We start from the raw sequence: 57,671 nt of genomic DNA, 5'->3' as shown, positions 1-57,671 counted from the left end.
CGCTTCCGCGCTGCGCTTGGTGATGGTTCTCGCTTAGGTATGAAGTTGCACATTATCGAAGAACCTGAACCACGCGGCACTGCCGGCGCAGTCAAGTATGTTGAGCATCTGCTTGACGGCACCACCTTTATCTTCAACGGCGATGTGATGACCGATCTCGATTTGCAGGCGATGCTCGATTTTCACCGCGAGCGTGGCAGCAAGGTGACGATCTCGCTCACGCCGGTTGATGATCCTACCCAGTTCGGCTTGGTCGAAACCGACCGTGACGGTAGAGTGCGCCGCTTCCTCGAAAAACCGCGACTGGAAGACATTACTACCAACCTTGTCAACGCCGGCACTTACCTGATCGAGCCGGAGATTTTCCGCTACGTGCCGCCAAACCAATTCTACATGTTCGAGCGCGGACTCTTCCCCGTTGTGTTACAGACCGGCGACCCCATGTATGGCTTTCCTTCCCGCGCTTATTGGACAGACATCGGCAAACCGCAAACCTACCTCGATGTCCACCACGATATTCTGATCGGGAAAGTGCAGTACCATTTTCGTGGCCAGCAGATTGGCGAACGGATCTGGATCGAAGGCGAGGCCGAAATCCATTCCAGCGCCCAAATTGTCGGCCCGGTAGTGATTGGTCACGGCACGCGCATTGGGCGCGGCACGCGGATCATTGGCCCGACAGTGATTGGGGCGCGGTGCGAAGTCGGCCCGGAATGCCAGATCGAAGGCGTGGTAATGTGGGATGGGAATGTGATCGAGGAGGGCGCTACGCTGCGCAATTGTGTGCTTGGCGCGGGCAATCGCATTGGTGAGCGTTCGCACGTGACCGATGGCGCCGTTATTAGCGATGAATGCCAGATCGGGCAAGACAACCGGCTCGAACGCGGGATCAGGATCTGGCCGGGTACAGCGCTGGGTGATCGGGCCATTTCGTTTTAGATGCAGCGGAGAAGGGGACACGGATTTGCTCGGTGCCTATCCGTGTCCTCGTTCTTTAGTTTACGGGACACGGGAACACGGATTGGAATCGTCAGAATCCGTCATGCCCGAATGTACCTGTGTCCTAGTTCCACACAACCACCGGGAAGTTACGAGCGTCTGGCCAACAGATCGCGGATCTCGGCCAGCAATCGTTCGCTTGGCGTCGGCTCGGACTGAGCCGGCGGCGCGGCTGGCTCAGTAGGTTTGGCGAGCATCCGGTTGGCCGTGCGCACGATTAAAAAGACCACGAAGGCAATCAGCAGGAAATTAATCACCGCAGTCAGAAAAGAACCATACGCTAGCACAGGCCCCGCCGCCTGCGCTTCGGCCAGCGTCGTCGCTGGCTGGCCAGCCAGCGGAATGAAGTAATTGCGAAAATCAGCCCGCCCGCCAATGATCAAACCAATGATCGGATTGATGATATCGTCAACCAGTGAGTTAATGATCGCAGTGAATGCCGCGCCAATAATTACGCCAACTGCAAGATCAAGCACACTCCCCCGACTAATAAACTCGCGAAATTCCTTGAGCATACCAACGCCTTCCTGCGAGCACCACAGTATGAAAAGCTACACTCCAACAAGATCAACAGAAACCAGAAAAACCGCTAATTGTACATTACATTTGACGACATGATCATAAACAAGTTGCCATTTCCTGTCAAGTACTTGTTCAATGGTTAATTTTACATTTAAAGGTTATAAAGGCATTAAATATATTCTGACAAAAATGTTGATAATCCTTGTTACGACATTGGCTTATCGAGCGGGGCATTATGTTCATCCAAATAGAGCAAACGTTGCCGAACCCTCGACAAAAGCCAGTCACACCGACAGATCACACGTCCAGATCGGATTTGATCCAGTAGAGTTTGAGTCGCCCCGATCCCGGCTATCCTGCTCGTACCGATCCCGAACTATCCATAATCTTGCCAACCATCCTGTTTCAACCTCACCATTTCCAACGGATTGCGTGGCAAAGCAAGGAGCAGCGTTGTCATGCAACGCTGCTCCCGTTGTAGAGAGTGCGTGCAATAAGACGGCACAGTATGCGCATGCATCTCTTAGGGAAAACTAAGGCAAAATATCGAATCATCAAAGATTGAATATTAGTCCAAAAATCTTCACACACGGTTATGAGCTATTGTCCTCTCGTTGCCCGAATTTGTGATACCGTGTACATAGAATGACTGCTGGCATTAGCTTCAAGCCGGGAAGGTTCAGGCTATGGCACGACCGAAACGACCGCCACATCCGATGATCGCGCGCGCCCGCGCGCATCTGCGCACGATCGCGCCCGATCTGCAATACGCGCCACTGATCTTGCGCACCCTCGACGGGCCGCCGGGAAGCCCGCGCTACGCGGTTTCGGTGGCGCGATGCCAGAACGTTGGCGAATGCCCTTACGATATGACTGATCCGTCGGTCTGTACTGTGCCGAGCTGCGATCTGCGCCGTTCCCTCCGCCTCTTGCTCAATGCCGACGGCAGCTTAGCGCAGGTGATCGAAGGGCACCGGCGCTGGAACCCGCGCCCGCTTGACGATATTGGCCCCTAGATAGTCTAGCAACAAGGAGGTTGCGATGTACCGCCACATTCTCGTCCCGCTCGATGGCTCGGCGCTGGCCGAGCAAGTGCTACCCCACGTCCACGCACTCGCTGCCAACGAAGGCACGGTGAAGATCACGCTGCTGCGGGCGGTGCCGCCGATCTTTACCACCAGCGTTGATTACAGCGGTATGCTGGCGACCACGGCTGATGCGATCACCACGATGGAGCAAGAGGCGTTAGAGTATCTCAATCAGATCGCCAAGCAGTTCCAGAGCGAAGGTTATCAGGTACACACCGAGATTAGCGCGTTACCGCCGGCTGAAGCAATTATTGAATACGCTGAGAATCACGATGTCGATCTGATTGTGATCGCAACCCATGGCCGCAGCGGCATCAGCCGCTGGGTGTTCGGCAGCGTCACCCAAAAGGTGGTGCAGGTCACACCCACGCCGGTACTGGTCATCCGCCCCAAGTAATCGTAAAGACGCACAGCAGTGCATCTCTACGATGGTGGAGACACACTGCTGTGCGTCGCTATGATATGATTGCCCTGTGAATTGGCTGTGCAAAGGTTGTGTTGCGCTGTTCCCTCTTGACGCAACCATGACAACCCTGATAATCTGTTCTTAACAAAAATTTTTTCCTTTCCAGCACACGCCCATCGGGCGCGGGCTTGCGTCAAGGAGGACAGCCATGCGAGCGTTCGAACCGGAAAGGATCCACAACATCGGCATATTCGGTCACCTCGGCAGCGGGAAGACAACGCTGGCCGAGGCAATGCTGATGACGGCCCACGCCATCCCGCGGATGGGGCGCGTCGAGGACGGGTCAACCACCAGTGACTACGACCCCGACGAGCAACGACGCGGGATGTCTATTTCGCTCAGCGTTTTACCGCTTGAGTGGAACGGCGACAAGATCAATCTGATTGATGTGCCCGGCGCTGCCGATTTCGCTGGCGAAGCTGCGGCGGCAATGCGCGTGATTGATGGCGCTGTAATCGTGCTCGACGCCAGCGCCGGTGTCGAAGTCGGCACCGAACTCTTCTGGGAAATGGCGGTGGAGCAGCGCATTCCCCGCATTCTGTTCGTCAATAAGCTCGACCGCGAGAATGCCAATTTCTACCGCGTGATCGAGCAGGCGCGCGAGGTGCTCGATGCCGCGGTGATTCCGCTGCATCTGCCAATTGGGTCCGGCAAAGACTTCAAGGGTATTATCTCGCTACGCCAGCAGCGGGCATGGCTGACCAGCCCCAAACACGACGGTGGCTATATCGAGGCCGATGTGCCGGCTGAACTCAATGCGCTGATGCACGAGTGGCGCACGGCCCTGATTGATAAAATTGCGGCAACCAATGATCATCTGATCGAACGTTATCTCGAAGGCGGCGAAGATGCGCTGACCCGCGAAGAGCTGTTGCTGGGGCTGCGCACCGGCATTGCCGATGGCTCAATCGTGCCGGTCTTCTGCGGCTCGGCGACGGAAGTGGTCGGGATTGCCCAGTTGCTCAACGGGATTATCGACTCGATCCCCTCGGCTGGGCGCAAGACGACCACCGCACTCGATGCGAATAGCGAGGCTGAAGTTGAACTGCGCCCCAACCGCAATGAACCGCTGGCGGCACTGGTCTTCAAGACGGTGTCTGATACCTACGGTAAGCTCAGCTATTTCCGGGTCTTTTCAGGTGAAGTACGCGCCGGCATGACGCTAATGAATGCGCGCACCCGTAAAGAGGAGCGGATCGCGCATGTCTACATCGCGCGCGGCAAAGAGCAGATTGAGGTTGAGGCAGTCGGCCCCGGCGACATCGGCTTGCTCACCAAGCTCGGCGAGACGCAGACGAACGACACGCTCTGCTTACCGTCACGCCCACTGAAGCTCAGCCCAATCGCATTCCCGGCGCCGGCCTTTATCGCTACGGTCAAACCGCGCAGCCGCACCGATCTTGATAAGCTCAGCTCGGCGCTGAGCCGAATGATTGAGGAAGATCCGTCGCTGCACGTCTCGCGTGATGCGCGCACCGGCGAAGCCTTGCTCAGCGGCCTTAGCGAAACCCACTTGCAGATCATCGCCGATCGTATGAAGCGCAAGTTCGACGTGAATATCGATCTTGAGCTGCCGCGCATCCCGTATCGCGAGACGATCCGCACCATTGCCACAGCCCAATATCGCCACAAGAAACAGACCGGCGGCGCCGGCCAGTTTGCCGATGTCTCGCTGCGGGTTGAGCCGCTGCCACCCGACCCCAACCGCGAAGACCCCCTCGAATTCGTCAACGAGATCGTTGGGGGCGTGATCTCACGCGGCTTTATGCCGGCGATCGAGAAGGGTATCCGCGAGGCGATGGAAGAGGGGATTATTTCGGGCAACCCGGTGGTTGATGTGCGCGCTGCGGTCTTCGATGGCAAAGAACACCCGGTCGACTCGAAGGAAATCGCCTTCAAGACCGCTGCGAAAGAGGCGTTCCGGCTAGCTGCGCAGAAGGCCGGCGTGATTATCCTTGAACCGATCTACAACATGGAGATCATCGTCCCCGATCAGTATGCCGGTGATGTGATGAGCGATATGAGCACACGCCGTGGACGGGTGCAGGGGATGATGCCGCACGGCAACGGCAAGACGGTGATCCATGCCCAAGCGCCGTTGGCCGAAATTCAGCGTTACGCCACCGATCTGCGTGGCATGACGCAGGGCCGTGGCCGCTTCTCGATCAACTTTGCCGGCTACGAAGAGGTGCCGCCGCATCTGGTCAACCAGATTGTCGAAGCCTATAAGAAGGAGCTGGAAGCAGCGCATAGCCATTAGGAAAACTGCTGGCTCCATCTTGCCGGCTTCAGCCCCTCTCTCCTGCGTGCAAGAGAGAGGTAGGAGAACATCCGATCGAAAAAACCCGGCCCTTCAGGGTCGGGTTCCGTTTACGTAGCCCCTGCGCAGGCGGGAAAGGCTCAACCCATCCTTGCTCGGCCCACATTCGCTCGGCCCTTCAGGGTCGGCCTCAGTATACAAAGCCTGCTGTGCGAGCTGATGGCCCTCGCCCACTGGCCCCCCACGCCCGCACCGCTTCCCGCTTGACAAACTGCCCTGCTTCGACTACAATCCTCAATGGCAATAACGCCAATGTAGCTCAGTCGGTAGAGCAGCTGTTTCGTAAACAGCCGGTCGCCGGTTCGAGTCCGGCCATTGGCTCCACCCGTTGCGCTCTTACGTTGCAGAGGTCCACGTTGATGGAAATCATTAGCGTGGGCCTCAGACTATTTGCTGCGGATTACCGAAGTCTATGGTACCATGATATTCTGCATAGCAGAGGAAGAGGACAATAGGCGGTGTTATCCCTACAGGCAATGACGCAATGGACTGGATACGCATTCGCGGCGCGCGGACGCACAATCTCAAACACATCGACCTCGACATCCCACGCGGCAAGTTCGTCGTGTTGACTGGCGTGTCTGGTTCGGGGAAGAGTTCGCTCGCGTTCGACACGATCTTTGCTGAGGGCCAACGCCGTTACGTCGAGAGCTTATCGGTCTATGCGCGTCAGTTACTTGGCCAGCTCGAAAAGCCGGATGTTGATCTGATCGAAGGCTTATCGCCGGCAATTGCGATTGACCAAAAGAGTGGCGCGCGCAACCCGCGTTCGACAGTCGGCACCGTGACCGAGATTTATGACTTTTTGCGCCTGCTCTTTGCCCGTATTGGCCAGCCACATTGCCCACAGTGCTTTGCACCGCTGCGCCGGTATACGCCACAGCAGATGGTCGATCTGATCGTCGAGTTGCCGGCTGAGCGGCGGGTGCAATTGTTGGCGCCACTGAACGGCGAAGCCGAAGCGGCGCTGGCCGAGATCCGCCGACGCGGGTTTGTCCGCGCCCGGATCGACGGCGTGGTGCATGATCTTGACGAGCCGATCAGGTTAGAGAAGTACCGTCCGCACACGATCGAGGCAGTCGTTGACCGATTGATCATCCGCCGCACCCCTGATGGCGCACCGGCGCTCGATCGGGTACGGGTGGCCGACTCGGTGGAAACGGCGTTGAAACTGAGCGGCGGGCAGTTAATTGTGCAGATTATCGATGGTGAAGAATTGTTGCTCAGCGAACGCTACGCCTGCCCGCACCACGGCCTGATCGAACTGGGTAAACTCGAACCACGCGATTTTTCGTTCAATAACCCGCAAGGGGCCTGCCCAACCTGTGATGGCTTAGGCGTGGTACCCGAAGTTGACCCGGCACTTGTGATTCCTGACCGCAGCCTGCCGCTGATCGAGGCAATTGCACCGTGGCGCGAGGGCGATGCCGGCAGCCAACAGTACTACCGCGATGTGCTGGTCTCATTCGCTGCGCATTTCGGTATCGACCCGCAGACCCCAGTGCAAGCGCTTGCGCCTGACATCATCAGCGCATTACTCTATGGCACCGGCGGCGAGCCGATCACATTACGCTACCATCTCAACGGCAAAACCCGCAGCGTTGAAACCGAATTTGAAGGCGTCATTCCCAACCTGCGCCGCCGCTTGGCTGAACAACGCACGGGCAATGAACCATCCGCGCTCGACCAATACACCACGCCGCGCGTATGTCCGGCGTGTGCCGGCGCGCGCTTGCGCCCGGAAGCGCGCGCAGTCACAGTTGCCGGTGTCTCGATTGTGGATGTGCATCGCATGAATGTGGCCACGGCGCTGGAATGGACACGTGGATTGCTCGAACGATCAGATCTGAGCGGGCGTGACCAGACGATTGCCCGCCCAATTGTGTATGAGATCAGCCAACGGCTACGTTTTTTATGCGAAGTTGGCTTACCGTATCTCACGCTTGACCGCACCGCGATCACACTCAGCGGCGGCGAAATGCAGCGCGTGCGCTTGGCGACGCAGGTCGGCGCCGGCCTTTCCGGCGTGCTCTACGTGCTTGACGAACCGAGCAGCGGGTTACACCCCCGCGATCACGATCGCTTGCTGGCCACCTTGACGCGCTTGCGCGATCTTGGCAATAGCGTACTAGTGGTCGAACACGATGAAGCGACGATCCGCGCCGCCGACTGGGTCGTCGATATGGGGCCGGGAGCCGGACCGCATGGTGGCGAAGTGCTGGCTAGCGGCACATTGGCCGAGATCATGGCAGCGCCGCGTTCGCTCACTGGCCAGTACCTCAGCGGGCAACGCCGCATCTCCATTCCTGCCCAACGCCGTCCAGCCAAGGGGCCGTGGCTTGAGCTACGCGGCTGCCGGGCCAACAACTTGAAGAACATCGACGTGCGCATCCCACTCGGCTGTTTGGTGGTGGTGAGCGGGGTAAGCGGCAGTGGCAAGAGCAGCTTGATCGGCGACACGCTAGCACCGCGCCTGAGCCACCTGCTCCACGGCGCCAAAGCGCGGGCCGGCGATCACGATGCTTTGCTCGGCATCGAGCACCTCGATCGCGTGATCGTGGTTGATCAAAGCCCGATTGGGCGCACACCACGCTCGAATCCAGCCACCTACAGCCGGATTTTTGATCCGATCCGCAACCTGTTTGCCGCCACCAACGAAGCCAAAGCCCGCGGCTACGACGCGGCACGCTTCAGTTTCAACCTTAAAGGCGGGCGTTGTGAACATTGCGCCGGCGAGGGTCTGATACAAGTCGAGATGCAATTTCTGCCTGATCTCTATGTGACGTGTGACGTATGCGGCGGAACGCGGTATAATCGAGAGACACTGGATATTCGTTACCGCGGCCTCAATATTGCCGAGGTGCTCGATTTAACTGTAACCGAAGCGCTCGACTTTTTTGCCCGCGTGCCGGCTATCGCCGAACGATTACAGGCACTCCACGATGTCGGGCTAGATTATCTGAAACTCGGCCAGCCAGCGCCAACGCTGAGCGGCGGTGAAGCGCAGCGGATCAAGCTAGCCGCCGAACTCAGCCGGCGCAGCAACGGGCGCACGCTTTACATTCTCGATGAGCCGACTACTGGCTTGCATCTGGCTGATATTGAGCATCTATTAGCCGTGTTGCAACGGCTCGTCGATGCGGGCAACACTGTGCTGGTGGTTGAGCACCACATTGACCTGATTGCAGCGGCTGATTGGGTGATCGAGTTAGGGCCGGAAGGCGGTGATCGGGGCGGCCACTTGATCGGCGCCGGTCCGCCGGAAGTAATCGCAACTATGCCGGCATCGCCAACCGGACAATATCTACGCCAACGCTTGGGGATTGCACCCGCAAGTAAACTGGCGTCCTAATGCGGTAAACGTGGTAATCCGACTGTAATCTGCACGCCTTGTATATACAGGAGCTACAACCTATAGTAACAACAGCACGATGAGACGATTGGCCCATCCGCACCGACAATGGCAGAAAGGACTCGCCCGATGGAGCGGATCATTCTACGCGATCCAACGCTCATACCGCCCTTCGCTGAGCCTGCCCGTGAGTTGCGCATTCTCAACAAGCCGCTTTGGCTCCTGCAGCGCGATCTAGTCAAGGCATACGGCAAGAGCGCAATTGAAATCGATCAATTAGCTGAAGTGGCCGAACTGCCGGCCACTGATGAACGGTTGATCTACCGCGATAATCTCTTTTTCAATGCAGCATTGATCGACACCTTCATGAGTGAGGCGCGGAAACGTGGCACGGCGGCGCAGATTGCGTTCAAAGCGAGCAATCCGGCGACCGGTCAGAAGGGCGATCCGAGCATCGAACGCCATGCCTTACAGCTCTCACGCCACATTCGGCGGGTAGGCGACTATTACGTCGCCGATCTCTATTACCTCCCCGCTGGCGTAAACGATCTGGCGCAGGCGCAGCCGTTAGTGATTGACACCCTTAGTCACGAAATGGGCTACTACCGCATTCCCAGCTACATGGCGCACAAAGGCGATCTCACTTACCAGATCCCGATCCGGGCCTTCATCTCAATTGAGAGTTGGTTGCACGTCTTGATGGCCAACGTATTGATGGGGGTCTTTTCGTGGGCGGCTGACCTTGATACACGCATGAGCAAGGCACGCCTGCGCAACATTCTGAAATGGACAGCGGAAGATTGGCGGCTATTTCCGGGAAAGATCGCGTTTGCGCTCAAAGCGTTTTGGGAAAAGATCAATCCGCTGGAAGAACAGTGGCGCAATCACTTTCTCGCCTCGCGGGCGCTAGTCAAAGTCGGCAAACGCTGTTCGATCGACCCAACTGCCATTATCCACGGGCCAACCGTGATCGGCGACGATGTCTATATTGGCCCCGGCGTCGTGATTGCCAACAGCTACATTGGCAACAACGTCAACATCATGCAAGGGTCGCAGATCATGCTCAGCGTGGTCAGCGATCGCTGCTTCCTACCCTTCAATGCCGGCCTATTTATGACCGTGCTGATGGAAAACAGCATGGTAGCGCAAAATAGCACGCTGCAACTGTGCGTCGTCGGGCGCAACACCTTTATCGGCGCCAACAACGTCTTCACCGACTTTAATTTGCAAGGCGAACCGATCAAGGTTATCCATGAAGGCGTACCGATCGAAGTCAACATGCCGGTACTCGGTTCGGCAGTGGGGCATAATGTCAAGCTCGGCAGCGGATTTGTGGTTTACCCCGGTCGCATGATAGAATCAAATGCTGTTATAATCTTCGACAACGAACAAAATCTTATTCGGAAGACTGTAGCCGGCCACGATCTGAACGATATCGATGAAGCAACCGGCGAGCCGCGCCGAATCATCTACCACTGGCCGAACGTCTACTATGATCCGGCTCGACCAGAGGCCAGCACGGCCATCGAAGATGAGCCGCCGGTACATATGACAACGCTTCGTTCTAGCCAGCCTGCCGGGAATGGACGTCTGCCCGAGCACATCAGTGCGAGCCAGCGGTCGTAGCCGCCGCATCGCGAGGAGAAGGGATTGTGAGCAAAGAACGCATCCTCGTCGTTGAAGACCAGCCAGACATTTCGAGCCTGCTGAAGATCTACTTCACCGCACAGGGGTACGAAGTCTACACTGCGCTGCGCGGCCAGCAGGCGATCGAGATTTGCAGCAAAACACCGCCGAATCTGGCCTTGCTTGACGTCAATCTACCCGATATGGAGGGATACGATGTTGGGCGGGCGTTACGCGCCAGCCCGCGCACGCGGCACATCCCGATCATTTTCTTGACGGCGCGCGGCGAACGGCGCGACCGGCTGATCGGATTGGGTGAAGTGCAAGCGCAATACTACATTGTCAAGCCCTTCGATATCGAAGAGGTGCATACGATCGTCAAGAACCAGCTTGAAGACGCGCGCCGGCGCAATCAGCTCCATCCGGTCACGAACTTGCCCACTGCGGAACTGCTCAATGACCAGCTCCGCCAATTGTTGACGGCGCCGCGGTGGGGATTGCTCAATGTACATATCAACGGCTTCGAGACCTTTACTCAAGTCTATGGGGCAGTGGTTGGCGAAGATGTGCTGCGTTTTGTGGCGTTGATGCTCAACGAAGTGGTCAGTGAAGTTGGCGGCAATGAGGAATTTATCGGCCAGCAGTCGGTTGGGCAATCATTCCTCATTACAACCATTCCCGAACGGATCCAGACAATTTGTGATCGTATCATCGCCCGCTTCGACGAAGAGATCGGCCTTCATTACAATTATCGGCACCGCAAACAAGGCTATATCGAGTTTGTTGATGACAATGGTGAGACGCGACAAGCGCCGTTGATGTCGCTCTCGATCGGTGTGCTGACCAACGATGACGGCCCCTTCGCCGACATCCGCGAGCTGAGTGAAGCGGCAGAAGAGGTGCGGCAGCGAGCATTGGTGCAAGCGCGCGAACAAGGCAAGCGTAGCTTCGTAGCTTATGGTCGCTCCTGACCAAACCTGTTATGAATGGTCGAACTGCATGTTGTTGATACATTCCGTAGTCGCCTGTGCAGCCCAGACACGTCAGCAGGAGCGATAGCGACACTATGGATACGACGATCACCGGAGCACCTCCTCAGGGTTGGGAACTACTTGCCCAACTGGCTTTGCATAGCCAGCAGCCGCTTGGCCAAACTGAGCCAGCCGAGCTATGCACGCTGATTGGCGAGTTGCTCGAACGCCACCTTGGCGTTGGTGGTCGCTTAACCCTGCTGGCCAATGAACGCGAATTAGCGAGCGTAGTCTGGGGGCACGTGCCACTGAATGGGACAGCGCTTGAATTACGGGATGCCACGTCTCTGTATGGTCGCTTGACACTCACGGCCACGTTCGAGGCTGCGTTTACTACTGCGCTTATTACCCAAATCACGACCCTCCTTGGTGTATGGCAGCGCGCGCGTGTCCACGAGCGGGGTGAGCGATTGCGCGCCCTTGGCTATACCGCTTTTGAAAACATCGGCACCGGTGATCTAACAGTAGCACTCGCGCAGTTATGTCGGCAGGCGACGACACTGTTGCCAGCAAAAGCGCTGGCGGTGTATTGGATCAATTTTAGCAATCAAACGCTGATCCGGGCGGTCAGCAGCGCCGGTGATACCCTCTTTCCCGACCAAGTTGCGATTAATGACAACGAGGCGATCGAGCAAACGATCACGTTGCAAACTTACCAACGCGGCGTGTGGCGCACACGCACCCAACACCGGGATGTCCCGACCGAATGGGATCTGTTAGTTGAGCCGCTTTCTGTAGGCGTTGAGTTGGTAGGGTTGCTCTTGCTGCTGAATCCCGGTCCTGAAGCTGCGCAAACTATTCACTTCCTTTCCCGCCCGCTTGCCCTGCTGCTCTATGCAACGAAGCTCCAGCAACACGAAAGCCGACACGCGCGCGAGCTCTTCGTGTTGTATGAGAATAGTCTGGAAATTGGGTCGGGGGTCAGGATCGAAGAGACGATCGCCCACGCGACCGAGAATATGGCGCTGGCGCTTGAGGCCGATTTCGGGGCGGTCTACCTCATTGATCCGAACCAACCGCGCCAATTGCAAACCATTGCCGTCTACAGCGAGCATGCCAGCGGAGTAAGCGGGTTTGAGCGAATCAAGCTAGTGCCGGCCTTGCAGGCGATGAGCGAGCGAAACGAGCCGGTCTTAATCGCTGAAACAACTATTGAAGCCAGTAGCAACCCGATCGCGGCGCATGCGGCGACGTTTGGCTGCCGCAGCGTGTGGCTGACGTCGTTGCGAAGCAAGGATCAGGTTGTCGGCTTGTTGGCGATGGGGTATGCGGCTCCGGCTCACATGCTTGACCAGATTGAACGGAATCTGCTGCAAGTACTGAGTGCGCAGATCGCGACGACCGTCCAACACCGGCGGCTCTACGATGCTGCCCAACGGCGTGCAGGTAAACTAGAACGGCTGCAACAGATCAGTGAACTACTGGCAGCGGATCTCTCACTGGATGAAACGCTGGAGTCAACCTTAGCCGGCGCAGCGAAATTGGCGCGGTTTAGCGGAGGGCGGATTACGCTCCTTGACGAACGCAACCAACGCCTGCGCGTCGCTTGCCAGCAGGGTCTGCATTGCCGGGTAGGCGATGAGGGTGACACACTCAGCTCGTGGGTGGCCCGCCACCAGCGACTGCTGCGGATCGATGATCTCAGCCTGCCACCAGCGTGGCTGGGTACGCTCGACGATATAAGCGGGCTGATGTTGAACACCAATCTGCCGGCGCGCAGCTATCTAGGTATCCCATTACGCAGCGGTAACACCCTGCTCGGCGCGTTAGAACTCGTCTCTGCCCAACCCAGCAGCTTCAACGCCGAAGATGAACGGTTATTGAGCATCTTGGCTGGCCAATCGGCACGTGCCATCGCCAATGCTAGCCGGTTTGCCCAAGTGGATAGCAGTCTACGGTTGCGCATCGAACAACTGCGCGCCCTGCAACGGATCGGCAGCCAACTGGCGATTACGCTCAACCAAAATGAAATCCTTGCTTTTGTTCTCGAACAGGCGCTCCGCGCGACTGGCGCCAGTCATGGCTTGATCGCGTTGCGCATTAATCCGGCCAATGCCCAAAATAACAACCCTTCGCTAGCCGAACTGTTGCACCAATCGCTGATTGAAGAGATTGAAGCCGAGACGAGCGCATTCCTCATTGTCGAAGTAATTGGCTACACACCGCCGCTGCGTAGCCGGCTCATTAGCAGTATGCTTGGTCAAGCGGTGCTTACTGCGCAAGAAGCGCTGACCAAGCGCGAGGCTGCCCTAAGCGACCATCTTAGCGAAGGTGAGCGCGAGGCGTTATTGTGCCCGAATGCGAATTCGGCGCTAGCGGCGCCTATCTTCTATCAGGGCAGCGTATATGGTCTCGTCTTGCTGCTGGCGGAACAATCGCGCCATTTTGATTACGAAGCGGTCGAATTCCTGCGTGCTCTGACGCATCAGGCTGCTATCGGCATTGGGAATGCCCAACACTACCTCGAGCTGGAGCACATGGCGAAGATGCTCCAGCGCCGGGCTGATATCCTCAACGATGTGTTGGAAATCGGGCAGGCACTACGCGCCGACCAGTCGTTGGCGAGCCTGCTTGAACAGATTGGCTATAGCATTATCGAAGCGGTTGGGCTGCGAACCGTGCTCTTCTGCCTTGCCCGGCCAGATCAGAGTGATTATCTCTATCTGGAGGCAGCCGCCGGCATCCCGCTTAGCGAACAAGCGAATCTGGCCCAACACCCATTGCCGCTCAAACTAGCTACCCGCTACCTCGATCCACGCTTCCGCTTAGGACGAACCTACTTTATTCCGGCAGATGAAGCACGGGCACTTGAAGCAGGCTTCGACACCGGCATCTTTGGTTATCATCCGTTCGTTGATGAACGTAGCGGCAATGAATGGCAACTCGAAGACCGGCTCTGCGTGCCGCTCTACTCAACCGATGGGATGTTGCTGGGAATGATCTTTGCCAGCGACACCGAAGATCGCCAGCGCCCAACGGCCCGCACGGTTGAGCCGCTAGAAATTTTCGCCGATCAGGCCGCGATTGCAATTGAAAACCACCTATTGTTCCGCGAAGCGCACGACCGGGCCGAAGAGATGGCGGCGCTGTTCCACGTCGGTGCAGCCGCAACCTCTACTACCGATCTCGATACGCTCCTCGAACGGGTGTATCAAGAGATTGTCGCGTTCCTTGGCACGCCGGACTTCTTCTACATTGCCAGCTACCATGCTGAGCAAGAGACGGTACGGTTTGAACTTTTCAAGCAACACGGCGCAACGTTGGCTGCATATCACAAACGCACGGCGCCGAAAGCGGGCTTGACTGCCAAGATTATTGACGAGGGCAATCCATTACGGATCGATGATCTGCTGAATAGCAACTTGCACGACCAAGCTCAAATCTTAGTGAGTGAAGGCCGACAGGTGCGTTCGTGGATCGGAGTGCCGCTGATCAGCCAAGGAGCAGTGATCGGTGTGCTGTCGGTGCAAAGTGAGACCGCGGGCGCCTTTACCGATCGCACGCTCCGCTTCTTAGCGGCACTGGCCAACCAACTCGCGATTGCACTGGAAAACGCGCGCTTGTTCGCCGAACGTGAGCAGCGCATTACTGAGCTGAATAGCATTAATCGCATTGGGCAGACCATCGCCTCGACCCTCGATCAGCGGCAGATGCTGCGCGATGTGTACCATCATCTGTGCAGTTTTCTGAGCCTCGATTCCTTCGTTGCTTACCTGTATGACCCGGAAAGCGATGAAATGACCTTCTGCTACGAGGTGGATGAAGGGATCGAGACCATTACCGAACGACGTGAGCCGCCAAAGCCGGGCAGCTTGACCGAGTATATTATTCGCACACGCCATCCTCTCCAGTTTGTTAATCTGACGGCTGAAGCCGATCAAGCAGGCTTCCGTCCAGTCAAGTTTGGATCCGAGCGTGAGTCGGCGGCTTGGTTGGGGGTACCACTGTTGATCGGTGATCAGACGGTGGTCGGCGTGTTGGCTGTGATGAGCTATACCCCCGGCATCTACCATGAACGCGAACGCGCCTTTCTGACCACCGTCGCCAACCAATTAGCGCTTGGCGTGCAGAATGCTCGTTTGCTAGAACGGGCACAGGCCCAAGTCGAGCAACTAGCCCTTATCAACCGAGTTTCCGCCACAACCAACGCGCTGACCGACTTGCAGGCCATTTACCAAGAGATCGTCAACGCGATGGCCGCTGCTACCGGCGTCGATCAAGCGCGGATGGTCATCTACGACCGCGAAAGCGGGTATGCGCCGGCAGTCGCCGAGTATGTCGAGAGCGGCCTTCTCGATCAGCTCCGGATCCAACTGTTTGACAACCCCTCGGTTGACTGGCTCGACCGCGAGAAACGGCCGCTCGTTTCTGAAGACGCTCAGAACGACCCACTCTTCGCGCCAACCCACCAGACCTTTCACGCGCTCGATATTCGGTCGATTGGAATCATTCCGATTATTCTCAATGATGAAGTGATTGGCGCAGTCGGGCTAGACTTCGTCGGACGGTATGGCACCTTCTCACCGCAGGTGCTCGAACTCTGCCAGACGATTGCCAACCAGACCAGCACCGCGATTGCGCGCGCGCGCGCCACTGTCGAAGCACAACGGAGCGCCGAAGCAACCCGCCAGAAGGTCAGCGAGTTATCAACATTGCTCGACGCAGCGCGCATTCTCTCATCGTTGCTGCGCCCGCAAGAGGTGCTCGATAAGCTGATGGAGCTGGTAAGCCGCCAGTTGAACGTCACCACCGTGGCGTTGTGGACGATCAGCGAGGGCAATATCTTGACGCCGGCGGCACTCGATGGCATTCCAGCTGAGCAAGGCCGCACGATGCGGGTGCCGATCGGGCAGGGCTTTACCGGAAAGGTGGCCGAAACCGGCCAGCCCTTGATAATCGAAGATGTTAATACGCAGGGAGGATCACTCTACCCCAATTACCAACAGCGCAACAACTTGATCTCATTTATGGGTGTGCCGGTGATCTACCGTGAGCAGATCATCGGCGTGCTCAGTGTGATGACCAATTACCGGCGCCAGTTTACGAACGATGAAATGCTGCTGCTGGCCGGCCTCGCCGATCAGGCGGCAACGGCGCTGGAAAATGCGCGTTTGTTTGAAGAACGCGAGCAGCGAATCTCTGAGCTGACGATTATTAACCGGATTAGCGCAGCGGTTAATGCCTCGCTTGACATCTACGAATTGATCGAACGGCTCCATCAGGGGATTAGCGAGATCATTGATACCAGCACCTCACTGATTGCCCTGTACGATGAAGCAAGCAATACGCTCAGCTATCCTATCGCCTACGACCGTGGCGAGCGAATCTGGCTTGAACCGCGACCGCTTGGCGGGGGCACAAACGGTTGGGTTATTCGCAACCGGCGACCACTCTTATTAAGCACGGCCGCAGCAGCGCGGGCAATGGGCTTGCTGGTTGACCAAGGACGAATAGGTGACGATACAGCGATTGAAGAGTCGTATTTGGTTGTGCCCATCATCTATGGTGACCAAGTGTTAGGCGTGATCAACATTCAGAGCTACGCTCAACACGCCTTCGATGAGAACGATCTGCGCTTTGTCACCACCGTCACCAATCAAGCAGCGGTAGCCCTCAACAATGCCCGGCTGTTTAGCGAAACGCGCCAAAACGCGAGCGAGATGAGCACCCTGTTCGAGGTGTCACAGAATCTGTCTGGCACCCTTGATACAGACACCATCCAGATGCTCATTGCCGATGCAGCCGTGCGTCTACTGCGGGCTGAACTGGGCGCCGTGCTCCGGTTCGACCGGCGGGGAAATATCGAACGGCAAGTCTTGATCGATGGGTATGAGTTTCGCGAAGACATCAACGTTGATTTCCGCCGTGGCGGTCTGACGACCGAGCTGTTACAGCGCGACCAGCCGATTGCGATTAGCGATCTGAGCGAGATTGAGGATGGCCAGCACCATGCAGTGAAACTCGGTGTGCGGAGTGCGCTTGGTATTGCCGTTGGTTCTAGCGAAGAACGGCTGGCAGCGATCTGGGTTGGTATGCGCACCCCGCACGAGTGGAGACCGCACCAGATCTCGCTGCTGTCGATTTTGGCCAATCAAGCGGCGCAGGCGCTCAAGAGCGCGCAGCTCTTTGCAATTGAGCAAAAACGGCGTCGCCAAGCCGATATGCTGCGCGAAGTGGCGCAGTCCTTCACGTCTACCTTGGCGCTGCGCGAAATTCAGACGTTGGTGCTCAGCCAACTGCAGCGGATTGTGCGGTATGATAGCGCCGCCATGCTGCTGCGCGATGAGGGCTACGGTGATCTCCGCGTTGTCGAGGCGTATGGCTTTGGGCCAACGATACCCCTTCAGAGCAGCATTGCCCTCGAAGCGAGTAGCCTCTTCCAGACTATGGCGATCGAACACCAACCGATACTGATCGCCGACACGCAAAGCGACCCGCGCTTTGACGACCTTCGCCGGCTTGGGTGGAGCGATGGTTCATGGATCGGTGCGCCGCTGCTGGTTGACAATGAGTTGGTCGGCATCCTGACCATCAGCCTCAAAGAACCAGACGCCTATGATGAAGAGGCGCTGGCGGTCACATTTACCATTGCCAGCCAAGCGAGCCAAGCGATCCAGAATGCGCGCCTGTTCGATCAGATTAGCAATCTGGCTGCCGATCTGGATGCACGGGTGCGCGAACGCACCGCTGAGCTTGAGCAGGCCACTCGCTTGTTATCAGAGGAGAAAGAGCGGCTTGAAGCGGTTAACCGGATCACGCTGGAATTGACAACTCAGCTTGATTTGAACTTGATCATTCAGCGCGCGCTTGAGCTTATCTCCGAAAATCTTGGGGTAGAACGCGGCTCGTTGATACTGCGCGATCCTGCCACTGATGCGCTGATATGCCGTGCCGTTCTCTACGGTCGCGGCCACGTCGAGGGGGCGAATATACCGCTGCGCTTCTCAGATGGAACTGAGGGGTTGGCTGGCTGGATCATACACCATCTCGAGCCAGTCAATATCCCCGATGTCGATCGCGATCCGCGCTGGCTGAAAGAACTCGGTCGCGCCGATGATGTGCGCTCGGTGGCCGGCGTGCCGTTGCAGACGAGCGATACCGCGATCGGTGTACTGATTCTGTCAAGCCCGCAACGGAACTACTTCGGCGACTCGCAAATGAATTTGCTAGGCACGATCGCTAGCGTCGTAGCCTCGGCAGTCAATAATGCGCAGCTTTACGGCTTTATTAACGATCTGGCGCTCCGCAACGCGGTGCTGCTCGAAGAGCAGCGCGAAGAGTCGTCAAAGAGCGCGGCGGTGTTCCGCTCGATGACTGAAGGCGTCATTGTGCTCGATCCGCAGCAGCAGATTACGCTCTTCAATCCGGCGGCTGAACAGGTGTTGGAGATGGTTGCCGACCAAGTACTCGGCCAACCACTGTCTCGCTTGGCCGAGATCGGCGAAGATGAAGCGAGCCGGCGGCGCGGCCAAGCAATCTACAACGGCATTCTGCATGGCTTGCGCCGGATGCGAGAGACGCAAAGCATCTTTAGCACATCAGTTGATTTGACCGATCCCACGCAGGTGATCGCGATCAATATCGCGCCGGTGCGCAGCCCTGATGGCCAGCATTATGGCGAAGTGGCAGTGTTGCGAGATATTACGCGCGAAATCGAGGCTGATAAAGAGAAGCGCCAGTTTATTTCCGACGTTAGCCACGAGCTGCGCACACCGCTCACGGCGATCAAGGGCTATATCGATGTGCTGTTGCTGACGGCCAGCCTCAACCTGACGCCCGATCAGCTCAATTACTTGAACATCATCAAGAACAATACCAACCGGTTACGCGCCCTGATCGAAGATATTCTAGAGTTCTCGCGGCCCGACTCCAAGAAGAAGTTGACCTTTACGCAGGTTGATATCCCAATTGTTATTGAGGAAGTGGTGCAATCGTTGCGACTCGAGTATGAGCGCAAGGGAATGACGGTACGAATTGACGCCTCACCCGCCCTGCCATACGTGATAGCCGATCAGAAGCGGGTGAGCCAGATTATCTTCAACCTCTTCTCAAACGCAGTGAAATACACCTATGAGGGTGGCTCGATTACGGTGCGCGCCTTCGTAAACCGGGCCAATATGATGCAGATCGAGGTGGAAGATACCGGCGTTGGTATGTCACCTGAACAACTAAAGAAACTATTCCGTCCCTTCTACCGTGCCGATAACCCGCTACGTGATGTCGCCGGCGGTACCGGATTAGGGTTGAGCATCGCGAAGCAATTGGTTGAGATGCACGGCGGCGAGATCTGGGTGACCAGCGAGCTGGGCAAGGGTAGCACCTTCTCGTTCGCGATCCCGCTGCAACAGGCGTCCAACGGCACTCATACCGAGGAGGTGGAACTATGAGCGTCATCCACCTCGATAACCGCCTCGCCCATTATGAAGTCTTTGGCCGTGGCCAGCCGATCATCTTCCTGCATAGCTGGATGGGATCGTGGCGCTATTGGGTGCCGATTATGGATATCGCCTCTGAGCGGAATCGCGCCTACGCTTTCGACTTCTGGGGCTTTGGCGAGAGCGACCGCCGCGGCGATCAATTTACCGTCAACACCTATGTCGAGATGCTGCTGCAGTTTATGAATCGCCTCGGCATCGCCCGCGCCACCTTGGTCGGGCACGGTATGGGGGGGATGGTGGCAATCCTCGCGGCCCATCAATACCCCGAACGGATTAACCGGCTGCTGACGGTGGCAACGCCGCTGCACGGTCAGATACTGGCGCAGCACATCAAGCCGGGCACACTGTCACGCTTGTTAGGAATGAACACGACGCAGAATGGCTGGGTGCGGATGGTACGTTCGTTGCAGGTGGCTGATGCTGAAATTCAGCACGAGATTGAGGAAGACACAGCGAGCTTGAGTGAAAAGGTACTCAATCAGGTGCATGAATCGCTCTTAGAGACCGACCTGCGTCCGCATATTATTTCGTTGCAAACACCGTTGCTGGCGGTATACGGCGGCAAAGACCCGATCGTCAATCCGGTTCACGCTGCCTTCCTTAACGAACTGGCTGAACGCCCGATCCAGTTGTTGGTGCTGCCGAAAGCCAGCCACTTCCCCTTCCTCGAACAGGCTAATACCTTTGGCCGGTTGTTGCTCGATTTCTTGGTCTCGCAGGGAACGGCGATTGAGATCAAGGAGGAGTGGCGGCGGCGGGTTAATCAGCGCGAGTATTTGTAATGCCACGACTTAGCGGGAAAACGGGGCATTGCCGCGTTTTGTGAAGAAAAATTCACCGAGCGATCAGCTCAATAATAGGCAGAGACACCACAGCGGATGATGGATATGACCATCATCCGCTGTTGCTTGAATCTAGCGCTGGACACAGCCCTCTCCCCATTCACGGTTCAAGGACGGATAGAACGCATGAGCGCAAGCGTAGTTGATAGCTTTGCGATGATCCGATTCGCCCTCACCCCCAGCCACCGCTCCCACTAGCGCGAGAGTAGTGGCTGGGGGTGAGGGGCATCAGTCGGCGCAGCGGGTTTCGTCACCGGAACTCGGCCCTGAAGGGCCAGCTCCCTTTACAGCAACAAATGAGTGTACTGGGTTAGATGTTCTGCCCGCCACCCCGTATGCGGAGGGAGGGGGAACACACTGTGTATCACTCCAACTCAGCAATGCGCGCGCGCAAGCGGGCCAACGCAGCCTCAGCAGCCGCCAGTGCTTCGCGTTCACGTTGCACGACGTGAGCCGGCGCTTTGCTAACAAAGCTCTCGTTATTGAGACGAGAAGCACGCCGCTCGACATCGGCCTCGGCTTGGGCCAGCTCTTTTTGCAGACGGGTGCGTTCGGCGGCTAGATCGATCAGACCAGCCAGCGGAAGGAAACACTCCACCGCACCGATCACGATTGAGGCCGCCTGCCGCGGACGCTCGCCAAGCGTGGCAACAATCGTCAAATCGTCCATTGCCACGCGGGCCAACCGGCTGATCAGCGGCGCTTGCCCGCGCAAGAGATCGGCCCGCTCACCGGCCACCACTGTAGCCGCCACCCACTTCGCCGGCTCGACTTTGTACTCGCTGCGCACGTTGCGGATCGCGACGATCAGCTCTTGCACCAGTGCCCAATCGGCTTCGACCGCCTCATCACTCATACCTGCCACCGGCATCGGATACGGCGCGTAGCTGAGCGTGCGCAGGCCAAGCTCGGAGTACGCTGTATCGGGGCCGGGATCGGGGCGCTGGTAGGCCTCGGTCAAGTACTGCCACACCTCTTCGGTGACGAAGGGCATAAAGGGGTGGAGTAAGCGCAAGCTGCCATCGAGCACGGTGAAGAGCACGCGGCGGGTAAGCTGTGCTCGCTGCACATCGCCTTCGAGCTGCACCTTGGCAATCTCGACATACCAGTCGGCAAACTCGCCCCAGAGGAAATCGTGGATCTGGCGGCCCGCTTCGCCGAAGTTGTAGCCTTCCATCAACCGATCCACCTCTGCCACCAGATGAGCGTAGCGCGAGAGGATCCAACGGTCAGCGAGGGTGAAATCTGCAGCGTGCAGCTCCTCCGGCGTTACCTTCACGCTCTCGTTGCGCGGCAGATCACCGAGTTTGCCGATCACAAAGCGAGTGATATTCCAAATCTTATTGGCAAAATTGCGCGCCGCCTCGATCCGCTGCGGGTTGAGGTTGACATCTTGGCCGGGAGTGCCACTCGTCACCAACGTGTAGCGGAGCGCATCAGCGCCGTGTTGCTGGATCACCTCCAGCGGATTGACCACATTGCCGAACGACTTTGACATTTTGCGACCATGCTCGTCGCGCACTAACCCGTGCAGGTAGACGGTGTGGAAAGGTGGCTGACCAGTGAGGTAGCACCCCATCATCATCATACGCGCCACCCAGAAGAACAGGATATCGTACCCTGTCTCCATGACACTGGTAGGGTAGAAGCGGCGGTAGTCTTCGGTGTCGTCGGGCCAGCCGAGCGTGCTGAAGGGCCACAGACCGGAACTGAACCACGTATCGAGCACATCGGGGTCTTGCACGCCCTCAGCAGGCGGCGGCTCGTCGGGGCCGGGCACGACGATCGAGCCATCGGGCATATACCAGACCGGAATGCGATGCCCCCACCAAAGTTGGCGCGAGATGCACCAATCTTCGATGTTTTCCAGCCAGTGGAAATAGACCTTCTCGAACCGTTCGGGCACGATCTGCACCTTGCCATCGCGCACGGCGGCGATCGCCAGCTCGGCGAGCGGCTTGGTGCGAACAAACCACTGCTCGGAGAGGAGCGGCTCGATCACCTCGCCGCCGCGCTGGCTAATGCCGACATTCATCTTGTGCGGTTCGGTCTTGACCAGCAAGCCTTCGCGTTCGAGATCGGCCAGTATTGCCTTGCGACACTCGAAGCGATCTAACCCGGCATAGGGGCCGCCCGCCTCGTTGATGGTCGCATCGGGATTCATAATATTAATCATCGGCAAGTGGTGGCGCTTGCCGACTTCGTAGTCATTCTTGTCGTGGCCGGGGGTAATCTTGACCGCGCCGGAGCCAAACTCTGGATCGACATACTCGTCGGTGATAATCGGGATGGGGCGAGCCAGCGCCGGTAAGATCGCCTCTTTGCCGACCAGATGGGCATAACGCGCATCGCCGGGAGCGACGGCCACCGCTGTATCACCCAAAATTGTCTCCGGGCGCGTAGTAGCGACGGTAATAAACTCAGTCGCGCCGGCAGCCCACTGGCCTGACCCCCACGGCGCTGCGGGGCCGACCCATTCGGCAGTGCGGATCGGGTAGCGCACGTACCAGATCGAGACATTACGCTCTTCGTACTCGACTTCAAGATCGCTAACGGCGGTTTGCAGCTTGGGCGACCAATTGACGAGATAAGTGCCACGATAGATCAGGCCATCATCGTAGAGGCGCTTAAACGCAGTATGCACCGCGCGCGACAAACCGGGATCGAGGGTAAACCGCTCGCGCGACCAGTCGCACGACGCACCGAGCCGGCGCAACTGGCGCGTAATCTCGCCACCGTACTTCTCTTTCCATTCCCACGTGCGGCGCAAAAACTCTTCGCGACCCACCGCCTGTCGCGACGTTCCCTCGCGCTCGAGCAGCTTCTCAACCTGCGTCTGGGTAGCAATGCCGGCATGATCAGTACCGGGTACCCACAATGTCTGATACCCCTGCATACGGCGCCAGCGGATCAGCAAGTCTTCGATCGCGACAAACATCGCGTGGCCGAGATGCAACTCGCCGGTGACATTAGGCGGCGGGATCGAGATGACAAACGGAGGGCGGGGCGCGTCATCGCGCGGCGCAAACAGGCCGCTACGCTCCCACCAATCGTAGAGCCGCTGCTCGACAAGGCGGTGCTCGTAGGCTTTATCCATCTCTAGCGGGCGGGCGGCAGCCGGATCGGTCATAGATGCCTCAACAATTAGCGCTAGAATACCGTCACATTAGAAACTATTATACCAGTCTTTCCGGCACAGCGATGTCAGGCGCGGGAGGGATAAGATCGAGTACAATGCGAATCATGACAGCCGCGCACAGCCGCGCGCCAGACATCATCAACCATTGTGGCGAGGAATGTTATGACCCCGCTGATTCAATTGAACAATATCACCAAAATCTACGTCATGGGTGAAACCGAAGTGCATGCCTTGCGCGGAGTCTCGCTCACGATCAACCAAGGCGAGATGGTTGCGATCATGGGGCCATCGGGCAGCGGCAAAAGCACGCTGATGAACATAATCGGCTGTCTCGACCGGCCCACTTCAGGCGAATACCTGCTCGATGGCGTCAACGTCGGCGATCTGACCGACGACGAGTTAGCGATCATCCGCAACGAGAAGATTGGCTTCGTCTTCCAGCAATATATGCTGCTCCAGCGCACAACAGCGTTGCGCAACGTCGAGTTGCCGATGCTGTACGGGAAGGGCCGGCCCGATCGGCAAGAGCGGGCGCGGATGGCGTTAGAGGCTGTCGGGATGGGCGACCGGCTGCACCACCGGCCCAACGAGTTGTCGGGCGGGCAACAGCAGCGGGTAGCAATCGCCCGCGCCCTCGTCAACGAGCCGCGGATTATTATGGCCGACGAGCCGACCGGCGCGCTCGACAGCCGCACGGGGGCCGAGATTATGGGCATTTTTCAGCGACTGAATGCCGAGCAGGGCATCACTGTCATTTTGGTGACGCACGAACACGACGTCGCCCAACACGCCGAGCGGATCATCAGTGTGCGCGACGGCCAGATCGCCGACGACCAGCCGGTCAAGAACCGGACGATGGCGTGGCAGCGGGAAACGACCATTGCGTGACCGGACGGCAGATTTGTTATGATAACGCTGGGTGAGCCGCCGTCACGGAGACGCCTGTATGCACAACCGAACATTCCTGAGCCGTGTCCTGCTCGTAACCATCCTCGCCACGATCGCGCTCGCTGCGCCACCGGCCAGTGTAGCCGTGAGCGCCTCTGCCACGCCAACCCCCACGCTCACCATCACAACCAACGCTATCACACCACGTACCGCGCAAGATCTGGAGGAATCGCCGATCAGCGCACTGCTTGGTCGTTATGCGACGTGGCTGATGCTAGTCATGTGCAGTTCGATGCTGGCTTTAGTGGGAGCGACAGCCATTGTAGCCCGGATGCGCCGGATCGCCGGAGATGACGACGACTAGCCAAGCGATGTGATGATAGGGATTGCGGCAGTTTCACTGCCGCAAGTTCGCGTTATTGGGCGGGGGCCGCCGCCCATCTCATGGCGAGGGAGCGGCGCTCCCCAGTAGCGCTAGGTGGTGCCCGACCGCAGCAATCTCCCCTTCAGCGGAACGTATGCCGGAGCGGATCGCTCCCGCGTGAGCGGGGATTACTTCGCTGCGTCGCAATGACAATGGGAACATTGCCCCCTTAAGATAACCTTCACCACCCAACCGGGAAATTCTTCGCCCTTCCCCCTTGCGCTTTTGGACAAAATCAGTGCATACTATGTACAAAGAGTGATCTTGTCATCACTCCGCGCCAGCGCCGGCGCCCACTGACGCAAACCACAACACCACATCAAAGGAGTGTATTGCATGGAGGTGCTACTGCAACTACTGGTTGCGGGAGCGTGGATGGTTACGCTCGCCAATAGTCTTCGCCGGTTGTTACGCTTAGCTCGCGTCTCTCATCTCCAACGATGGGACAGCGATATCCGGGTACGCTCCGGTCTCAACCGGATCTGGTGGTGGCTGGGCCAAGAGGAATTCTGGAGCGCGGCGCGGTATGATGTTGCTCATGCCTTGCAGATCTCACTGCTCGTTTTTCTCTTCGTCTGGCGAATGGCAAGTTGACGCGAGGAAGCTAACGCAACCTGCGAATGCAATGGCGCGAAGCGGAGTGTGTTACGATATTGGCGCTGGCATGCTCGCCAATGGAAGCGCGTACCATTGGCAATCTTTCGCGCTTTGGCGTTATCATCCTCGAAGGAAAGCCGTGAATATTCGTTGGACGGCAGTAATTTCTGGTTTTATGGCCGATTTCGCGTTTACGATTCTGTTGCAGGTGGTCATCTTGGCCACCGGGCAAAGTGCGGTGTTCACCGCTCCATCGCTATCCAATCCAATCCATATACTTCTGATCTTGATCGGCGCTAGTTTGACTGGCGTAGGCGGGTTTGTCGCCGGGTGGCTGGCCGATAACTCCTATGCGATGCATGGCTTGCTGGTGGGAGTAGTCGGGATTCTCGTCGCAGCCCTCGCTAACGTTGGGATCACTGTACCGCCATTGTTGTTGCTAGGGCAAGTGATTGGCTGCACCTTTGGCGCCGTGGGAGGGATGTTAGCCGGACGGGTGCGGCACTCGCCACGGGTGGGTTAACTGCTCTTCGGCAATACGCTTAACCGCTCACTCGCCTGTTCCCAAATGTGGTGCGCAATCTGATTGATGCTATAGCCAGCCGGCAACCGCACCAACGGTTTATTGTAGCGTTCACAGAACTCTCGCACTGCGCCTAAGCCGTGGCTTGCCCATCGGATTGCCAAGAGCACCACCGACACTTCTGCGCGTGCAATGAATGGCTCAACAACGAGATGGCTACGATGCGGGCGCGTATCGCACCAGATCAACTCGCGCAGGTCAAAGGCTTCTTCGATTGTTTGCCGCACGAGTGGACGTTCATCGCCGCCGATTAAAACGACGCTCGTATTGCGCAGCAGATCGGCCACTTGCTCGACCAGCTTTTCGTCGCGGTCGCCGGGAGATAATGGTTCAGCATCTACTGGCGAGGTTGCTGCACGGGCTAATTCACGCGCAACCCATGCCAACTGCCGCGCTTCGGCGCTGGCAACATTCAGTTGATCACGGAACGGCCACAGCAACTGGCGCAGCATACGGTGGCTCGGCGGCACACCAAGATCGATTAGCGCGCTGATGGTTTGCAGCGCACGCGGCCATTGATCAGCCGCCCCACTATCCACTTGGCTTAGTTGGTAGCGCAGTTTGCCGAACAATTTACGCTCGTGGCGGCGACGATAGATCTCTCTCTCAAGCGTTTCCCGCCACGCTTGCACCCGTACCAGTCGTTCTTGCCACTGATTCGGGTCAGCCGTGTCTCCTCGCCGCATATAGCGCGGCAGATACACCTGCTCGGCTTCGGTTCGTTGCCGCAGCCACCGAAAGAAACGCTCTTGGGCTGGATCAGGCTTCTTGTGCAACCGCTGCACGGCGGCGGCAACCGCAGATTGGGCCTCAGCAGCAAGCAACAAACCTTCCGGTAAGTGCTTCTTGAGCGCGGCGTTATTCACCATCTCGCTCAAGGCATCGGCCACTAGCGCCGCCACTTCGCATGAACCGGCTAGTACTTCCCAATCATCCTGCTGAGATTGAGCCGATTGCTTGAGTTTAGCGTCGATCCATTGCGTGCAAGGTGATGATCCGAGCGGATTCTTGCCTAATGAGCCTAATGACTGTCGAATATGCATAACTTTGGCTTGAAAACAATCGCTCAATTCGGCAAGTTGGATCGCTCCGCCTTGATCGGACGGCGTACTCGGCAATGCAGAAACCGGTTGATCGGTTACATCAAGTTGGCCGGCGAAATGAGCGGCTAAAAGCTTTAGATCATCATCCGTTGCCGGCGGCAGCACCGGTACGTTCGCATCAGCCGTTGCCCTACCATCAGCGACATCTTCCGTTTGCAACTCAGACGATCCGCTGCGCTCGCCATTAACAATGATTTCTACCAGCGCATTGGTATCGGCATCATCACTATCGCCGGCAATGCTCAGCAACGCAGCGCCAAGCACACGCAGATGGTGGCGCAATTCGCCGTCGTTGCGCGCTTGACGCTGTAGCGCAGCGATAACTGCTTGAATTGCACCGGTGAGATCAGGTTGATGTTCTTCGGTAAGCATTGGTGAATTCAGAGAACAACAGCGATGCTAGGTGCATAGCGACGATGCTAAGATATTGCGGACATTGTAGCACAGCGCCGCGCACCTAGCCGCCGGCGAGATGGGAAACAGATGTCACAAACACTGGCGGCGGCGGGCAGAAGAGATGCAGCAGCCTGCCATCACGCGGATGCGGCAAGCTGAGTTCGGCAGCGTGAAGGAGCGAATGAGTTAGCTGCAGACCGGCAACCACCGTTGGCCCGCCATAGCGTTCATCGCCGAGGATTGGGCAGCCCAACGCTGCGAGGTGGAGGCGAATTTGATGAGTGCGCCCGGTCAAAGGAATGGCCCATACAAGGGCGGCTTGGGCGAATTGACGGCGCAGCATGAAGCGGGTATGCGCCAATTTGACGCGTTGGCCGTTAGGCAACACTCGCCCGATCTCTGACTGATCGTAGAGGCGCCAGCGCCCACCGGCAGCGCGGCCATGGCCGGTCACGAGTTCTGTCTCAACCGGCATATATCCAGTACAGACAGCTAAATATCGTTTCTGCACCTGCCCACGGTTGAACGCGGTATGGAGCGGCGCATTGGCGCGGGGATGCTTGCTGAGCACGAGAATCCCTGAGGTGCCGAAGTCGAGTTGGTGGGCAAGATGGAGATTTGGCGCTTGGCCATCGCGCGCGGCGAGCAACCGCGTCAAGACCGCCAACACACTACCCTGCGCATCCCATGGCGTATCACCGACGTAGCAGGCGGGCGGTTTGTTGATCACCAACAAATCATCGTCTTCGTAGATGATATGAGCAAACGTTACTGGCGCATCGCAGTAGCCACCAACCGGTGGCAGCCGCACTATCAGCGTCTCGCCGGTTACTGCGGGCGTGTCAGGCGTAACCCGACGCCGGCACAACCACAGACCACCCCGAGCAGCAGCTTGCCGGCCAGCGTCTCCCAAGCGTTCGGCGGCGATGTCGCCGAGCGGACGGCCAGTATCATTGCTAGTTAGTAAAAGCGAAACAGAGATGGGAGGCATGCGTTATTCCAAACGGTCTGGCAGCGCGACAACTGTTGCTGGTGGGCTGGCGGCCCGCGGCCCAATTCTTTTGGCGGGCCGGCGGGCTTACGCTAACCGATCGCTCGCTTCAACACCTGACCCAAGCGGCGCGCGCCTTCAACCATATCAGCTTCCGGCAACATCGAGAATGCTAACCGTAGCTCGTTACGCCCGCCGCCATTGGCATAAAACCGTTCACCGGGAACGTAGGAAACACCCGCCGCTTCGGCTTGGCACAGCAGTGCTGTGGTATCAATCGGTGCCGGCGCGCGCATCCAGACAAAAAAACCACCTAGCGGCGGACGCCATGTGACGCCAGCCGGCATCGAGCGGGCCAGCGCAGCCAAGAGCGAATTGCGGCGCACCTGTAGTGCAGCCCGCAAATGTAGCAGATGCGGCTCAAAATCGCCGGCTTGCAAGAGAGCCAATACCACGTGGGCCGTGAAATGGTTGACTCCGCCGCCACTGTCGAGCATACCCGCTTGGGTGCAGCGTTGAATCGCGGCTGCCGGCGCTTGCATCCAGCCTAACCGGAGACCGGGAGCCAACACTTTGGCAAAGCTGCCCAGCCGGATGAGCGGACCGCCGGGGGCGAAGCTCGCAATCGGCGGCGGCGGCGGCGCGTCGTACCATAACTCGGCGTATGCTTCATCTTCGATCACAGTCAATTCTAACGCCGTCGCCAAGCGGGCCAATTCAGCCCGCCGCTTAGCATGCAAGGTGACGCCGCTAGGATTGTTGTAGGTCGGAACCAGATAGAGAAAAGCGATCCGTTCGCCCCGGCTACGCAAGAGCTTGACGAGCGCCGTCACTGCGGTCACGTGCAACCCCTGCTGATCACCCGGTACCGTCACACAACGGAGACCGTGGTCACGAAAGATCCGCAAGGCCAGATGGTAGGTGGGCGCTTCGACTAGCACCACGTCACCCGGTTTGGTGAATTGCTTGCAGAGCATATCGAGCGCCTGTGAGGTGCCGCCGGTAATCATCAGCTCGGTTTCGGGCACAGCAAAGCGCTCGGCCAGCAGGGCCAGCAACCGGCCCGGCCCTTGAGCGTAGCCATAGGTCAACGCTGCCGGCGCATCGTTGGTCAAAGTCCACGTTGCGGCGCGCAACACTTCGGCGCGTGGCAACAGCTCAGCGGCAAGATGGCCCCAGCCGAATTCGATCATCCCCGGTCGTTGCACGAATTGAATATCTGGCAACATACGGTCTCTCGCGTCTCATGCCAGCGCCACCTTCCTAAGCAAGCTCTCACCGCGCAGGCATAACGCTAATGGTATCATACAGTTGAGCAGCAACTTGCTCCGAACCAAGGGCATCTATAGTTATAAAAGTTATGCATCGCCTACGAATCATTCTGCTGTTCCTGACCACGCTAGTAATTACTGGCTGCACATTCGTGCGCAGCGAACCCGAGCCAACGACCACCAGCTACAGCCGGCCCGCTGCGCCAGCTACCCGAATCCCATTGCCGGCTGAAACCCCTGCACCGGCTGGCGGCGCAACAAGCGGACTGAATCTTTCGCCGACGCCAGCGCCACCGGTAGCAACCATCGCGCCAACCCCGACGCTAGCCCCGCTCAGCCGGGATCAGCGCCTACAAATTTTCCAGCAAGTATGGGAGACGGTGCGCGACAATTATTTGTACGAAGATTATAACGGCCTCGATTGGCAGGCAGTACGCGCCGAACTGCAACCTAAGGTTGAGGCAGCAACAACACCCGAGGAATTTTACGCGATGATGCGCGATATGATCGCGCAGCTTGGCGACGACCATTCGCGATACGAATCACCGCAGGAAGTGGCGGCTCAGATCGCCGAAGCGCGTGGCCAATTGCAGTATGGCGGCATTGGTGTGAGTGTGCGCACAATTGATGAAGGCGGTTTGATCACGCGCGTCGTTGCCGGCGGGCCAGCCGATCAGGTCGGGTTGCGTCCGCGTGACCTAATTGTAGCGGTAAATGGCATTCCGTTTAATGACCCCAATGCGTTTGGCCCTGCCGGCGCGATTGGCGCGGTGCGCGGCATCCCCGGCACCACGGTGCGACTGACGATCAAGCGCGGCGACGAACCGCTGCGGGAGGTTGAGGTGATGCGGGCAGTGATCGATATCGCCATCTTCAATCGGGTAACTGCCGAGCGGTTGACCGGCGACATTGGCTTGCTCACCATTCCTAGTTTTTATGTCGATAACGCCGACGTGCAAGCCCGTGACGCACTCACCAACCTGCTGGCTGGCGCGCCGGTGCGCGGGATGATTATCGATGTGCGCGACAACAGCGGCGGTTATATTCACGTGATGCGCAACATTATCGCTCTCTTCCACGACGGCGGCAGCATCGGCGCATCGGTTGGGCGGCGCGATCGGGAAGAGCAGCGGATTCCGCGCGGACGCGCGATCCCCGGTCTCACCAACATCCCGGTGGTGGTGCTCGTCAGTAACGAGACGGCGAGCGCCGCTGAGATGTTCGCAGCCGGAATGCGAGTGTTGCGCCAAGCCACCATTGTCGGCGTACCGTCGGCGGGCAATACCGAAAATCTCTACGGGTACGATTTTAGCGATGGATCACGTTTGCTACTGGCCGAAGTCGCTTATCAACTACCCGATGGCACGCTGATCGAGGGCATCGGCATCATACCTGATGTGCTGATTGAAGCGGAATGGTGGCGTTTCCCGCCGGAAGAAGATCCCCAATTGCAAGCGGCGATCAATCTACTTAAGTAAAGCCACCCGGCGAGGTGAAGTTATCTATGAACGCGACGACCCTGCCACCATGTTAGCACCACCGAACCCACAACCGCCGCCAACATCAGCAAGATCGGCTCGACCGGCAGCCGATAACGAGTATTGCCGGCCACCGAGATCGCGTAGGGTACGGTAAACGCAACCAGCCACCAGAGGCAGAGCAGCAACGCTGCCCGGTAGCACCGATACGCGATCACTGCGCCAATCACAGCTAACAGCAACAGGGGGATCTGGATCGCGTAGCGTATGAGGTAAAAGTAGCCCGGCTCAGCAATGTTTTCGCTGGTGATCTGGAAGGTTGGCGAAATCAGCCACAGATAGCCGATCCGCTTGATGGTCAGCTCAAGGAAGCGATCGGGATGGGCAGCGATCCACTGCCACGCTTCCTGCTGCAACACGGCATAGCGCTCGGCTTCGTTAAGGGAAGCGAGATAGGCTGCTCGCTCAGGCGCGAGCGTATTCGGCATCGGTTCGCCAGCCATAGTGTAGAGAAAGCCGGTAGCATTGGGATTATTGCCCATCCAGAAATTGAGCCCAAACGAGGTTTTGAGCGGCACCAAGCGGTGAAACACCAGATAGTTGCGCACCGTCCACGGCGCGACAATGACCACTGCGACCAACGCAGCACCGGCAAGCAGCAACGTACTCCGTTGCCGGGCTGACGGTGTTTGCCGGAACCAATAGAGCAAGGTCGCCCCCGGCGCAGCCACCAGCAAGATCGGCTCAGCTAGCAGACCAACGCCCCACACCGCGCCGAGCAACGTCGCGCGTTTTCGGCCCGGATGGGCAAAAAACAGTACGATAGCATAAAAAACGAGCGCAGTAAAAAACGCTGTCAAGATAGCCGGCGAAATCTGCTTACAGAAATAGATCAAGGGCGGATAGAACGTTGTCGCCACCGCCGAGATAGCCCCAACCGCTGGCGCGAACACCCGGGCAGCAATCTTGCCGATCAAGTAAATGATAAGGGCTGAGAGGACTGCCTGCGCCAACTCAACGGCAAGAAACGGCAGGGGTATGCCGATCCATAACCAAAACGCCAGAAATAACGGGTAGAGCGGTGTATTGAGCGCCGTCGGCTGTTCGGGGCCAAGCCAGCCGCCGCCGGAAAACCCCTTGCCGGCAACCAGATTGTGGGCCACAATCCCGTATTCGGCGGTGATTGGCGCGCGATAGTCATTGAGCACCAAAACGGCTGCTACCCGGATCGCCAAACCGATCAGGGTAAGCAGCCACAAGAGGCGATCGAACCGGTTCATCAACAGCATTGAGCCAAAAGGGCGGCGTGTCGTAGGAGCATAGCGTTGTTATATCCTTATGACACGCCGCGCATCATCTGGATCCGTTCCCGGATCGTCATGACTTCATTACGCAAATGACTATCGGTATTAATTTCCTCAGCAATCTTCTCGCAACCATACATAACTGTGGTATGGTCACGCCCACCGAGCAGATTACCGATATCAACCAACGAACTCTCGGTCTCTTCGCGCAGCAAATACATCGCGACTTGACGCGGCACCACCACGTGGCGCGAGCGGTTGCGAGCGCGCAGTTGCTCAACTTCGATCCCGTAATGTTCGCTCACCACCTGCAAAATCGCCTCGGCGCTGACGCGGCGGCGGCGCTGATTGCCCAACAGATCGGCCAGCGCAGCCGTTGCCGTATCGATGGTAATCGGCAACCGGTTGAGTTCGGCGTAGGCCGCAACCCGGTTCAGGCTGCCTTCAAGTTCGCGGATATTGCTCTGAATCTTATGGGCTAAAAAATCGATCACTTCATCAGGCACATGCACGCTCATCTGCTCGGCCTTAGCGCGCAGAATCGCGGTGCGTGTTTCAAGATCGGGCGGCTGGACATCAACGATCAAACCCCACTCAAAGCGCGAACGCAGCCGCTCTTCGAGGGTCAGAATCGCTTTAGGTGGGCGATCAGAGCTAATCACAATATGCTTCGCTGCTGAATGGAGCGTATTAAAGGTATGGAAAAACTCTTCTTGGGTGGCGTCTTTGCCGGCAATAAATTGAATGTCGTCGATCAGCAGCACGTCGATATTCCGGTAGCGCATACGGAACTCTTCGGTCTGCTGGCGGCGAATGGCATTGATCAAGTCGTTGGTAAATTTCTCAGACGAAACGTACAGCACATTAATTTCGGGATCGCGATCGAGCACGCGATTGCCGATCGCGTGGAGCAAGTGGGTCTTACCCAAGCCAACGCCGCCATACAGGAAAAGCGGGTTATAAGCTTGGCCGGGGTTATCGGCCACAGCGAGACAAGCGGCGTGGGCCAAGCGGTTGCTCGAACCGACAATAAAGCTAGAGAACGTATATTTGGGATTAAGCATCCCTGAACGCATTGCGCTGGCCAAATCGAGTTGGACAGCGCGCTCGCTGGCGCCATTGCCGGGCATAAAGGCCGGCGCGGAAGATTCGACGATCATCGGTTCAGGTTCAGCAGCAAACCGCGACCCGTTAAACGAGGCAGGAAGCAATTCAGGGCGCAACGATGGGTTAGAAATCAGCACCTGCACTTGCACCGAGTAGCCAACGACCCGCGTCAGCACGTTGCGGAGCGGCATTAACAACCGGTTTTCCAGCCCTTCTTTCTGAGCCAGTGACGAGACCCCAATCCGCGCTACGCCGCTGTTAAGCGACAACAGGGTTGCCGATCGCAGGAGCGCATCGTAATCATGGCGCGAAACTTGCGATTGCAGGGCGTTCAATGTTGCTTTCCAGATTTGAGTTAGGTTCACACTGCGCCTCCTTGCGAGCCGCGCTTGACCATCACGCACATAATGAATCACCCGCGCCGAAACGCGGGATCGGCAATGCAGCAGTTAACATCTCAGGCTCAGTGCGCTCGTGGTGAGAGCGGGCAGCAAGTCTTCAGTTGACGTGGTGTGATCATACTCGATCTGCCCCCATATTTCAAGCAACATAATGCGGGAGATCTATAAATGTTCCTTATAGTAATGAGATGTGGTAGAGGCTTGTTTCTTGTGATCGTAGCGAGATAGAGACTGCGTTATGTTGAGATTAAATTGTGGATAATTGTGGATAAACCGGCAACCAATTTGCCGCACAGTTTCCATTTTAGCGCATCTTGGTGCGCTTGTCACTAATCGAGCAACAAGCGCGATCACCCTACTTTTCATGTGGATAACAAGTGGACAGGCGGGGAGAAGACCGTGGATAGAGTCATGGCGCAGCGATAACAGCCACTGCGCCATTATTCCGGGAGATCAACCGGCGGCAGATCGGCAAGGCTCGTTAAACCAAATTGTTGGAGAAACGCCGGCGTCGTGGCGTAGAGGATAGGCCGGCCCAGCGTTTCGAGGCGGCCAGCCTCACAGATCAGATCGCGCGCCAGCAACGCCCGTAGCGCCGCACTGCTATCAACGCCGCGAATGGCATCGATCTGGGCGCGCGTGATAGGTTGGCGATAGGCAATAATCGCGAGCGTCTCGAGCGCGGCATGTGACAAACGCTGGCCGTGTTGCACACCGAGCAAGCGGCGAATGGCCGGCGCCGCTTCCGGCGCGCTGACCAACAGCACCTGATCGCCGTGGCGCTGAAGGCGAATCCCGCGCTGCGCATAGCTTTGGCTCAATTCATCAATAGCTGCGGTCATTTGCGCGAGCGGCGCCTCTAACACACGCGCTAATTGCTCGATCGTCACCGGTTCGCCGGCAACGAAGAGCACCGCTTCGATCAGTTGCGCCAACGAGGGTGGCGCCGGATCGGGAAAGAGCGCCGGCTGGTCTGGTGAACCGGCATTGGTTAGAGGTGCGACGTGTTCAGACTCAGTCATAGGCTATGTTCGAGCATTAGGCGCTATTCCAGAAGATGATTGCTTATGGTATCATATCGGTTGCAAGTGCAAGCAGGAAAGGACGTTGTCAATGAGTGAACGCCGTCGTGGCATCTCCCGCCGGCAAGTAATTGCTGGTTTCTTTACCCTCTTGGGCTTTTTGATGTTGTTCAACTACGTACCGCTGGCACTGGCGGGCGATACCGTGGTGACCCGCATTGCATTGGCGGTGCCGCAACCGGTGATTGCCTTCCCCACTGCGTGGAGCTTAGCCTTTATCGGTTTGATCGCACTGATTGCCGGTGTGTTAGGCCTTAGCAATCGCGCCCAACGCTGGGCCAACGGTCTGCTATGGACAAGCGCGGTGCTCTTGTTCCCGGCCATTCTGATCTGGGCCGCAGCCGGGAAACAAACCAATGCGACCGTGATGCTCAGCGAATCATTACGCCTCGGCACACCGCTGGCGCTTGGGGCATTGGCCGGAATCTGGGCCGAACGATCGGGCGTGATCAATATCGCCATCGAGGGCATGATGCTGATGGGGGCAGCCTTTGGCTTCGCCATCTTCATTTTCACCGGCAATATCTGGGTTGGCGTCATTGGAGCAGTTGTTATCGGCGGCGTCATAGCCCTCTTGCATGGCGTACTCTCAATTTCATTCCGCACCGACCAAATTATTAGCGGTACGGTGGTCAATATCTTAGCGATAGGTGTGACCGGCTACCTCAGACGGCAGTATATCGTAGTTGAAGGTGGCGGACGGATCACGCTCCCGTCGCTTTCCGGCCTGCTCGCCAACGCCGGTTTTCCCGACCTTGCCCGCTCACTCGAATCAATTCCGGTGTTGGGAACGTTGATTTTCAGCGGCAAGCCGATCTTTTTCGCTATGCTGCTCCTTGTGATCCTGACCCACATCGTGCTCTTCATGACCCGTTGGGGCTTGCGCACGCGAGCCGTGGGCGAGAATCCTAAAGCCGCTGACACGGTTGGCATTGCGGTCAACCGGATGCGCTATTTCAATATCTTTATCAGCGGGTGCATTGCCGGGCTAGGTGGTGCATGGTTTTCGTTGGAAACGGTGGGCCAGTTTGACGACGGAATGACGGCTGGCAAGGGCTTTATCGCGCTGGCGGCGATGATCTTTGGCAAGTGGATGCCGTTTGGCGCCTTTGGCGGCGCAATGCTGTTTGGCTTTGCCGAGGCATTAGGTACGCGTTTCCAAATCTTACAGGTACAGGTCTTTGGCGGCCCGGTGCCAGTGCAATTTTTGCAGATTACCCCCTATGTGGTGACAATGATTGTGCTGGCCGGATTGATTGGCCGCGCTGTGGGGCCGGCGGCGGTAGGCAAACCGTATGAAAAACAATAACCGCGCAGCCGCAATAGCATGGGCAAGGCAGAGATGAATGCTCATCTCACCTTGCCGAACATGCCCAATTTAGGCCAGCCCCTCAGCTTCAAGCCATTCCTGCACATCGGCATCGGTAGGGCTAGCCTTGCCGCCGGGAATATACCGATACCGATCGCCATACCCTTCCATTACCTGATTGCGCAGCGCTTCCGCCTCGGCGCTTGGATCGGTGTCGGGCACCCGCAACACCTCACCGGAGTTCAGGTCGAGATAAAAGCTCACAGCCGGGTCGGTCTCGGCCAGCGCGGCACGAATTTGCTCACGATTGATGTTAGCGGCCACAGCATCCTCCAGTGGATTAACGACGGCATACGAACGACCGCCGAATCACGATGATGGTACACGAACCTGCCCGCTCTTGCAAGTTGACAGAGTGGTAACGTTTATCGTAGTGAGTCGTATAGTATCTGTGAGGAGCGCCTGTGAGCGATCCATCATCTGACGAGCTTGACCTCGTCAAGCGGGCTTGCACCGGTGATCAATCGGCATGCGCCACGATTGTCCAGCGCTATACCGGTATTTTATATAATCAGGCTTATCGCATGCTGGGCGATGCGTTCGAGGCGGAAGACGCGGTACAGGAAGTCTTCTTACGCGCATTCCGCCATCTGCCAAGCTACGATCCGTCGCGCCGGCTGGTTACGTGGCTGCTTACGATCGGATCGAACTACTGCATTGATCGCTTGCGCCGGCGACGATTCAACTGGTTAACGTTGGAAGATGTCGCCTTTTGGCTGCCAAGCACGCAGCCGGGGCCAGAACGAAGCGCCTTGCAGAGCGCGCAGCGTGAAGTGGTGCAACGAGCATTGCAACGACTGCCTGAGAGTTATCGCAGCGTGACTGTGCTCCGCTACTGGTACGATCTCTCGTATGACGAGATTGGCGCGATCTTGGGCTTAACCGAAGCAACCGTCAAGACCCGGCTGCACCGGGCGCGTAAAATGCTGCAAGAGGCGCTGGCCGCTGAGGAGGAGGTATGGAACACAGAAGGGATGGCGAGTTGACCGATGCTGAGCTGGCTGAGGTCGAAGCAGAGACGCGCGCGTTGCTGGCGCGGTGGGGTGAACCAACGATGGCATCGCCGCCAGCCGATCTATCGGCGCGCGTGGTACGGCACCTCTCCGCCGCTCCCGCGCATCGTGGCTGGCATTGGCGACCACTCTGGCTGGCTGCGCCGCTCGTACTGCTGGTACTGGGGTTCTGGGGATTGAGCATTGACAGCAACGGCCCTGCCTCGTTGTTCGGCGATCCAGCCACCGGTGCCGGGCGATATGTGTTGGGGCTAACCCTCGTTGCCAAGCCGCTCTGGCACTTGTGGCTGGCCGGCGCTGGGTGGTGGCTGCTCGGATTGTTCGTTCTCTTCGCCGCTGGCTGGCTCTGGTGGCGCCTGATTCTTGATGCACCGTTGGCTGAGGTTTGGCAGTGATACGACGAAGCTGGTTGTTTGCAGTTATGCTCTGGTTGGCAGTGCTCGCTACGCCAGCGCGCGCGTTTGCGCAAGAGCCAGCGGCGCTGGTCATCGCTGCCGGTGAGCGGTACCATGGCCACGTAGCCACTTTCGACCAACCAATTGTGATCCTCGGCGAGGTTGATGGCGATGTAACCAGTTGGGCCGGTTCGATCACGGTGCAAGGCATCGTGCGTGGTGATGTGGTGAGCTATACCGGTACGATCACGTTAGCTCCCGGCACCATTGTGGAAGGAAACGTCCTTTCGATCGCGGGGGGGGTGAACGTTGCAGCACGCGCCGGATTGCATGGCATCGTGATTGGGGTCGAACCGCTGGCCGGATCGACCGTAGCCACTGCGTTGATTGGCACGCTGAGCGGCCAAACAATTGTCCGCCGTTGGTTGCCGCCGGGAACTACCGGCCTGCTCGGCGCACTGATTTCGGCGCTGCTCTGCGTGGCGATTGCGCTCATCTGGCCGCGCCGCACCGCCGGGATTGGGCGAGCATTGCGCGCCGCGCCATTGCGCAGCGCCGTGGTTGGCCTGCTCTCAACGCTACTGGCGCTCTTGGCATTACCGCTTGTGGTGGGGATATTGACCCTCAGCCTCGCCGGACTGTTCCTGCTTCTGCCATTGATCATCCTGCTCCACGTACCGTATGCGATCGGTCTCACCGGCGTCACCCGCGCGATCGCGGCTACATGGCCACCCGGCTGGGCACTCAAGCCGCCGCTGGCTACCGCACTCGGCGCGCTCATTGTGCTCGCACCGCTGGTTGTGATAAGCATCGTTGCGCCGGTGCTCGCGTTGGCGTTAGGCTACGCTGTGGCGAGCTGGGGGTTGGGTGCGGCGTTGATTAGCCGTGGCGGTGCGTTACCGATCTGGCGCGACGAGTGGCCGGCAGTGAAGCGCATGGATTAGCATAGCCGCGAACAGACCCAGTAAGGTCTTAGCGATGGGTTATGGCAACGTCGCTACTATACGCTAGCCGCCAGCGCAACAACCAAGAGGCCAAGCACACAACTCAGCAATATCCCCAACACGATGAGTAGACTGGGGTACAGCAATACGGCCAGCGTGGCCTTGCCGCTATCAAGCCGATGCACCACGGCGGTGCCGCTAATCAGGATGATCAACCCCCACCCCCATGCGATCATCGAGATCGGAAAGCTCAACACCGGGATAAAGGTGAGTGCATCGAGCGCATGGGGAGCAACCGAGAGTGAGCCAACGGCGACCATAGCGCGAATGCCGCCTTGCCCGCCAAGTTGGCGGGCGGCGAGATGGGTTAACGTCACCGCTAGCAACATACCACTCAAGTAGGTGAGCGGCGTCGAGACAGCTTGGCCGAGCGCCTCTAAGATCAGCGGTATCGGGCGAGGTAACGTCGTCGGCAAATCTAAAATATCGCCAACCATCTGCGCCAGCTCGTCTTCACTCTCTAAGAGCAAGCGAATCACTTCACGTTGTTCGGGCGTTGTTGCAGCCGCTTGCTGCTGTTCGAGTGACTGACGATAACCGAAGCGAAAGGCTTCCACAACACGCGCTGGATCAGCAACGCTAATCAGAGCACTCGCGCTCTGAAAGACGCCCACCAGCAACCCCACCATTAGGATGAGTAAGAAGCCACGCCGTACCCCGTCAGGAGCATCACGCAGCTCGGTAAATACCCGCTGGTTTAAGGTCAATGCCCCATTAAACGTATCAATCACCGGCATATCAACTCCCTTGCGCGATGGCAACCAGCACTGCCAATGCGCCACAACCGATCAGCATCAACAACACAACTAACACCATCGGCCCGATCAGCGCAGCCCAGAAGGCACGCCACGCCGGTAAGTTATGCGCTGCGCGCAAGCCAAGATAGCAACCGATAAGTCCGAGTATCGTCGTGCCCGCAACCTGTGCAAACGGTACGATTTGCACTACTGCCAGCCAGTTCGCGCCGCTCGCTAGCGCCGTGCAGCCGAGCGTCTGGGCCAAGCTACCTTCACCACCTAACGATCGCGCCGCGAGATGCGCGATTACGCCGTAGATCAGCCATCCTAACAGATAGAGAAACGGCGTCAAGACCGCATCAATCAATCCGCCCCACCGAAGGAAAACAGCGAACTGGGTGAGTAGAGTAAAGATTGGGGTGAGATCAAACGCAGGGTTTCCGCGTTGCAGTTCGGTGATAAACGGAGTGCGCTCTAATTCACGCTGAACAATCGTAAAGATCGCTTGTGGATCTGGGCTAGATAAGACCGTCAGTAGGCTACCGATAAAGCTAGCTACACCAACCGCAATTCCCACGAGCAGCACAACGAGAAACCCATCACGTAAGGCAGCCGGATTATCGCGCTGGGAACGAAACGTATCGGTGTCGAGAAACAGACCGGCTGTACTTAGGCGGAACAGGTATGTTAGCGATTCCATTGCTCTCCCTATAGGTTATTCCAGTAGGTTGCATAGCGAGTGGTCATGATGAATATGCAGTCTGATTCGCGATAACTATTGCAGATGGCGCCTCCGCGACCCCAACGCCGGCGCGGCGCCCACGCTGTGGACGGCTTCGCGATCCGGTAAATCGGTATTCACCCTTCACCAAGCACACGCTAGGCACTGACGCACGACCGGCACCCGAGGTGGAGTGCGCTTCGCCTATTTACGTCCATACCCCGCTCCTTTACCGAGGCGGGTATTGATCGGAATACCGGCAGCGCAGAGTGGGCACTCCTCGGCGGGATAGCTCTCAAGTGGCAGTTCGGTGAGCGCCACGAGACACGGCGCGCCGAGATCGAGCGCCGTGATACCGCCGCGATTGCAGAGTGCGCCAACGCCGACCACAATCCCGCCGGCAGCCGTCACTGCCTCGACCACCAGCCGCGCTGAGCCGCCAGTGGTAAGCACATCTTCGACCACCAACACCCGTTTGCCGGCGATTAACGCATCGTAGCCGCGGCGAAACACCCGCCGCTTGCCGGTTTCAGCCTGTTCTTCTTCAGCGTAGACTGCCAACACCTCGCGCCCGCTCAGTTGCGACAGGTGGTGCGCCGTCCATTGGGCCATAATCACCCCACCCACAGTTGGCCCGGCCACCGTCTCGACGCCGGCATCAGCAAAATGACGAGCCAATGCCGCACCGACCATGCTAGCGGCAGCAGTGTGCGGATAGAGCGCGTCTTTATTCACATAGCTGCTGCCATGGCGGCCAGAGGTATAGACAATGTGATCGTTGGTGACAATCGCACCCAGCTGATGCAAAACAGTCAAGAGGTTGGTATCGCTCATAACGTTAGGTTATCCTGTTCAAGTTCAGCTACGATTCGGGCCGTCGCCGCCGACGGATCGCCGATCGCAGCCGGCGGGCTAGTAATTGGGCGGCCAATCACCAGATAATCAGCCCCAGCCCGCAGCGCGGCAGCGGGGGTCATCACCCGCCGTTGATCGCCTTCGCCAGCCCACAGCGGGCGAATGCCCGGCGTCACAATCCGCACATCGGGACAAGCGGCGCGGATCGCGCCCACTTCATGCGGCGAAGCAACCACACCATCGAGACCGCAATCGCACGCCATCCGCGCTAGATGCACCACATAATCGGCAACGTCCTGCCGCACCCGCAATTCACCGGTCAACGCCGCCGCATCAAGGCTGGTCAAAACAGTGACGCCAAGCAGCAAGGGGCGATACGGCATGCTCTGGGCGGCAGCGACCGCCGCGCGCAGCATAGCGCTACCGCCGGTGCAGTGTAAGGTCAGCATCCGCACCACCGGGCCGAGCGCGCAGACGGCGCGCACCGCGCCGGCCACCGTATTGGGAATATCGTGCAGCTTGAGATCGAGGAACACGCTACCCCCGACTGCTGCGATTGCCGCCGCCACCTGCGGCGCGCCTATCGCTGTGCAAATCTCTAACCCCAACTTGAACCCACCCACTTGCCCGCGCAACTGAGCAGCCAGCGCAACCGCGCGGTCGAGATCGGGCGTGTCGAGAGCAACCAGAATACGTTCGCGTGGAGATAACGGCATCGTCGTCATGATGCGTTCACGTATGGATCAAGAGATACACGGCAACCCCCACCACCGTCGCCGCCCAATAGAGCGCAAAGGCAATCCGCATAAACGGCTTGTAATTGGCGAAGCGCCAGCGCGCCGGCAGCCAGCCATTACCGACTAACACCACGTACACTCCAAAGAGCATGGCGACCGTGCCAATCACTTCATGGGCCGGCATCGCGACAAAGGCTGCCGCCGGCAAAGTGAGATTCTCATCAGGCGTGACGGCTAGCAGCGACGGGATCATCACCCCGAACACGAGCACCAGATTGGCCGCCGCCGCGCCAGTTTGCAGCCAGCGGTGCGCGGCATAGTAGCCTTTCACCGCTACATAAGCGCCAATGGTAAAGGTGATCGCAACAATGATACTGCCTACCAATGATATATCTTGGGCGAAGGTGGCTTTTGTGCCGAGAAACCCGCTCATCACCGCTCCTTGCCGGCAACTAGCAACGCGCGATTGATCCGGCGCGGCAGCAACGGCCCGCGATAGACCAAGCCGGTGTAGAGCTGGATCAAGCTCGCGCCGGCCTCGAACATACGCAGTGCATCATCAGGCGAATGGATACCGCCGACGCCGATAATCGGCAGTTTGCCGCCGGTGGCGCGCGCAATCAACTGTACCACCTGCCGGGCGCGTTGGGCGAGCGGTTGCCCGCTAAGGCCGCCGGTCTCGGCCACTAACTCTGGATCAATCCCCGCAAGACCACTGCGCCCAGTCGTGGTATTGGTAGCAATAATACCGGCGACAGCGTGATCGGCGCACACTGCCAACAACTCTTCGATGGCTGCATCGCTCAGATCCGGCGCAATTTTCACCAACAGCGGGCGCGACCCGCGCGGATCGGCACGGCCCAGTTCGGCATTATCGCGCTGCAACGCGGCCAAGAGCGCGTGCAAGTGAGCGGCGTCTTGCAATTGGCGCAGACCGGGAGTATTGGGCGAACTGACGTTAATCGCCACGTAGGCGGCATATGGGAAGAGCAGCCGGAACGAGGCGCGATAATCGTCGATCGCCTGATCGAGCGGCGTCACCTTTGACTTGCCGATCGAGACGCCGACCGGGATGGAAACCGGCGTCGTTGCCAGTCGTTGCGCCAAGGCCGCTGCGCCGGCATTATTAAACCCCATGCGATTAATCAGCGCCTCGCGAGCCGGCAAACGAAACAGGCGCGGGCGCGGATTGCCGGGTTGCGGGAGACGAGTAACAGTGCCCACCTCGACAAAACCAAAACCAAGTGCAGCCCATACCGGCAACGCCACGCCATCTTTGTCCATGCCAGCGGCTAGCCCAACCGGATTAGGAAAATGAATCCCGAAGACGGTGCGCGATAAGCGTTGATCACGGATCGCAGCAAGCAACTGAAGAGTGCGACACAATAGGCGTGAACGGCTCAGCAACACCAACAGATGCAAGGTACGTTCGTGAGCAGTCTCGGCATCGCCACCGCCAAGCCGGAACAAGATTGGACGCAGCAGGAAGCGGTATATCGTCAGATCAGAACGGTTCAACACCCACCTCAGACAACTCATCGGCAAAGCGCTCGATATCGCGCGTTGTGCGGAGCCGGTCGATCCGGCTGAGCAACCGTTTCCGGTCAGCGCTCCCCTCAATTACTGCCCGTTCCAAATATTGGGTGAGATACAGCTTGATCACCTCAAGCTGATCGGCAGTCAGCGGTTCACCCTGCATATAGCGTTCAACCGCGGCGGCCAGCCGCCCGGTCGTCTCTTCCATCCAGAACCGAGGCGGGCGAGCGACCGGAAACGGGTATGGATAATCAGGATTAGGCACAAACACCAACGGCCCAATCACTTCAGCGTTTTCGGGCAACGGATCGGTCGTCATAGTGAATCCTAGTGGATTTTCAACCCCAGCAAGCGATATAAACGGTCAAAATCAAAATGGGCATCGAGCAATTCGGTAAAGCGGCGCAGTTTAGCTTCTTGATGAAAGCGAACGCGGCCAAACAGACGCTCGGCCCGATCAACCGTACTGAGCGTATCATCAGCCACCAGAATAATCGGCACCTCCAACTCAGCGGCGCGATCCATCACCTGCATCGTCGGGCGGATATTGCCGGTCAGCACCAGCGCATTGGTGCTAGTCTGAAGCGCAATCAGTTGCAAATCGCTGCGATCGCCACCGGTAATCACCGCCTTGTTGGCACGGCGGCGGAAGAACGACAGGCTCGCTTCGGCCCCCATTGCCCCGATCATCAGCGAATCGAGCATCTTCTCGCCCCACTCAGGCCGGCCAATAATTTGCCCGCCCAAATGTTGGGCCAATTCGTTGACGCTCACCCCAGATAAGAGCCGATCACGTGGCATAATCCCGAACACCGGAATGCCTCGCCCTTCGAGGAAGGGCGTAACGCGATTACGGACAAACTCGCGGTGCGGCTCTTCGACCTGATTGATCAGCACGCCAAGCAAGCGATCGCCGACATAGCGTTGCACGCTCAAGATCGTATCAACCGACAAGGTAGAGGTATAGCGGCACACGAGTAAGCCGGGAGCTTGGAGCATATCAGTCACCTGATCGGCAGTCAGATCAACTAGCGCCCCCTCGGCCCACGTATTGGTGCCTTCAAGCACCATCACATCCTTCTGGCGCGACACCGCCAGATAAGCGTCGCGCAGCGTCTTGGCGAACGAATGGGGCTGCCCGCGCAGGATCGACTCAATCACCCCCGGTGTAATCAACACCGGCGCGACCTGCTCCATTGGTGCATCAAGGCCAATCGTCTGGCGGATAAAGGCGGCATCTTCATCGAGCACCGCATCGGGCGTGTGCGTCACCGAAACGCTGACCGGCTTCATATACCCAACGCGGAAGCCGTCTTGCTGCATACGGCGCAGCAAACCGACACAGACCGCGCTCTTGCCGACGTAGGTTTCGGTTGAGGCGACATACAAAGTTGCCATCATTGCCTCCACTTAGTTGAGGATGATCCGGGCATCGAGGACGATCGCGCCCTCGCCTTCGTGATGAACGACGAGCGGATTAATATCCATCTCGACAATTTCTGGGAAGTCGGTGACCAATTGGCTGACCCGCAGTACCGTCTCTTCGATGGCAGCGATGTCGGCAGGCGGTTCGCCACGCACGCCGCGCAAGAGTGGGTACGCGCGGATTGAACGAATCTGCTCGCGCACCTCTTCAACGCTGAGCGGCGCGAGGCGGAAGGCAACATCTTTCAAGACCTCGACATAGATGCCTCCCATTCCCACCGCGATCAACGGCCCAAACTGCGGATCGCGGCTGACACCGACCAAGACTTCACGGCCTTTGCGCACCATCTCTTGGACGAGAATACCCCAGATGCGCGCCGAAGGAACATATTTGCGCGCGCGGTACTCGATCAGCTCAAAGGCATCGCGCACCGCCGTGGCATCGCCAAGACCGACCCGGACGCCGCCAATATCGCTCTTGTGGAGAATATCAGGGCTGGAAATCTTCATGACCACCGGATAGCCAAACTCATTGGCAATCGCGACCGCCTCTTCCGGGGTATGGGCCAATTGGCTCTTAGGCAACCGCATCCCATACGCCTCTATGACTTGGCGCGCCTCAACCTCGCCCAACTCGACCCGGCCAGCCGCGCGCACCTTAGCAAATAATTGTGCCACGCGATCGCGATCAACGTCAAAATGGCGATAGGTGGGGGCCGGACGTTGTTGCCAGAGTGATTGGCGATACATGGCTGCCAACGATTGGACGGCGCGTTCGGGGAAGGGGTAATTCGGAATATGCGCCTCATTGAGCGCACGCACCGCTTCACCAAGACTCACTCCACCCATAAAGCTGGTCACCACCGGCTTATCGGTCTGCCTACTCAGATCGATAATCAGCCGCGCCGTCACCAAGGGGTCAGAGACGGCTTGGGGCGTAAACAGCACAATCAACCCATCGACATTCGGATCGGCAAGCGCTGTCTCGATTGCCCATGCATACCGATCAGGCGTCGCATCACCAATGACGTCGATCGGATTAAAGAAATTAGCATTGGGCGGCAACTTCTCTTGCAAGCGACGGATGGTTTCTGAGGTAAACTCAGCCATCGCTAGTCCACTCCGTTCGACCGCATCAGTCGCAATAATCCCGGGACCACCAGCATTCGTTACAATCGCCACCCGATTGCCACGAATCATTGGCTGATAGGCAAAAACGAGGGCTAGATCGAACAACTCATTCATGGTCCGAGCGCGCAAGATACCGCTTTGGGCGAATGCCGCTTCGTAGGCAGTTTCAGAACCAGCTAGCGAACCGGTATGTGATGACGCGGCCCGCGTACCGGCAGCGGTGGTACCACTCTTGATCGCCACCACCGGCGTACACTTGGTCACCTCGCGCGCAACGCGAATAAAGCCGGGGCCGTCATCGATCGCTTCCAAATAGGCCAAAATCACCTTGCTGTGCTCATCGCGATTCCACGCCTCAAGCAGCGCCACCTCGTCAACATCGGCCTTATTCCCTAGACTGACGAAGCGGGAAAAGCCGATGCCTTGCTGATAGCTCCAATCGAGAATCGCCGTGCAGATCGCGCCTGATTGCGACATGAGCGCAATATTACCGGGCAACGGCATCGCATTCGCGAACGAGGCATTGAGCTGGCTGATCGTATCGATAATGCCGAGCGAATTGGGGCCGATCATGCGCATGCCATAGCGACGCACCGTCGTCAACAACTCGCGCTCGAGTTCGCGCCCGGCGCCGCCGACCTCTTTGAAGCCGGCAGTAATTACCACCAAGCCACGAATCCCTTTGCGGCCACACTCATCAACCGCAGCGTTAACGTGTTGGGAGGGGATGACAATGACCGCCAGATCGATTGGATCAGGCACATCGAGCACCGAGCGATAGGCGCGCAAGCCCAGCACTTCGGGAGCACGCGGATGGATTGGATAGATCCGACCTTGATAGCCGTGATCAATAATATTTTTCAGCACACGATGGCCCAAACGCGCCGGTTCAGGCGACGCGCCCAGCACGGCCACTGATTGGGGGGCGAAAATGGCCTCTAACATAGTGTGGGTGCTCCTTTTCGCACACCTTGCCCCTTCATCATAACCGATACACGACGTTGCGACAAGCGATGTTTCGCGCAACTATCGCAATGATGCAAGGGTGCGCAGATATGACGATTGTGAATTGTTGTCATGCAGACGAGTATGCGACCGGCGGCGGAGAAGTTGGCGGGATTGCCGGTAATCCCTAACGGATCGCACACACGACCAAGGAGCATGCCGCTCCCTGCATGCAGAGTAGCACGCAAGGTTACAAGCGCGGCTGCACCGCGTGGTTAATCGGTAGCCGGAGCGGTGGCAGGAGCAGGGGCGGGAAGCAGGAGCAACCAGTGTTCGAGGGCGCCAAGGGTAAAAAGGCTAGCTAGGAGGGCCAAACGAATGGCCGCCGGATCGCCGAGATGGGCGCTAATGCTAAACCAAAGCATAATCGCCAGCAAGGTGGCGACCGAAACACTTGGGCGGAAAAACGCACTCGGCGGGCCGGGCCGCCAGTAGCTGGCGAGAAAGGCAAGGTGAGCCGGAAAGAGTTCGACTTGCAGCGCACGTACCCCGTACAGAACGTTCAGTTTCGCGCTCTGCTGCAAGGCCCAGCTTAGCCCAAAGGTGAGCGGGCCAAGCCAATGGCTGGCATCTTGCAATAGCCAAATCAGTAAACCCATTTCAAGCACGAAGGCAAGTTGGTGGTAGAAGTGGGTGCCGAGGGCGTAGAAGAAGCGCTGCACGCCACGCGCTTCGGGCGGGCAAGGTAGCCGGCGCGGCCCGGCCAGTATGCCGCTGTAGAAAGCTAGCTCGTGCCATGCCCATACCAGCAGCCCGGCAGTAAACGCGCGATATGCACCCACTACGCTCAGATCGTGGCGCGTTACCAACAATTCACTGTGCGCAAAGATGAGTAGCGGCAAGCTGAGGAACACCGCCCAACCCGCTACCCGTTGCCCGCATCGGTTCAGCCAGATCAGGCCGAAGGTCAGGCCTAGCCACAACGTGACGACCGTGAAGAGCGGCAACAGATAGTAGAAGGCGATCTCCATCCAATTCATAGCCTAGCTTTCTACCCACTTTTGCACTAATGTCATAATTGTACACGAAGTGCAGCAGTTCGTGAAGAGTCGGACAGAGCGGTAAGTAACGTCGGGTCATCTAACAGTAGGACACCCACTGTCGGGGCACCCGACCGTGTGCCCCCTACCGCACACCAGAAGGCACGTGGCAAAGGATGCCGTTTGCCACCTGCTCGTATAGGGAATGGTTGAGGTGACGGTCGTAGGTAAGATGACCGTATAACAATTATTTGTCTCCTGTGCGCTCGCCCAGTTTGCGATCAAGTATGAACAGGCCAACACCATCGTTGCTGATCAGTTTGAGGTGCTGGATAATCTCATCGGCACTCTTCTCTTCTTCAACCTGCTCATCAATAAACCACTTGAGCATGCTCATCGTTGCATAGTCATTCTCTTGGGCTGCCAAGGTGTAAATGGCGTGGATCGCAGCAGTTACCCGCTGCTCGTGGACCAACGCTTGCTCGAAGGCGTCAAGCGGCGAAGCGAACTCATTCTGCGGCTCATCAATTGCTCCGAGATAGACGCGACCGCCACGATCATTCACGTAATCGAAAAAGCGCAATGCATGCGCGCGCTCTTCTTCGCTCTGCACTCGAAACCAGTGCGCAAAACCGGGTAGTGAGCGCGACTCGAAGTAAGCCGCCATCGCGAGATACGTGTAGGAAGCGGCATACTCATACGTAATTTGCCGGTTCAGCGCCTGCTGAATCTTTTCGCTGAGCATGGTGGTTCTCCTTGCTTTGGAATGGTAATACGCTCAATCATACCGCAATTTGTACATGGTTTCAAAGCGAGCAGCCGAGTGATCGCTTCGGTAGCTCCGCTCTTCGTTCTCGCCAAGCGAGCACATTCATAAGATGAGCCTTTGCCATTTGCTGCCATACTGCAACAAAGTACGCTATACTACCGCGCACAACCATCGTTTGCTTGGAGAGATTGTTATGCTCGACCGCACCACAATTGCCGTTCACGAAGCCAAATTGCTCGACCTGACCGCCCGCCTCGTTCACCTCGAATCACCAAGCACTGATAAAGCCCTGCTCGATGCCTGTGCTGACGAGCTGGCCGCCCTCTTCGCTGGCGTCGGCAAGGTGGAGCGCATTGCAAATCCCAACGGCGGCGATCATCTGCGCGTAACCGTGACCGATGTCGCCGAGCCGGCTTTGCCGCCGGCGCTGGTGCTCTGCCATTACGATACGGTCTGGCCAGCAGGCACAGTAGCGCAGCGACCATTTACCGTTACCGCCGATCGCGCGTTTGGGCCGGGGGCGTATGATATGAAGGCTAGCATCGCGATGGTTTACGCCGCTCTTGGTGGGTTTGGCCGGCCAGCGCCGCGCTTGCGCCGTCCGGTCATTGTGCTGTTGACCTCTGATGAAGAGATCGGCAGCCCGACTTCACGGGCGCTGATCGAGGCGACAGCAGCGCAAGCGGCGCACGTGCTGGTGATCGAACCGCCAACCGAGCCGGATGGCGCGTTGAAGACGGCGCGTAAGGGTGGCGGTGCGTTTCGCGTGACGATCACTGGCAAGGCTGCTCATGCCGGCGTCGAACCGGAGAAGGGGGCTAGTGCGATTACCGAACTAGCACACCAGATTTTGGCGGTGAATGCGCTGGCCAACCCCGCGATTGGCACCACCGTCAACGTTGGTGTGGTTGGCGGCGGCACGCGGCCTAACGTGGTACCTGCCGAAGCGTGGATGGAGGTGGACGTGCGGGTATGGACGCAGGCCGAAGCGGCGCGGATCGAAGCCGGTATGGCAGCGCTTAAGCCGGTAACGTCGGGGACGCAAGTGATGGTAAGCGGCAACGTGCGCCGTCCGCCGATGGAGCGCACCCCGGCTAGCGCCGCGCTCTTTGCCCGCGCTCAAGAGCTGGGGGCAGCGTTGGGTTTAGACATCCGTGAGGGGAGCACCGGCGGCGGGAGCGACGGTAATTTCACGGCTGCGCTCGGCATTCCTACCCTCGACGGGCTGGGCTGCCCCGGCGCCGGTGCGCACGCCGACCACGAGCAGATTAGCCGGCAAGGGTTGATCGACCGCACGGCGCTGCTGTGCGCGTTGTTGAGTGAGGTGTAAGGGTGGGAAAGGAGGAGTGGGGAGCGGGGAATAGCCACAAAAATCTAAAACGTTTTCGTGGAGAATAGCGACGAAGGGTCGGGTTACAATTACCACGCCCGCTGCGGGGTCTGTTCGACCCCACCCCGCTGGGAGAGAGGATTCTTACTCCTCCCTCGGAAGGAGGCCGTGTCAGGGCAGGGACGAGGAGCGCATCTAGACCCCGCAGCGGGCTTTCCCAATCATAGCCCGACCTAAAGGGTCGGGCGCCCAGAACTCACCCCACCACCACTGGATAAAATGTGCCCCCACCCTCGGCCCCTCCCCGCTGGGAGAGGAGGGATATTGGTTCCCGCTCCCGGAAGGAGTAAACGGAGAATAGCCTCGGAAAGATGCATACACCTTATTTCACACCTTTTTTGTCTTTTCGTGGCCATCATATATCACTCTCTTGTTGGGGAAAAGGCATCGGCGACGTTTGACAAACACCGCTGCGCTGCCTATCATATCATCAAATGATGATATGTTTATTAGAGAACATATGATGCTCACTGTCGCTCATCCAACCGCACTGGCGCTGCAAGCTAAGCTCTTTCGCGGATTTGCCGATCCTTCGCGTCTCGCTATTTTGCTCGCGCTGCGTCACGGAGCGCGCAGCGTGAGCGATATTGTGCAAGTAACCGGACTCTCGCAACCCAACGTCTCAAACCATCTGAGCTGCTTGCGCGATTGTGGGTTGGTGACGGCTTCATCCCAAGGTCGTTTCGTCTATTACGAATTAAGCGACCGGAGGGTCGAACAGTTGCTCCGGCTGGCTGACGAATTGCTGGCCGATGTCGCTAAAGGGGTGTACGAGTGTACGCGCTACCAAGCCGAGGATGCGAGCGATGAGTGACTCACATTTGCTTGAAGTGCCGGTCAAGGGGATGGATTGCGCCGAATGCGCTCAGCATGTGCAACAGGCTATCGCCAAATTGCACGGCGTCGAGTCGGTTGATGTCTTGTTGGCCGCTGAAAAGGCGGTGATCCGGCTCGATCCAACCCGGATTGATCTACCTGCCATTCGCAAGGCGGTCGAAAGCGCGGGCTATACTGTCCCCGAAACGATAACGCCGGCCAACGCTTCGATCAACCAATTCTCGCGTCGGATGACGATCCTGCTCGCGGTGGTGTTCGCGATTGTGTTGGGGATTGTGGTCGCCAGCGAGTGGCTCGGTCTGTTTGATCAGCTCAACGCATTGATCCCTCTGCCCATTGGCATCGCGCTGGTGGTTGCGGGCGGGTGGCCGGTCTTCCGTCAGGTGGCGCGAGCGACCCTCCGCCGCCAGATTACCTCGCACACCCTTATGACGCTCGGCGTGATTGCTGCGTTGATTGTGGGTGAATGGGTAGCGGCAGCGATCGTGGTCATTTTCATGCGCGTTGGTGATTATGTCGAGCGATTTACCGCCGAGAATGCCCGCCGGGCGGTGAAGGAACTGACTGCGCTTGCGCCGCAAACGGCGAGGGTTGAACGGGGTGACGCAGAGGTGGAAGTACCGGTGGCCGAGGTACAACCCGGCGATACCGTGATCGTGCGGCCCGGCGAGCAGATTCCGGTTGATGGCGAGGTGATCGCCGGCTATGCCACTATCGATCAAGCCGCGATCACTGGCGAGTCGATGCCGGTGGAAGTGAGCGCCGGTTCGCATGTATTTGCAGCGACGATTGCCAAGCTAGGCAGTTTGCGGATCAAGGCGTTGCGGGTGGGAGCCGATACCACCTTTGGCCGCGTGATCAAGCTGGTTGAAGAGGCGGAAGCACATCGGGGCGAGGTGCAACGGCTAGCTGACCGGTTTAGCGCCTATTATCTACCGGTGGTGGCTGGAATTGCCGCACTGACTTTCTTGATCAGCCGCAACCCATTGGCAACCGCCGCTGTGCTGGTCGTCGCTTGTTCGTGCTCGTTCGCGTTGGCCACACCGGTCGCGATGCTGGCCGCGATCGGGGCAAGCGCCAAGCGCGGCCTGCTGATCAAAGGCGGCAAATATCTGGAAGCGTTAGCGAAAGCTGATGTGGTGCTGATCGATAAAACCGGCACGCTGACGCTGGGCCGGCCTCGCATCACCGATGTGATCGCGCTCAACGGTGTTCCCGCAACAGAGGCATTGCAGCTTGCCGCCACGGCTGAACGGTACTCGGAACACCCGCTGGCAACAGCCGTGCAAGAGTTGGCGCGGGCGCAGAATCTTACCTTCGCCGAACCAGAGCACTTTACGGCCATCCCCGGGATGGGGGTACGCGCCAAGGTGAACGGTGCTACGATTACTGTCGGCAATCGCCGGTTGATCCCAGCGGCGGCCTCGTTGCCGCTAGCCGCCCAACTCGAAGCCGAAGGCAAAACGCTCTTGGTCGTGGCACGCGACGACGAACCGATTGCGCTCCTCGCCGCCGCCGATACGCTCCGTCCTGAAACACCGGCGGCCATCGCCGAACTGCGCGCGCTCGGCATCAAACACATCGAATTGCTCACCGGCGATAACGAACGCACGGCTGCCGCCTTAGCTGGCCAGCTTGGGGTACAGTACCGGGCGCAATTGCTGCCGGAAGATAAAATCGCGGTGGTGAAGGATTATCAGGCGCGCGGCCACACGGTGGTGATGGTCGGCGATGGGGTGAACGACGCGCCGGCACTGGCGCAAGCAGACATTGGCATTGCGATGGGTGCTGCCGGAACTGATATCGCGATCGAAGCCGCCCATATCGCTCTGATGCGCGACGATTGGACGTTAGTGCCGCAGGTCTTGCGCATCGCCCGGCGAACGATGGGAGTAGTCAAGCTCAATATTGGGTTTACTGCCGGCTACAATTTGGTTGGGCTTACACTGGCCGCTGTTGGGTTGCTGCCACCCACCCTTGCCGCCGCAGCGCAATCGTTGCCCGATTTAGGCATTCTCGCCAATTCGGCGCGGCTGTTGCGGCAGCGGTGATGGTTGGGATACTTTGCGGATCTCCTAACCGCTGCCAACCCTAGCCTGCGCGTAGAAGGGAGCCATAATATGGAATAACTGGACAACGAAAAACCTTGCTCTGATTAGTGATACGGACGAGGTTGAGTTAGCGGCGCACGTGAGCGGCCATCTTACCAGACCGATTCCAATTTGGGTGGTGCAGGTCAACGACAACCTCTATTCGGGCCGCTGAAGTGCTGCATGTTCCGGCATTTTTCATTATGGATTAGCGATTCTGCGCCCTTCGCGCCTTTGCGTTGAACGTTTTAGCGCCTTTGCTCGCTTCGCGCCGCTGGGTTACCCGCTCGCCACCGCCCCAGCCACAATCGTCCCCGTCGCCTCACCAAACCCAATTCGGTAGCCTTCACCCTGCGCCCATGCTCGCATCGTCACCGTATCGCCGTCTTCCAGCCAGCGCCGCATCGAGCCATCAGCCAATTGCAGCGGCTCAGTGCCGCGCCACGTCAACTCAAACAGACATCCCCGTGCCTCTTTGGTTGGCCCGCTGATCGTGCCCGACCCCATCAGATCGCCGGGCCGCAGCCGGCAGCCATTCACCGTATGGTGGGCAAGCTGCTGAGCAAAGCTCCAGTACAGGTGGCGAGCATTGGTCTGACAGATGCGGGTGTCGTTGAGCCACACCTCCAGCGTAATGTCGAAATGGCCGGGGCCGGGAGCTTGCAGGTAAGGCAACGGCGGCGGATCTTGCGGTTCGCCGGCGCAGCGGAATGGTTCAAGCGCAGCGAGCGGCACAACCCATGGGCTAATGGTAGTGGCAAAGTTCTTCGACAAGAATGGGCCGAGCGGCTGGTACTCCCACCCCTGAATATCGCGCGCGCTCCAGTCGTTCAGGATCACAAAACCAAAGATCCGCTCTTCGGCCTGCGCAATCGGCACTGGAGCCCCAAACTCGCTACCCACGCCGATCACCATCGCCAGCTCGACCTCGAAATCAAGCGCCCGCGACGGTGAAAAGAACGGTGCTGGGCTGCTTGACGGCTTGATCTGGCCATGGGGACGGGGAATGGGAGTACCGCTGACCACGACGGTACTGGCGCGACCGTGATAAGCAACTGGCATGTGGCGCCAATTGGGAAAGAGCGGCGGACTGTCAGGTCGCAACATTTTGCCAGTGTTCGTGGCATGGTAGAGCGATGAGTAAAAGTCGGTGAAATCACCGATCTGAACTGGCAAGAGCAGTTCAACTGCACTCTGCCGAATAAGCGCAGCATCGCGCAGCGACTGATGATCGCGCAGCCTTGACTCATCGGCGGCAAGCAGGCGCTGCAAGGTTTCACGCACCGCCTGCCACGCCACCGGCCCAGCGGCCATAAAGGCATTGAGCGCGTCGCGGGCAAAGAGACCTTGCCCACCGACTGGGGTGGTCGCCAGCAGACCGGCTTCATCAAGCGCCGCTAGATCGAGCACATACTCGCCAATAGCGACACCCACGCGGGCCGGCCCGCCACTACGTGGACGGAAGACGCCGTAGGGCAAATTCTCGAGGGGAAAATCACTGTCGGACGCAATTGGCAGAAAGCTTTGCAGTGGCATAGGGTTTATGATGCAAGAGGCTAAGCTATCGTATCCCGTGATCAGCTCGCTATCATCCCTACTCTCTACGCAAGAGATAGGAACACGCCGTAAGACAGACGATCCCGTCACCAACTCTCTGTGCCCTACCTCCCCACTCCCAACGCCGAGAGTAAGGAGGCAGGAACACCCATCTTCTACCCCTCCGGCCCGCCAACGCTCCACGTATCCATATAGCCCGCCTTCTCTAGCTCGAGGGCGGCAGTGGTCAGGTGCAGCGGGTAGAACGTATCAATCATCACCGCCAGCTCGCGGGTCTCTTTCACACCAATGCTGGCCTCAGTGCTGCCCGGCTGTGGGCCGTGCGGCAAACCGGCGGGGTGAAGCGTGATGTCACAGCGCTCGATCCCGCGGCGCGACATGAAATTGCCGTCGCAATAGTAGATCACCTCGTCAGAATTGACATTCGAGTGATTGTACGGCGCCGGGATCGCTTCGGGATGATAATCGAACAAGCGCGGCACGAACGAACAGACCACGAAGTTATGGCCCTCGAAGGTCTGATGCACTGGCGGCGGCTGGTGGATGCGGCCAGTAATCGGCTCGAAATCGTGGATCGAGAAGGCCCACGGGTAGAGGTAGCCATCCCAGCCAACAACATCGAAGGGGTGATGGTCGAGCACATGGCGCGTAAGCTGGTCGCGCACCTTGACCAATACCGCAAACTCACCGGTATCGGTGAAGGTGAGCAACTCGCTAGGGCCGCGAATATCCCGCTCGCAATACGGAGCATGCTCGAGCAACTGGCCAAACTGGTTGCGGTAACGTTTGGGGGGCGCGATCTGGCTGGTCGCTTCAATCACCAAAAAACGGGCCGGGCCATCGAGCCGCATCTGCCATGTAACGCCAAACGGGATGACCACGTAATCGCCAGCGCTAAAGGGCAGGCGGCCAAACTGCGAGAGCAGGTCGCCGCTGCCTTCATGCACAAACCACACCTCGTAGGCTTGGCCGTTGCGGTAAAAGCCGGTCATGCTCTCGGTAGGCCGGCTCACGCCGATGGTCACATCATTGTTGCCGAGTAAGGTAATGCGGGCACTCACCGGATCGCCGCCGGCGGGCACGTGAGCCGTGGCAAACGCCCGATGACGAATGGGACCAAACTCAACGTATTCCGGTTTGGCAGTCCCAACTAGCTCGGCATGCAACACCCGTGGCGGCAAGAAGTGGTGGTAGAGGATGGACTGAATACCGTGAAAGCCCTCGAGACCCATCACCTCTTCACGGTAAAGCTTGCCATCAGGCTTACGGAACTGGGTATGGCGCTTGTGGGGAACGTGGCCGAGACGCTGATAAAACGGCATCGCACACCTCCTTGTGCCGCGGTGTCGTTCGGATAAAGATTCGCCCGACGCGGTAACGCCGGGCGAATTGGCGACCCGGGAGGGACTCGAACCCCCAACCAACGGTTCCGAAGACCGTTGCTCTATCCATTGAGCTACCGGGCCATTCGGCGTCAATAGTGTAGCATAGCTGGGCCGGTTGCGCAACGTGGTAAGCAAACAGCAACCTTGGTTGCGCGATATTTTGCCGCAACCTGACGCCAACAGCATACAATGGCGAGAGGTTACACGGCATGTCTGAAACAGACCGGCAAGGAGGTATTGTATGCGCGCACCGGCATTGACGCCATCATCAGGGGCATTACTGCAAGATCCACGCCTGCGCTGGGGGTTCGGGCTGGTAGCGGCAGTCTGGGTCTTGGGTTTGATCGGCGGGCTGAGTGGGTTCACCGAATGGCCAGCGCTCTTCCTCTACGTATTAGGTGGATTGGGCGTGGCGATATGGCTGGGAAGGTCTGCCAGCGGCTGGGTCTCAATCGGTATCACCCGTGCCAACCTCCGCGCCGCTACGATCTGGGGTGGCGGGATCGGCGCGGCATTGATGCTGCTCGACTGGGTCAGCACCTTCTTCTATTACCGCAGCGGCGGCGCGCCGATGGAGGCAATGGAGACGATCCTAGTCGGGATGGGTTTGCTCTACCTCTTCCCTGTGCTGGTGTTAGCTGAAGAGTTGCTCTGGCGCGGCGTGCTATTGCTTGGTCTCCGTGACGCCGGTCTTAACTCACACCTGACTGTCGCCATCACAACGCTCCTCTACGCCCTCAACCATCTCTTCGTTGCACCGGTGCCAATGTTCGAGCGTTGGCTGATGGTGGGTATGGCACTGCCGATTGGCGTGATCGGCGGTTATCTGGTGCTGCGCACCCGCAATGTCTGGGCCGCGGTGTGGTTACACGGCCTGAGCATTGTGGCAATGGTAGCGGATATCTTTGTTATACCGGCGCTGGCGCGTGGGTGATGGCTCAAGGGAAGGCAGTCAAGCCAATTTCTCCAGTTCTTCATCGTTGCTTAACCCACCAATAACCTTGCCTATCCACATTTTGTGGAGAGATGTGGAAAACGCCACAATATCTAGTTGCAAGCACAAGATAACGGCAGAGGCAGACAGCTCAGTCGCCAACATCGCTATATCGCGTGCGACAGTTGTACTGCCGCACGCCATTCCCTGCCTTTGCCGCCACCCCCGCCCTGTTTGGTACGACAGGGAACTGTTGCGTGATACCCCAGCGGCTCGTTTCGGCGCCCTCCATCAGGCGCGGCAGTTATACTGCCGCGTGCTATACCCTTGCTAAACCACAACACCCGCTCTGC

The 57,671-nt window shown here is 58.2% G+C and carries 44 protein-coding genes and 2 tRNA genes (1 of these 46 running past the window's edge); 23 read left to right on the top strand and 23 right to left on the bottom strand.

Features of this window, described 5'->3' with window-relative positions:
* On the top strand, positions 1 to 939 hold the 3' portion of the coding sequence (locus Q1A59_RS00945) for an NDP-sugar synthase (RefSeq protein WP_298401913.1). Its footprint begins 174 nt before the window's first position; 939 of the gene's 1,113 nt are visible here — the last part of the coding sequence; its start codon lies off the left edge, out of view; its stop codon occupies positions 937 to 939.
* A 149-nt stretch (positions 940 to 1,088) separates the two neighbouring features.
* Here Q1A59_RS00945 and mscL read toward each other — a convergent pair whose 3' ends face one another.
* Positions 1,089 to 1,514, bottom strand: a complete 426-nt coding sequence (mscL, locus tag Q1A59_RS00940; protein ID WP_298401915.1) for a large conductance mechanosensitive channel protein MscL — start codon at positions 1,512 to 1,514, stop codon at positions 1,089 to 1,091.
* Positions 1,515 to 2,207: 693 nt separating this feature from the next.
* Between mscL and Q1A59_RS00935 the strand changes: the two genes are divergently transcribed.
* From Q1A59_RS00935 to Q1A59_RS00895, 9 genes are all read left to right on the top strand, one after another.
* A complete protein-coding gene (locus Q1A59_RS00935; RefSeq protein WP_298401917.1) occupies positions 2,208 to 2,537 on the top strand; it encodes a hypothetical protein in 330 nt (109 codons plus the stop codon).
* A gap of 25 nt (positions 2,538 to 2,562) precedes the next feature.
* Positions 2,563 to 3,006 carry a universal stress protein gene (locus tag Q1A59_RS00930; RefSeq protein ID WP_298401920.1) on the top strand — a complete coding sequence of 148 codons (444 nt, stop codon included), beginning with the start codon at positions 2,563 to 2,565 and terminating at the stop codon, positions 3,004 to 3,006.
* 217 nt (positions 3,007 to 3,223) lie between these two features.
* A complete protein-coding gene (gene fusA, locus Q1A59_RS00925; protein WP_298401923.1) occupies positions 3,224 to 5,335 on the top strand; it encodes an elongation factor G in 2,112 nt (703 codons plus the stop codon).
* 308 nt (positions 5,336 to 5,643) lie between these two features.
* A tRNA-Thr gene (locus Q1A59_RS00920) sits at positions 5,644 to 5,719 on the top strand.
* A gap of 160 nt (positions 5,720 to 5,879) precedes the next feature.
* On the top strand, positions 5,880 to 8,747 hold the full coding sequence (gene uvrA / locus Q1A59_RS00915; protein ID WP_299643435.1) for an excinuclease ABC subunit UvrA: 2,868 nt from the start codon (positions 5,880 to 5,882) through the stop codon (positions 8,745 to 8,747).
* Positions 8,748 to 8,876: 129 nt separating this feature from the next.
* Positions 8,877 to 10,373: a multidrug transporter gene (locus Q1A59_RS00910; protein WP_298401928.1), complete on the top strand. Its 1,497-nt coding sequence runs from the start codon at positions 8,877 to 8,879 to the stop codon at positions 10,371 to 10,373.
* Between the two features lie 26 nt (positions 10,374 to 10,399).
* Positions 10,400 to 11,344, top strand: coding sequence for a response regulator (locus Q1A59_RS00905; RefSeq protein WP_298401930.1), 945 nt, complete (start codon positions 10,400 to 10,402; stop codon positions 11,342 to 11,344).
* A gap of 95 nt (positions 11,345 to 11,439) precedes the next feature.
* Positions 11,440 to 19,791 (top strand): GAF domain-containing protein, encoded by an 8,352-nt coding sequence (locus tag Q1A59_RS00900; RefSeq protein WP_299643432.1) that lies wholly within the window; start codon positions 11,440 to 11,442, stop codon positions 19,789 to 19,791.
* Positions 19,788 to 20,624 carry an alpha/beta fold hydrolase gene (locus tag Q1A59_RS00895; protein WP_298401934.1) on the top strand — a complete coding sequence of 279 codons (837 nt, stop codon included), beginning with the start codon at positions 19,788 to 19,790 and terminating at the stop codon, positions 20,622 to 20,624. The genes Q1A59_RS00900 and Q1A59_RS00895 overlap by 4 nt, the downstream gene beginning before the upstream one ends.
* A 424-nt stretch (positions 20,625 to 21,048) precedes the next feature.
* On the opposite strand, the gene Q1A59_RS00890 is transcribed toward Q1A59_RS00895, so the two are convergent.
* Positions 21,049 to 23,814: a valine--tRNA ligase gene (locus Q1A59_RS00890; RefSeq protein WP_298482542.1), complete on the bottom strand. Its 2,766-nt coding sequence runs from the start codon at positions 23,812 to 23,814 to the stop codon at positions 21,049 to 21,051.
* A gap of 171 nt (positions 23,815 to 23,985) precedes the next feature.
* Here Q1A59_RS00890 and Q1A59_RS00885 point away from each other — a divergent pair, with 171 nt between their 5' ends.
* The 4 genes from Q1A59_RS00885 to Q1A59_RS00870 all read left to right on the top strand — a co-directional run bounded on the left by Q1A59_RS00885 (position 23,986) and on the right by Q1A59_RS00870 (position 26,255).
* Positions 23,986 to 24,711: an ABC transporter ATP-binding protein gene (locus Q1A59_RS00885; RefSeq protein ID WP_298401938.1), complete on the top strand. Its 726-nt coding sequence runs from the start codon at positions 23,986 to 23,988 to the stop codon at positions 24,709 to 24,711.
* A 58-nt stretch (positions 24,712 to 24,769) separates the two neighbouring features.
* Positions 24,770 to 25,075 carry a hypothetical protein gene (locus Q1A59_RS00880; RefSeq protein WP_298401940.1) on the top strand — a complete coding sequence of 102 codons (306 nt, stop codon included), beginning with the start codon at positions 24,770 to 24,772 and terminating at the stop codon, positions 25,073 to 25,075.
* A 396-nt stretch (positions 25,076 to 25,471) separates the two neighbouring features.
* Positions 25,472 to 25,729, top strand: a complete 258-nt coding sequence (locus tag Q1A59_RS00875) for a hypothetical protein (protein WP_298401942.1) — start codon at positions 25,472 to 25,474, stop codon at positions 25,727 to 25,729.
* Between the two features lie 142 nt (positions 25,730 to 25,871).
* Positions 25,872 to 26,255, top strand: coding sequence for a TIGR04086 family membrane protein (locus tag Q1A59_RS00870; RefSeq protein ID WP_298401945.1), 384 nt, complete (start codon positions 25,872 to 25,874; stop codon positions 26,253 to 26,255).
* Here Q1A59_RS00870 and Q1A59_RS00865 read toward each other — a convergent pair.
* The 3 genes from Q1A59_RS00865 to Q1A59_RS00855 all read right to left on the bottom strand — a co-directional run bounded on the left by Q1A59_RS00865 (position 26,252) and on the right by Q1A59_RS00855 (position 30,034).
* Positions 26,252 to 27,790, bottom strand: coding sequence for a hypothetical protein (locus Q1A59_RS00865; protein WP_299643425.1), 1,539 nt, complete (start codon positions 27,788 to 27,790; stop codon positions 26,252 to 26,254). The two genes, Q1A59_RS00870 and Q1A59_RS00865, sit on opposite strands and share 4 nt — an antisense overlap.
* An 85-nt stretch (positions 27,791 to 27,875) precedes the next feature.
* Positions 27,876 to 28,805: an RluA family pseudouridine synthase gene (locus Q1A59_RS00860; protein ID WP_298401951.1), complete on the bottom strand. Its 930-nt coding sequence runs from the start codon at positions 28,803 to 28,805 to the stop codon at positions 27,876 to 27,878.
* Positions 28,806 to 28,897: 92 nt separating this feature from the next.
* Complete coding sequence (locus Q1A59_RS00855) at positions 28,898 to 30,034, bottom strand: PLP-dependent aminotransferase family protein (RefSeq protein WP_298401953.1); 1,137 nt, start codon at positions 30,032 to 30,034, stop codon at positions 28,898 to 28,900.
* Positions 30,035 to 30,165: 131 nt separating this feature from the next.
* On the opposite strand from Q1A59_RS00855, the gene Q1A59_RS00850 reads away from it, so the two are divergent.
* The gene (locus Q1A59_RS00850; protein ID WP_298401955.1) at positions 30,166 to 31,554 is read left to right on the top strand and encodes a S41 family peptidase; all 1,389 of its coding nucleotides are present in this window, start codon (positions 30,166 to 30,168) and stop codon (positions 31,552 to 31,554) included.
* 20 nt (positions 31,555 to 31,574) lie between these two features.
* Here the strand turns inward: Q1A59_RS00850 and Q1A59_RS00845 are convergent, their stop codons facing one another.
* The 3 genes from Q1A59_RS00845 to scpB form a co-directional block, all read right to left on the bottom strand.
* Positions 31,575 to 32,834 carry a glycosyltransferase family 39 protein gene (locus tag Q1A59_RS00845; protein ID WP_298401957.1) on the bottom strand — a complete coding sequence of 420 codons (1,260 nt, stop codon included), beginning with the start codon at positions 32,832 to 32,834 and terminating at the stop codon, positions 31,575 to 31,577.
* A 56-nt stretch (positions 32,835 to 32,890) separates the two neighbouring features.
* Positions 32,891 to 34,330 carry a chromosomal replication initiator protein DnaA gene (gene dnaA, locus Q1A59_RS00840; RefSeq protein WP_298401959.1) on the bottom strand — a complete coding sequence of 480 codons (1,440 nt, stop codon included), beginning with the start codon at positions 34,328 to 34,330 and terminating at the stop codon, positions 32,891 to 32,893.
* Between the two features lie 476 nt (positions 34,331 to 34,806).
* Positions 34,807 to 35,388 carry an SMC-Scp complex subunit ScpB gene (gene scpB / locus Q1A59_RS00835; protein WP_298401962.1) on the bottom strand — a complete coding sequence of 194 codons (582 nt, stop codon included), beginning with the start codon at positions 35,386 to 35,388 and terminating at the stop codon, positions 34,807 to 34,809.
* Between the two features lie 91 nt (positions 35,389 to 35,479).
* On the opposite strand from scpB, the gene Q1A59_RS00830 reads away from it, so the two are divergent.
* Positions 35,480 to 36,757: an ABC transporter permease gene (locus Q1A59_RS00830; RefSeq protein WP_298401965.1), complete on the top strand. Its 1,278-nt coding sequence runs from the start codon at positions 35,480 to 35,482 to the stop codon at positions 36,755 to 36,757.
* 69 nt (positions 36,758 to 36,826) lie between these two features.
* On the opposite strand, the gene Q1A59_RS00825 is transcribed toward Q1A59_RS00830, so the two are convergent.
* Positions 36,827 to 37,081 (bottom strand): UPF0158 family protein, encoded by a 255-nt coding sequence (locus Q1A59_RS00825; protein ID WP_298401968.1) that lies wholly within the window; start codon positions 37,079 to 37,081, stop codon positions 36,827 to 36,829.
* Positions 37,082 to 37,221: 140 nt separating this feature from the next.
* On the opposite strand from Q1A59_RS00825, the gene Q1A59_RS00820 reads away from it, so the two are divergent.
* Genes Q1A59_RS00820 through Q1A59_RS00810 form a run of 3 tightly spaced genes read left to right on the top strand, consistent with a single transcriptional unit; the run spans position 37,222 to position 39,169 of the window.
* The gene (locus tag Q1A59_RS00820) at positions 37,222 to 37,803 is read left to right on the top strand and encodes an RNA polymerase sigma factor (protein WP_298401971.1); all 582 of its coding nucleotides are present in this window, start codon (positions 37,222 to 37,224) and stop codon (positions 37,801 to 37,803) included.
* Positions 37,776 to 38,225 (top strand): hypothetical protein, encoded by a 450-nt coding sequence (locus Q1A59_RS00815; protein ID WP_298401973.1) that lies wholly within the window; start codon positions 37,776 to 37,778, stop codon positions 38,223 to 38,225. The genes Q1A59_RS00820 and Q1A59_RS00815 overlap by 28 nt, the downstream gene beginning before the upstream one ends.
* Entirely contained in the window at positions 38,222 to 39,169 is a 948-nt protein-coding gene (locus Q1A59_RS00810) for a polymer-forming cytoskeletal protein (RefSeq protein WP_299643417.1), read from the top strand. Before Q1A59_RS00815 ends, Q1A59_RS00810 begins: the two co-directional genes overlap by 4 nt.
* A gap of 56 nt (positions 39,170 to 39,225) precedes the next feature.
* Here Q1A59_RS00810 and Q1A59_RS00805 read toward each other — a convergent pair whose 3' ends face one another.
* The 11 genes from Q1A59_RS00805 to Q1A59_RS00755 form a co-directional block, all read right to left on the bottom strand.
* Positions 39,226 to 39,966 carry a Yip1 family protein gene (locus Q1A59_RS00805; protein ID WP_299643414.1) on the bottom strand — a complete coding sequence of 247 codons (741 nt, stop codon included), beginning with the start codon at positions 39,964 to 39,966 and terminating at the stop codon, positions 39,226 to 39,228.
* A gap of 1 nt (position 39,967) precedes the next feature.
* Positions 39,968 to 40,666: a Yip1 family protein gene (locus Q1A59_RS00800; protein WP_298401982.1), complete on the bottom strand. Its 699-nt coding sequence runs from the start codon at positions 40,664 to 40,666 to the stop codon at positions 39,968 to 39,970.
* Positions 40,667 to 40,891: 225 nt separating this feature from the next.
* The gene (locus Q1A59_RS00795; RefSeq protein ID WP_299643411.1) at positions 40,892 to 41,521 is read right to left on the bottom strand and encodes a phosphoribosyltransferase family protein; all 630 of its coding nucleotides are present in this window, start codon (positions 41,519 to 41,521) and stop codon (positions 40,892 to 40,894) included.
* Positions 41,518 to 42,258: an orotidine-5'-phosphate decarboxylase gene (pyrF, locus tag Q1A59_RS00790; protein WP_366144832.1), complete on the bottom strand. Its 741-nt coding sequence runs from the start codon at positions 42,256 to 42,258 to the stop codon at positions 41,518 to 41,520. The genes Q1A59_RS00795 and pyrF overlap by 4 nt, the downstream gene beginning before the upstream one ends.
* Positions 42,259 to 42,274: 16 nt before the next feature.
* A complete protein-coding gene (locus tag Q1A59_RS00785) occupies positions 42,275 to 42,712 on the bottom strand; it encodes a hypothetical protein (protein WP_298401991.1) in 438 nt (145 codons plus the stop codon).
* Positions 42,712 to 43,797: a quinone-dependent dihydroorotate dehydrogenase gene (locus Q1A59_RS00780; protein WP_299643407.1), complete on the bottom strand. Its 1,086-nt coding sequence runs from the start codon at positions 43,795 to 43,797 to the stop codon at positions 42,712 to 42,714. Before Q1A59_RS00780 ends, Q1A59_RS00785 begins: the two co-directional genes overlap by 1 nt.
* Positions 43,784 to 44,134: a hypothetical protein gene (locus Q1A59_RS00775; protein WP_298401997.1), complete on the bottom strand. Its 351-nt coding sequence runs from the start codon at positions 44,132 to 44,134 to the stop codon at positions 43,784 to 43,786. Before Q1A59_RS00775 ends, Q1A59_RS00780 begins: the two co-directional genes overlap by 14 nt.
* Positions 44,135 to 44,142: 8 nt before the next feature.
* A complete protein-coding gene (locus Q1A59_RS00770) occupies positions 44,143 to 45,213 on the bottom strand; it encodes a phosphotransacetylase family protein (RefSeq protein WP_066787346.1) in 1,071 nt (356 codons plus the stop codon).
* A 12-nt stretch (positions 45,214 to 45,225) separates the two neighbouring features.
* The gene (gene acs / locus Q1A59_RS00765) at positions 45,226 to 47,316 is read right to left on the bottom strand and encodes an acetate--CoA ligase alpha subunit (RefSeq protein WP_298402005.1); all 2,091 of its coding nucleotides are present in this window, start codon (positions 47,314 to 47,316) and stop codon (positions 45,226 to 45,228) included.
* A 275-nt stretch (positions 47,317 to 47,591) separates the two neighbouring features.
* Positions 47,592 to 48,356, bottom strand: coding sequence for a putative photosynthetic complex assembly protein PuhE (gene puhE, locus Q1A59_RS00760; protein WP_298402008.1), 765 nt, complete (start codon positions 48,354 to 48,356; stop codon positions 47,592 to 47,594).
* Positions 48,357 to 48,603: 247 nt separating this feature from the next.
* Positions 48,604 to 49,101, bottom strand: a complete 498-nt coding sequence (locus tag Q1A59_RS00755) for a ferritin (protein ID WP_299643402.1) — start codon at positions 49,099 to 49,101, stop codon at positions 48,604 to 48,606.
* A gap of 217 nt (positions 49,102 to 49,318) precedes the next feature.
* On the opposite strand from Q1A59_RS00755, the gene Q1A59_RS00750 reads away from it, so the two are divergent.
* The 3 genes from Q1A59_RS00750 (at position 49,319) to Q1A59_RS00740 (ending at position 53,403) form a co-directional block, all read left to right on the top strand.
* Entirely contained in the window at positions 49,319 to 50,455 is a 1,137-nt protein-coding gene (locus tag Q1A59_RS00750; protein WP_298402011.1) for a M20 family metallopeptidase, read from the top strand.
* Between the two features lie 523 nt (positions 50,456 to 50,978).
* Positions 50,979 to 51,329 carry a metalloregulator ArsR/SmtB family transcription factor gene (locus Q1A59_RS00745; protein ID WP_366144833.1) on the top strand — a complete coding sequence of 117 codons (351 nt, stop codon included), beginning with the start codon at positions 50,979 to 50,981 and terminating at the stop codon, positions 51,327 to 51,329.
* Positions 51,322 to 53,403, top strand: coding sequence for a cation-translocating P-type ATPase (locus Q1A59_RS00740; RefSeq protein WP_299643398.1), 2,082 nt, complete (start codon positions 51,322 to 51,324; stop codon positions 53,401 to 53,403). Before Q1A59_RS00745 ends, Q1A59_RS00740 begins: the two co-directional genes overlap by 8 nt.
* 318 nt (positions 53,404 to 53,721) lie before the next feature.
* Here Q1A59_RS00740 and fahA read toward each other — a convergent pair whose 3' ends face one another.
* The 3 genes from fahA to Q1A59_RS00725 all read right to left on the bottom strand — a co-directional run bounded on the left by fahA (position 53,722) and on the right by Q1A59_RS00725 (position 56,465).
* Positions 53,722 to 54,978: a fumarylacetoacetase gene (fahA, locus tag Q1A59_RS00735; RefSeq protein WP_299643395.1), complete on the bottom strand. Its 1,257-nt coding sequence runs from the start codon at positions 54,976 to 54,978 to the stop codon at positions 53,722 to 53,724.
* 176 nt (positions 54,979 to 55,154) lie between these two features.
* Positions 55,155 to 56,321 (bottom strand): homogentisate 1,2-dioxygenase, encoded by a 1,167-nt coding sequence (locus tag Q1A59_RS00730; protein ID WP_298402020.1) that lies wholly within the window; start codon positions 56,319 to 56,321, stop codon positions 55,155 to 55,157.
* A 68-nt stretch (positions 56,322 to 56,389) separates the two neighbouring features.
* Positions 56,390 to 56,465, bottom strand: a tRNA-Arg gene (locus Q1A59_RS00725).
* A 160-nt stretch (positions 56,466 to 56,625) separates the two neighbouring features.
* Here Q1A59_RS00725 and Q1A59_RS00720 point away from each other — a divergent pair.
* Positions 56,626 to 57,318, top strand: coding sequence for a CPBP family intramembrane glutamic endopeptidase (locus tag Q1A59_RS00720; RefSeq protein ID WP_299643391.1), 693 nt, complete (start codon positions 56,626 to 56,628; stop codon positions 57,316 to 57,318).
* Positions 57,319 to 57,671 lie beyond the last annotated feature (353 nt).

Origin of the sequence: uncultured Chloroflexus sp. (assembly GCF_937951745.1) — a bacterium.
In the GTDB taxonomy this organism is placed as follows: Bacteria; Chloroflexota; Chloroflexia; order Chloroflexales; family Chloroflexaceae; genus Chloroflexus.
This window is presented reverse-complemented; position numbering and strand designations above follow the sequence as displayed.

Bases quoted from the DNA above. Each gene is read 5' to 3' on its own strand.
- mscL (WP_298401915.1), bottom strand. From the start codon at position 1,514: ATGCTCAAGGAATTTCGCGAGTTTATTAGTCGGGGGAGTGTGCTTGAT.
- Q1A59_RS00935 (WP_298401917.1), top strand. From the start codon at position 2,208: ATGGCACGACCGAAACGACCGCCACATCCGATGATCGCGCGCGCCCGC.
- Q1A59_RS00930 (WP_298401920.1), top strand. From the start codon at position 2,563: ATGTACCGCCACATTCTCGTCCCGCTCGATGGCTCGGCGCTGGCCGAG.
- fusA (WP_298401923.1), top strand. From the start codon at position 3,224: ATGCGAGCGTTCGAACCGGAAAGGATCCACAACATCGGCATATTCGGT.
- uvrA (WP_299643435.1), top strand. From the start codon at position 5,880: ATGGACTGGATACGCATTCGCGGCGCGCGGACGCACAATCTCAAACAC.
- Q1A59_RS00910 (WP_298401928.1), top strand. From the start codon at position 8,877: ATGGAGCGGATCATTCTACGCGATCCAACGCTCATACCGCCCTTCGCT.
- Q1A59_RS00900 (WP_299643432.1), top strand. From the start codon at position 11,440: ATGGATACGACGATCACCGGAGCACCTCCTCAGGGTTGGGAACTACTT.
- Q1A59_RS00895 (WP_298401934.1), top strand. From the start codon at position 19,788: ATGAGCGTCATCCACCTCGATAACCGCCTCGCCCATTATGAAGTCTTT.
- Q1A59_RS00890 (WP_298482542.1), bottom strand. From the start codon at position 23,814: ATGACCGATCCGGCTGCCGCCCGCCCGCTAGAGATGGATAAAGCCTAC.
- Q1A59_RS00885 (WP_298401938.1), top strand. From the start codon at position 23,986: ATGACCCCGCTGATTCAATTGAACAATATCACCAAAATCTACGTCATG.
- Q1A59_RS00880 (WP_298401940.1), top strand. From the start codon at position 24,770: ATGCACAACCGAACATTCCTGAGCCGTGTCCTGCTCGTAACCATCCTC.
- Q1A59_RS00875 (WP_298401942.1), top strand. From the start codon at position 25,472: ATGGAGGTGCTACTGCAACTACTGGTTGCGGGAGCGTGGATGGTTACG.
- Q1A59_RS00865 (WP_299643425.1), bottom strand. From the start codon at position 27,790: ATGCTTACCGAAGAACATCAACCTGATCTCACCGGTGCAATTCAAGCA.
- Q1A59_RS00860 (WP_298401951.1), bottom strand. From the start codon at position 28,805: ATGCCTCCCATCTCTGTTTCGCTTTTACTAACTAGCAATGATACTGGC.
- Q1A59_RS00855 (WP_298401953.1), bottom strand. From the start codon at position 30,034: ATGTTGCCAGATATTCAATTCGTGCAACGACCGGGGATGATCGAATTC.
- Q1A59_RS00850 (WP_298401955.1), top strand. From the start codon at position 30,166: ATGCATCGCCTACGAATCATTCTGCTGTTCCTGACCACGCTAGTAATT.
- Q1A59_RS00845 (WP_298401957.1), bottom strand. From the start codon at position 32,834: ATGAACCGGTTCGATCGCCTCTTGTGGCTGCTTACCCTGATCGGTTTG.
- scpB (WP_298401962.1), bottom strand. From the start codon at position 35,388: ATGACTGAGTCTGAACACGTCGCACCTCTAACCAATGCCGGTTCACCA.
- Q1A59_RS00830 (WP_298401965.1), top strand. From the start codon at position 35,480: ATGAGTGAACGCCGTCGTGGCATCTCCCGCCGGCAAGTAATTGCTGGT.
- Q1A59_RS00815 (WP_298401973.1), top strand. From the start codon at position 37,776: ATGGAACACAGAAGGGATGGCGAGTTGACCGATGCTGAGCTGGCTGAG.
- Q1A59_RS00805 (WP_299643414.1), bottom strand. From the start codon at position 39,966: ATGCCGGTGATTGATACGTTTAATGGGGCATTGACCTTAAACCAGCGG.
- Q1A59_RS00800 (WP_298401982.1), bottom strand. From the start codon at position 40,666: ATGGAATCGCTAACATACCTGTTCCGCCTAAGTACAGCCGGTCTGTTT.
- Q1A59_RS00795 (WP_299643411.1), bottom strand. From the start codon at position 41,521: ATGAGCGATACCAACCTCTTGACTGTTTTGCATCAGCTGGGTGCGATT.
- pyrF (WP_366144832.1), bottom strand. From the start codon at position 42,258: ATGCCGTTATCTCCACGCGAACGTATTCTGGTTGCTCTCGACACGCCC.
- Q1A59_RS00785 (WP_298401991.1), bottom strand. From the start codon at position 42,712: ATGAGCGGGTTTCTCGGCACAAAAGCCACCTTCGCCCAAGATATATCA.
- Q1A59_RS00775 (WP_298401997.1), bottom strand. From the start codon at position 44,134: ATGACGACCGATCCGTTGCCCGAAAACGCTGAAGTGATTGGGCCGTTG.
- Q1A59_RS00770 (WP_066787346.1), bottom strand. From the start codon at position 45,213: ATGGCAACTTTGTATGTCGCCTCAACCGAAACCTACGTCGGCAAGAGC.
- acs (WP_298402005.1), bottom strand. From the start codon at position 47,316: ATGTTAGAGGCCATTTTCGCCCCCCAATCAGTGGCCGTGCTGGGCGCG.
- puhE (WP_298402008.1), bottom strand. From the start codon at position 48,356: ATGAATTGGATGGAGATCGCCTTCTACTATCTGTTGCCGCTCTTCACG.
- Q1A59_RS00755 (WP_299643402.1), bottom strand. From the start codon at position 49,101: ATGCTCAGCGAAAAGATTCAGCAGGCGCTGAACCGGCAAATTACGTAT.
- Q1A59_RS00750 (WP_298402011.1), top strand. From the start codon at position 49,319: ATGCTCGACCGCACCACAATTGCCGTTCACGAAGCCAAATTGCTCGAC.
- Q1A59_RS00745 (WP_366144833.1), top strand. From the start codon at position 50,979: ATGCTCACTGTCGCTCATCCAACCGCACTGGCGCTGCAAGCTAAGCTC.
- Q1A59_RS00740 (WP_299643398.1), top strand. From the start codon at position 51,322: ATGAGTGACTCACATTTGCTTGAAGTGCCGGTCAAGGGGATGGATTGC.
- fahA (WP_299643395.1), bottom strand. From the start codon at position 54,978: ATGCCACTGCAAAGCTTTCTGCCAATTGCGTCCGACAGTGATTTTCCC.
- Q1A59_RS00730 (WP_298402020.1), bottom strand. From the start codon at position 56,321: ATGCCGTTTTATCAGCGTCTCGGCCACGTTCCCCACAAGCGCCATACC.
- Q1A59_RS00720 (WP_299643391.1), top strand. From the start codon at position 56,626: ATGCGCGCACCGGCATTGACGCCATCATCAGGGGCATTACTGCAAGAT.